General features: G+C 59.6%; 43 protein-coding genes and 1 tRNA gene (2 of these 44 cut by a window edge). 16 read left to right on the top strand and 28 right to left on the bottom strand.

Features of this window, described 5'->3' with window-relative positions; all coding sequences use genetic code 11:
- Positions 1-514: the 3' portion of an LON peptidase substrate-binding domain-containing protein gene (locus A4R35_RS06175; protein ID WP_112427553.1), read on the top strand. 149 nt of this gene lie to the left of the window's left edge; only the last 514 of its 663 coding nucleotides appear in the window; the start codon falls outside the window, past its left edge; it ends in the stop codon at positions 512-514.
- On the opposite strand, the gene A4R35_RS06170 is transcribed toward A4R35_RS06175, so the two are convergent.
- From A4R35_RS06170 to fusA, 3 genes are all read right to left on the bottom strand, one after another.
- The gene (locus A4R35_RS06170) at positions 511-1,350 is read right to left on the bottom strand and encodes a hypothetical protein (RefSeq protein WP_112427551.1); all 840 of its coding nucleotides are present in this window, start codon (positions 1,348-1,350) and stop codon (positions 511-513) included. The two genes, A4R35_RS06175 and A4R35_RS06170, sit on opposite strands and share 4 nt — an antisense overlap.
- 325 nt (positions 1,351-1,675) lie before the next feature.
- Positions 1,676-2,623 (bottom strand): alpha/beta hydrolase, encoded by a 948-nt coding sequence (locus tag A4R35_RS06165; protein ID WP_112427549.1) that lies wholly within the window; start codon positions 2,621-2,623, stop codon positions 1,676-1,678.
- Between the two features lie 215 nt (positions 2,624-2,838).
- Positions 2,839-4,896, bottom strand: coding sequence for an elongation factor G (gene fusA, locus A4R35_RS06160; protein WP_112427547.1), 2,058 nt, complete (start codon positions 4,894-4,896; stop codon positions 2,839-2,841).
- 855 nt (positions 4,897-5,751) lie between these two features.
- Here fusA and A4R35_RS06155 point away from each other — a divergent pair.
- Positions 5,752-7,044 (top strand): serine hydroxymethyltransferase, encoded by a 1,293-nt coding sequence (locus tag A4R35_RS06155; protein WP_112427545.1) that lies wholly within the window; start codon positions 5,752-5,754, stop codon positions 7,042-7,044.
- Positions 7,045-7,214: 170 nt separating this feature from the next.
- Here the strand turns inward: A4R35_RS06155 and ligA are convergent, their stop codons facing one another.
- The 4 genes from ligA to A4R35_RS06135 all read right to left on the bottom strand — a co-directional run bounded on the left by ligA (position 7,215) and on the right by A4R35_RS06135 (position 14,853).
- A complete protein-coding gene (gene ligA, locus A4R35_RS06150; RefSeq protein ID WP_112427543.1) occupies positions 7,215-9,311 on the bottom strand; it encodes an NAD-dependent DNA ligase LigA in 2,097 nt (698 codons plus the stop codon).
- A 597-nt stretch (positions 9,312-9,908) separates the two neighbouring features.
- Entirely contained in the window at positions 9,909-10,982 is a 1,074-nt protein-coding gene (locus A4R35_RS06145) for a phospholipase D-like domain-containing protein (RefSeq protein ID WP_189361384.1), read from the bottom strand.
- Positions 10,983-11,339: 357 nt separating this feature from the next.
- Complete coding sequence (locus A4R35_RS06140) at positions 11,340-12,986, bottom strand: putative manganese-dependent inorganic diphosphatase (RefSeq protein ID WP_112427539.1); 1,647 nt, start codon at positions 12,984-12,986, stop codon at positions 11,340-11,342.
- A gap of 1 nt (position 12,987) precedes the next feature.
- Positions 12,988-14,853 carry a M28 family peptidase gene (locus A4R35_RS06135; protein WP_112427536.1) on the bottom strand — a complete coding sequence of 622 codons (1,866 nt, stop codon included), beginning with the start codon at positions 14,851-14,853 and terminating at the stop codon, positions 12,988-12,990.
- A gap of 385 nt (positions 14,854-15,238) precedes the next feature.
- On the opposite strand from A4R35_RS06135, the gene A4R35_RS06130 reads away from it, so the two are divergent.
- Positions 15,239-16,747: a WD40 domain-containing protein gene (locus A4R35_RS06130; RefSeq protein ID WP_112427534.1), complete on the top strand. Its 1,509-nt coding sequence runs from the start codon at positions 15,239-15,241 to the stop codon at positions 16,745-16,747.
- A gap of 175 nt (positions 16,748-16,922) precedes the next feature.
- On the opposite strand, the gene A4R35_RS06125 is transcribed toward A4R35_RS06130, so the two are convergent.
- Positions 16,923-18,050, bottom strand: a complete 1,128-nt coding sequence (locus tag A4R35_RS06125) for a polyprenyl synthetase family protein (protein WP_112427532.1) — start codon at positions 18,048-18,050, stop codon at positions 16,923-16,925.
- Between the two features lie 29 nt (positions 18,051-18,079).
- Complete coding sequence (locus A4R35_RS06120; protein WP_112427530.1) at positions 18,080-18,574, bottom strand: B-box zinc finger protein; 495 nt, start codon at positions 18,572-18,574, stop codon at positions 18,080-18,082.
- 511 nt (positions 18,575-19,085) lie between these two features.
- On the opposite strand from A4R35_RS06120, the gene folP reads away from it, so the two are divergent.
- Together folP and A4R35_RS06110 are read left to right on the top strand one after the other, a co-directional pair.
- The gene (gene folP, locus A4R35_RS06115; protein ID WP_112427528.1) at positions 19,086-20,003 is read left to right on the top strand and encodes a dihydropteroate synthase; all 918 of its coding nucleotides are present in this window, start codon (positions 19,086-19,088) and stop codon (positions 20,001-20,003) included.
- A gap of 21 nt (positions 20,004-20,024) precedes the next feature.
- On the top strand, positions 20,025-21,449 hold the full coding sequence (locus tag A4R35_RS06110) for a bifunctional folylpolyglutamate synthase/dihydrofolate synthase (protein ID WP_189361382.1): 1,425 nt from the start codon (positions 20,025-20,027) through the stop codon (positions 21,447-21,449).
- Here A4R35_RS06110 and A4R35_RS06105 read toward each other — a convergent pair.
- Complete coding sequence (locus A4R35_RS06105) at positions 21,446-21,652, bottom strand: KGG domain-containing protein (RefSeq protein ID WP_223258223.1); 207 nt, start codon at positions 21,650-21,652, stop codon at positions 21,446-21,448. The two genes, A4R35_RS06110 and A4R35_RS06105, sit on opposite strands and share 4 nt — an antisense overlap.
- A 409-nt stretch (positions 21,653-22,061) precedes the next feature.
- Between A4R35_RS06105 and A4R35_RS06100 the strand changes: the two genes are divergently transcribed.
- Positions 22,062-23,690, top strand: coding sequence for a long-chain fatty acid--CoA ligase (locus A4R35_RS06100; protein ID WP_112427524.1), 1,629 nt, complete (start codon positions 22,062-22,064; stop codon positions 23,688-23,690).
- A 47-nt stretch (positions 23,691-23,737) separates the two neighbouring features.
- On the opposite strand, the gene A4R35_RS06095 is transcribed toward A4R35_RS06100, so the two are convergent.
- Positions 23,738-25,453, bottom strand: coding sequence for a hypothetical protein (locus tag A4R35_RS06095; protein ID WP_112427522.1), 1,716 nt, complete (start codon positions 25,451-25,453; stop codon positions 23,738-23,740).
- A gap of 401 nt (positions 25,454-25,854) precedes the next feature.
- On the opposite strand from A4R35_RS06095, the gene A4R35_RS06090 reads away from it, so the two are divergent.
- On the top strand, positions 25,855-26,790 hold the full coding sequence (locus A4R35_RS06090; RefSeq protein ID WP_189361380.1) for a C39 family peptidase: 936 nt from the start codon (positions 25,855-25,857) through the stop codon (positions 26,788-26,790).
- Positions 26,791-26,881: 91 nt separating this feature from the next.
- On the opposite strand, the gene A4R35_RS06085 is transcribed toward A4R35_RS06090, so the two are convergent.
- From A4R35_RS06085 to A4R35_RS06065, 4 genes are all read right to left on the bottom strand, one after another.
- Entirely contained in the window at positions 26,882-27,733 is an 852-nt protein-coding gene (locus A4R35_RS06085) for a PIG-L deacetylase family protein (RefSeq protein ID WP_112427518.1), read from the bottom strand.
- A 65-nt stretch (positions 27,734-27,798) separates the two neighbouring features.
- Positions 27,799-28,614 carry a lipoyl protein ligase domain-containing protein gene (locus tag A4R35_RS06080; RefSeq protein WP_112427516.1) on the bottom strand — a complete coding sequence of 272 codons (816 nt, stop codon included), beginning with the start codon at positions 28,612-28,614 and terminating at the stop codon, positions 27,799-27,801.
- Positions 28,615-29,126: 512 nt separating this feature from the next.
- Positions 29,127-30,488, bottom strand: coding sequence for an MFS transporter (locus tag A4R35_RS06070; RefSeq protein WP_223258222.1), 1,362 nt, complete (start codon positions 30,486-30,488; stop codon positions 29,127-29,129).
- Positions 30,489-30,973: 485 nt separating this feature from the next.
- A complete protein-coding gene (locus A4R35_RS06065) occupies positions 30,974-31,480 on the bottom strand; it encodes a MerR family transcriptional regulator (protein WP_112427512.1) in 507 nt (168 codons plus the stop codon).
- A 388-nt stretch (positions 31,481-31,868) separates the two neighbouring features.
- Here A4R35_RS06065 and A4R35_RS06060 point away from each other — a divergent pair, with 388 nt between their 5' ends.
- The 5 genes from A4R35_RS06060 (at position 31,869) to A4R35_RS06040 (ending at position 38,221) form a co-directional block, all read left to right on the top strand.
- Positions 31,869-32,669, top strand: a complete 801-nt coding sequence (locus A4R35_RS06060) for a hypothetical protein (protein ID WP_112427510.1) — start codon at positions 31,869-31,871, stop codon at positions 32,667-32,669.
- A gap of 254 nt (positions 32,670-32,923) precedes the next feature.
- Complete coding sequence (locus A4R35_RS06055; protein WP_112427508.1) at positions 32,924-33,544, top strand: MerR family transcriptional regulator; 621 nt, start codon at positions 32,924-32,926, stop codon at positions 33,542-33,544.
- A 397-nt stretch (positions 33,545-33,941) separates the two neighbouring features.
- Positions 33,942-34,511, top strand: a complete 570-nt coding sequence (locus tag A4R35_RS06050; protein WP_112427506.1) for a nucleotide exchange factor GrpE — start codon at positions 33,942-33,944, stop codon at positions 34,509-34,511.
- 236 nt (positions 34,512-34,747) lie between these two features.
- Positions 34,748-36,655, top strand: coding sequence for a molecular chaperone DnaK (gene dnaK / locus A4R35_RS06045; protein WP_112427504.1), 1,908 nt, complete (start codon positions 34,748-34,750; stop codon positions 36,653-36,655).
- 633 nt (positions 36,656-37,288) lie between these two features.
- The gene (locus A4R35_RS06040; protein WP_112427502.1) at positions 37,289-38,221 is read left to right on the top strand and encodes a DnaJ C-terminal domain-containing protein; all 933 of its coding nucleotides are present in this window, start codon (positions 37,289-37,291) and stop codon (positions 38,219-38,221) included.
- A gap of 339 nt (positions 38,222-38,560) precedes the next feature.
- On the opposite strand, the gene A4R35_RS06035 is transcribed toward A4R35_RS06040, so the two are convergent.
- Positions 38,561-39,448 (bottom strand): manganese catalase family protein, encoded by an 888-nt coding sequence (locus tag A4R35_RS06035; protein ID WP_112427500.1) that lies wholly within the window; start codon positions 39,446-39,448, stop codon positions 38,561-38,563.
- A 268-nt stretch (positions 39,449-39,716) separates the two neighbouring features.
- Between A4R35_RS06035 and thiO the strand changes: the two genes are divergently transcribed.
- Positions 39,717-40,874, top strand: coding sequence for a glycine oxidase ThiO (gene thiO / locus A4R35_RS06030; RefSeq protein WP_112427498.1), 1,158 nt, complete (start codon positions 39,717-39,719; stop codon positions 40,872-40,874).
- A 201-nt stretch (positions 40,875-41,075) separates the two neighbouring features.
- On the opposite strand, the gene A4R35_RS06025 is transcribed toward thiO, so the two are convergent.
- The 8 genes from A4R35_RS06025 to A4R35_RS05985 all read right to left on the bottom strand — a co-directional run bounded on the left by A4R35_RS06025 (position 41,076) and on the right by A4R35_RS05985 (position 49,485).
- Positions 41,076-42,761 carry a peptide ABC transporter substrate-binding protein gene (locus A4R35_RS06025; protein ID WP_146747129.1) on the bottom strand — a complete coding sequence of 562 codons (1,686 nt, stop codon included), beginning with the start codon at positions 42,759-42,761 and terminating at the stop codon, positions 41,076-41,078.
- A 375-nt stretch (positions 42,762-43,136) separates the two neighbouring features.
- Positions 43,137-43,210, bottom strand: a tRNA-Arg gene (locus tag A4R35_RS06020).
- A gap of 234 nt (positions 43,211-43,444) precedes the next feature.
- Entirely contained in the window at positions 43,445-43,858 is a 414-nt protein-coding gene (locus tag A4R35_RS06015; protein ID WP_112427494.1) for a diacylglycerol kinase family protein, read from the bottom strand.
- Positions 43,855-44,445, bottom strand: coding sequence for an rRNA maturation RNase YbeY (gene ybeY, locus A4R35_RS06010; protein ID WP_189361378.1), 591 nt, complete (start codon positions 44,443-44,445; stop codon positions 43,855-43,857). The genes A4R35_RS06015 and ybeY overlap by 4 nt, the downstream gene beginning before the upstream one ends.
- A 313-nt stretch (positions 44,446-44,758) precedes the next feature.
- Positions 44,759-44,944, bottom strand: a complete 186-nt coding sequence (gene rpsU, locus A4R35_RS06005) for a 30S ribosomal protein S21 (RefSeq protein ID WP_081839175.1) — start codon at positions 44,942-44,944, stop codon at positions 44,759-44,761.
- A gap of 224 nt (positions 44,945-45,168) precedes the next feature.
- Complete coding sequence (locus tag A4R35_RS06000) at positions 45,169-46,338, bottom strand: lysylphosphatidylglycerol synthase transmembrane domain-containing protein (protein WP_112427490.1); 1,170 nt, start codon at positions 46,336-46,338, stop codon at positions 45,169-45,171.
- A 499-nt stretch (positions 46,339-46,837) separates the two neighbouring features.
- Complete coding sequence (locus A4R35_RS05990; protein WP_112427486.1) at positions 46,838-48,481, bottom strand: O-antigen ligase family protein; 1,644 nt, start codon at positions 48,479-48,481, stop codon at positions 46,838-46,840.
- 53 nt (positions 48,482-48,534) lie between these two features.
- On the bottom strand, positions 48,535-49,485 hold the full coding sequence (locus tag A4R35_RS05985; protein ID WP_112427484.1) for a UDP-glucuronic acid decarboxylase family protein: 951 nt from the start codon (positions 49,483-49,485) through the stop codon (positions 48,535-48,537).
- Between the two features lie 590 nt (positions 49,486-50,075).
- On the opposite strand from A4R35_RS05985, the gene A4R35_RS05980 reads away from it, so the two are divergent.
- Positions 50,076-50,663, top strand: coding sequence for a zinc ribbon domain-containing protein (locus A4R35_RS05980; RefSeq protein ID WP_146747128.1), 588 nt, complete (start codon positions 50,076-50,078; stop codon positions 50,661-50,663).
- 50 nt (positions 50,664-50,713) lie between these two features.
- Here A4R35_RS05980 and A4R35_RS05975 read toward each other — a convergent pair whose 3' ends face one another.
- The 4 genes from A4R35_RS05975 to A4R35_RS05955 form a co-directional block, all read right to left on the bottom strand.
- Positions 50,714-51,388, bottom strand: coding sequence for a CPBP family intramembrane glutamic endopeptidase (locus tag A4R35_RS05975; RefSeq protein ID WP_112427480.1), 675 nt, complete (start codon positions 51,386-51,388; stop codon positions 50,714-50,716).
- Between the two features lie 75 nt (positions 51,389-51,463).
- On the bottom strand, positions 51,464-52,150 hold the full coding sequence (locus A4R35_RS05970) for a DUF6483 family protein (protein WP_112427478.1): 687 nt from the start codon (positions 52,148-52,150) through the stop codon (positions 51,464-51,466).
- 140 nt (positions 52,151-52,290) lie between these two features.
- Complete coding sequence (gltX, locus tag A4R35_RS05965) at positions 52,291-53,814, bottom strand: glutamate--tRNA ligase (protein ID WP_223258221.1); 1,524 nt, start codon at positions 53,812-53,814, stop codon at positions 52,291-52,293.
- 842 nt (positions 53,815-54,656) lie between these two features.
- Positions 54,657-55,178: a bifunctional nuclease family protein gene (locus A4R35_RS05955; RefSeq protein ID WP_052888665.1), complete on the bottom strand. Its 522-nt coding sequence runs from the start codon at positions 55,176-55,178 to the stop codon at positions 54,657-54,659.
- A gap of 394 nt (positions 55,179-55,572) precedes the next feature.
- On the opposite strand from A4R35_RS05955, the gene lexA reads away from it, so the two are divergent.
- Entirely contained in the window at positions 55,573-56,211 is a 639-nt protein-coding gene (gene lexA, locus A4R35_RS05950) for a transcriptional repressor LexA (RefSeq protein ID WP_112427474.1), read from the top strand.
- 500 nt (positions 56,212-56,711) lie between these two features.
- On the top strand, positions 56,712-57,671 hold the 5' portion of the coding sequence (locus tag A4R35_RS05945; RefSeq protein WP_112427472.1) for a hypothetical protein. It continues 342 nt past the right edge of the window; 960 of the gene's 1,302 nt are visible here — the first part of the coding sequence; the start codon lies at positions 56,712-56,714; its stop codon lies beyond the right edge, outside the window.

Here is a 57,671-nt window from a genome sequence, read left to right as displayed (position 1 = left end):
GCGTCCCGAGAGTCGTCATCTTCAGGAAGTGCCCTACAGCGTAGGCACGCTGGCCGAGATTCTGCAGGTCGAGCGTCTAGAAGACGGGCGCTACAACCTCATTGCCATTGGCAGCGAGCGCTTCCGTATTCGCCAGCTCAAGCATCAGCAACCCTACCTTTCGGGTGTGGTTGAGCTGTATCGCGATGCACGTGAACCAGCCAATCTGATCAGGCCTTACGCCGAGCGGGCCCTTGATCTCTTCAGCAGCTATCTAGAAATCCTGCTAGAGGCGCGCAGCCTGCCGGAGATCAAAGAGCATCTTCCGACCGATCCAGAGGAACTTTCCTATCTCATTGCCTATCTGCTCGATCTGCAGGATGAGCAGAAACAGCACTTGCTGGAACTGACCTCGACGCGACAGCGTCTGGCAGAGGAGAACGAGATTTTGAGACGTGAGGTTCCCTTTGCCCTGCAGGTACTGCAGCGTAACGCCCATTTGCAAACTCATCCAGACCGCAGCTTCTTGAATTAGCGCGATGAGGAGGAAGAAGGGGCGTGCCCATTGGTAGGCGGGAGCGTTAGCTGAATCAGCCCCTGTTCCTGCAAGCGCTGGAGAGAGGCATAGACCTCGGCGGGTGTACGCCGGGTCAGCTGTGCCAGATCGCCGAGCGTGCGCCGACCATTGATGAGGAGAAAGACGATTCGATCATAGCGCGGAACGGCGGTGGCAGCATATTCCTTACCGAGGGCGGTCAGGCTGGGTACGACAGTTTCCGGCGGCAGCGGACCAGACGGCTGGTTGGGCTTGACGGCTGGCAGCACCAGCGAGTCGCCGAAACGCGGAGTCAGGCGCCCGTTTTGGGGCTGCGCCTGGCTTGGAACCTGGACATGAGTCTGCCCTGCGCTGGACGAGCGCGCCTGAGTGGGTGGGCTACCCATGCTGCCATGCTGACCCTGTAGCGAGATCGTCTGGCGGGCACTGCTCCGACCTCTAACAGTGGGCAAAGGTCCACTTTGGAGCGAGAGAGGTGGCCAGGTTGGCCTCCGCGTGCCCTCACCAGTGGGAGCACCCTCCTGTGGCTCCGGCTGGCCGGGGGCGGGCAGCTGCAAAAGCGGCTCGGCGGATTGAAAAGTAAAACGAATTTCTCCCCATGAATTTAGCCAGGCCAGCACAGCCTCGCTGGCCTCCTGCTGCTGGCGGTTCCAGACAACCAGCGTTGGTTGCCCCCGCTCAACCGTGATATACACTTCCTCGGGCGGCGCGCCCCGTGCTCGTTGAATAGTTAGCAGACCGCTGGGCCGGTAGATCCTGAGCTGCTTGAGCACCTCCGCGAGCGAAGGCGCGGAAAAAACCGGTCTGGAAGGCATACGGCCACCTCACTGAGCTCTGGTGCAGGCCCCCTGCTCTCGTCCTTAAGAAGGAACACGATCTGTTCGTTGTCTCTGGAATTGTACGTATCCTGGTGTCCGCTGTCAAGTCCGCAGAGCTGCCTCCTTCGCTAGAAAGCCGCTCAGCCCAAATCCTCGCATTCTGCCGCCTGTCTTCAAGGAGAAAAATAGAATCACGATTGAAAGTCCATTAAACGAGAATGAGCGACTGCAAACAATCAGTGAAGCATATCTGGGCACCGCGATCACCGTCGCGGGCGAGTTTCCTGCCAGGACCTTGCCAGCAACGGTACTGGTCCGTCTGCTACTGTGGAGCTGGAGGAACGAAGTGCGCCAGGAGCGCGGGCAGCTCCTCGGAGAAGGTCGGCGGATAGAAGTGACCCAAACCGGGATAGAGTTTCACCTCGCAGGCCAGCCCGGCGGCGCGCAGACGCTCGATAGCCGCCAGGGTGGTGGGAGCGCACTGATCATGCTCACCGAGCAGCACGAAGCCCAGGCGCACCTGACAGGCATCTTGAGGAAGCAGGATCTGGCTCGCCTCCAGGGCCGGGCAGATAGCAATGAAGCCGATGGCGGGGATACGCCCCTCCAGCGCCAGGCGCAAAGCGATGCGCGCGCCACGTGAGAAGCCGGCCAGAACCACATGCTGGAGATCAATGCGCTTCCAGCGCTGCTGTTGTTCCCAATGGGTGCAGACCTCATCCATTGCGCGGACCTCATCGTTCCAGCTAGCCAGGCCATAACCGACCAGCTGCGAAGAGCAAGGCAGGGCCACCTGCCAGCGATGCGCCATGATGGGCTGCCAGTACTCGAGCTCGGCCAGTGGGCTACTCTGATTCCCGTGGAGCGCGAACAGTGTTGGATAGGGGGGCGGGACCAGGTTGTCAGGCTCCAGCACCAGAATTCCCGGATGTGAGCGGGTCTGGGCCTCGGCGTAGCGTTCCTGACAGGTCTGTTCCAGGGCAGCGAAAGCTGGCAGTGAACGTAGAGGAGCGAGATCCTCATCCCCCAACTGCGCTGGTCCAAACCACAGCCCCTGGCCAATGGCCTCCTCCAGAATCGCCAGAGCCTCCTCGGGGCTTCCCAGGCGCAGCGTGAGGATGGCGCGCCATAATACCAGGGTGGACCAATGTTCGGGGAAAAAAGGAAGCGCTTCCTCAGTCAGATCCCGAGCGCGGGCATAGTCCTGCTGGTGGTACAGCTCCAACACCTGGGATCGCAGCCAGCCGAAAGACCTATCGTGCAGGGACATCGCAACTCCTTTCACCAGGCCTGGCTACTCAAACTCAACCGCAACAGAAAGGAAAGCGGGGCACCGTCCTATCCTGACGGATCAGCCATCGACCTCTGAGGTGGCGGCTCTCCGCTCGTCTTGGGAAGACGGTGCCCCATCCTGCAATCGAATGACAGCGATATTGAGGGAGTCGTCTGCCTTGCTCGCCTCTCTCGCGAACCAGGCAGCGGGAATCAGGCTGGCTCTCCCTTCTCTTTCTTGTAGCGAGCGATCAACTCCTGCTGGATCTGAGGGGGGACCTCCTCGTACTGATAGAACTCCATCGTAAAGGTACCACGGCCCTGAGTGAGGGAGCGCAGGTCTGTCGCGTAGTGAAGCATTTCCGCCTGAGGGACTTGAGCGACGATCTTCTGCATACCGTTGCCAAGGGACTCCATGCCCAGCACACGCCCGCGCTTTGTATTGATATCGCTCATCACATCGCCCATCGTCTGCTCGGGCACGATCACTGTCACGTTCATCACCGGCTCCAGGATCGTGGGATTGGCCTGGGGCACGGCCTCCTGCATGCAGATCGAAGCGGCGATCTCGAACGACTGGGCAGAGGAATCGACCGGGTGGTATTTACCATCGACCAGGGCCACCTTAACATAGACCATCGGATTGCCGGAGATGAAGCCTCGCTTCAACGACTCGCGCACGCCCTTCTCGACGCCGGGGACGAACTGGCTTGGAACCACGCCACCCACAATACGGTCTTCGAAGATGAAGGTATCGGGTCCACCGATGGGCAGCGGCTCAATCTCCAACCAGACATCGCCAAACTGGCCGTGACCACCAGTCTGGCGCTTGTGCCGTCCATTCGCGCGCGCCTTCCGGCGAATCGTCTCGCGGTAGGCGATATGGATATCGCGCACCTCCAGGTCGATGCCAAAGCGCCGCTTAATCATATCGACCGCGACCTGGATATGTGTCTCGCCCATGCCCGAGATGCGGGTTTCGCCCGTCTCTGGATCGCGCGTTACCCGGAGCGTGTGATCCTCCTCTACCAGGCGTGTCAGAGCATTGCTCATCTTATCGAGATCGGCCTTGCTCTTGGGGAAGACCGCCACCGTAAAGCACGGCTCAGGGAATTGGATCGGCTCCAGCGCCGTAGTAACCTCTTTGCTTCCCACCAACGTATCGCCCGTATGCGTATTGGTCAGCTTGGCCACACCACCGATGTCGCCGGCGGCAATCTCTGACGCGCTCTCCTGAGCCTTGCCGCGAGGAATGATCAACTGACCGATGCGCTCCTCGGCGTGCGTTTGCACATTGAAGACATGACTATCGGCCTTCAGCGTGCCGCTGTAAACGCGGAAGAGCGAGATTGTGCCGACCTGGGCGGCAGCGGTCTTAAAGACAAAGAGAGCCGGCGTCTCGCCCAGGGCACGAACCTCATCAGAAAGTGCCTCGGCGGCGCTCGGCAGATAGTCGAGAAGCGCATCGAGTGCGGTCTGCACCCCGATATTCTTTAGCGCGGACGCACACACCACGGGCACCAACTCGCCGCTTACCGTTCCCTGACGCACCAGCGTACGCAGCTCCTCCTCGCTCAGTTCCTCGCCTTCGAGGAACTTATCCATCAGAGCCTCATCGTTCTCGACCGCCGATTCAATCAGCTGCTCGCGGAAAGCAGAGACCTGATCCTGGAGGTCGGGAGGAACAGGAACTTCCTGAACCTTATTACCGCCCTCGAAGGTGAAGCCGCGACGAGAGACCAGGTCGATCACTCCCTTGAAGTTCGATTGGCTTCCGATGGGGATCTGCAGGGGAACTACCTTGAGGCCGAAGCGCGCCCGCAGTGCCTCCAGTGTCTGCTCGAAAGAGGTGTTCTCGCGGTCCAGCTTGTTGACCAGGATCATACGCGGCAGCCGGCGCTCATCGGCGTACTGCCAGGTGAGTTCGGTGCCGACTTCGACCCCTTTCTCCGCCGTCGTCACGATTAAGGCCGCATCGGCCACGCGCAGCGCTGCTTTCACTTCACCTACGAAGTCTGGGTAACCCGGCGTGTCGATCAGATTCAGCTTCTGGCCCCGCCATTCTACCGGCACCGGCTTGGCGTGGAGGGACATGCCTCGCTTCAACTCCTCCGGGTCGTAATCGACCGCCGACGTCCGCTCATCCACTTTCCCCTGCCTGGTCACGGCTCCGCTGTCATAGAGCGCGGCATCCACCAGCGACGTCTTGCCCGCTCCTACATGCGAGATCAGCGCTACATTGCGAATCTGTTCTGCCGTGTAGACCTTCATGAAAACGTTGCGGCAGAACCCCTACCAGGATCGCTCCTGGCTGCGAGGTGCAGAATGCCGCCCCTCCTTTCCATGCGTATTACGTTCTTTTGCAAGCGCAGACGCGACGCTTCTCCTTTCTATGGTGGTAGTATAACAGGATCGCCATCTTTGTTCAATGCTGTTTGAAGACGATCGGGGTTCACTTTCTCTCATCTTTTGTTCAGCTTATTGCAGCAATGCGCACTCGGGGCCATATCTGAATGACACGGCGGGTGCCGTGCAGCCTGAACAGAGGCCCCTGCCATTTACAGATGCCAGAGGCCATGCTACACTAAACCCACCAGCGTTGCGCATGATCAGCTCAGGCCAGTCAGCAGTCAGCCATAGTTGCCCTTGCTCGCTTGCTCGCTCAGCCACCCAGAAGGGAAGGCGCATCACGCTCGAACGAGCCGAACGCGCCGAACGCGATGCGCCCGATATTCAGGCATGACGTGTGCGGTATGAACAGGTAGGGGTCTGGTGGTTAGGCTCCGTGTAACCTCTGGTCACCTTCACCCCTTCCTCGCTAGTGGCTATCCGCTGCAGGCTCCCGGCTGATCCGCTGCGCCGTCACTTGCCCCGCCTGGCTCTTCTGACTGGTACTGCCCCAGGCCAGCGGTCGCTCTGGTGATCGCCACCACGGCTCCGGCAGGCCAAAACCAGGGAACCGGGCCACGGCGCTCTTGCTGTCGCGCTTGCCGTATTTCTTTTAATGCTTGCTTGAACGCTCGGCACGTCTGCTCTTCGTCGGTCAGTCCGATCAGCCAGGCAGAGTGGCTGTCTGATTGGCTGGCGGCCAGACGCTAAACTGCCTGTGCGGGAGGAGGAATACTGATGACGGTTGATATCAGTGACATTGAGGCCATTCTTGCCAAGCAAGAGGACTGGCGCCAGAGGCAGTGCATTAATCTGATCGCCAGTGAGAATACCCCTAGCCCGGCGGTGCGTCGCGTCCAGCATTCTGATTTCATGGGGCGCTATGCGGAAGGCCATCCTAATGAGGGCGAGCGTATCAATCGCTACTATCAGGGAACGCGCTACATCGATGAAATCGAGCGTATGGCGCGAGATGAGATTTGCGAACTCTTTGGGGCTAAGCAGGCGGATGTACGCCCAATCAGCGGCAATGCAGCCAATACGGCGATCGCGCTCGGCTTCCTGCGCGGCGGGGATACGATCGTAGTCAACTCGACTGATGCGGGGGGCCACATCAGCCACGGGGCCGTGGGTGTCTTCGGACGACGTATTCAGACGCGGGGGCAGTCCTTGAAAGTGGGCGGGCCTCAGTCCATCAATCTCCACTATCTGCCTCTCACCGAGGATCGCTATCATGTCGATGCGCAGAAGACGATTGAATTGATCGACCGAGTGAATCCGCAGATTGTTGTCATGGGCAAGAGCCTCTTCCTCTTCCCCGAGCCGGTGGCGGAGGTAGCGGCCTTCTGCAAGACCAGAGATATTCCGGTGCTCTACGATGGGGCTCATGTGCTTGGCCTGATCGCCGGTGGCCAGTTCCAGTCACCACTGCAGGAAGGGGCCACCTGGATGACCGGCAGCACCCACAAGACCTTCCCCGGTCCGCAGCGCGGGGTGATCCTGGCGAATATGGATGAGGAGACGGCGAAGAAGTACTGGCCGCCTGCCGATCGCGGAGTCTTCCCTGGCTCTTCGAGCAACCATCATCTCTTCTCACTGCCGGCCCTGCTGGTGGCGACCCGTGAGATGAAGCGCTACGGGCGCGAGTATGCGGCCCAGATTGTGCGCAATGCGCAGGCATTGGGCCAGGCCCTTGATGAGCTGGGCACGCCGGTGGAGGCGCGCGAGTTTGGCTACACGCGCAGCCACATGATTGCGGTCAATGTCGCGAACTGGGGTGGTGGTGTGGAGGTAGCCAGGCGTCTGGAAGCCAACGACATCATCGTGAACTATAATATGCTGCCCGGCGATGCTGATCCGCGCAATCCCTCGGGCCTGCGCATTGGAGTGCAGGAGATGACGCGCTTCGGCATGGATGAGCGCGCAATGGGGGAACTCGCTCAGCTGATCCACGATGCTATCCGCGGCAAGCAGGTGCGTGAGGCTGTCCATCAACTGCGTGCTCGCTATCTCGAGATGCGCTACGTCTGAGTCCGAACCGCAGCGGACCCCTGACGGTGGGGTGGGTCCGCTGGGCTGCGGGGTAGAAAGGAGGGGCGACTCTCGAGAGCATCTGTGCTCCGGGCTGTTCCCTCCTCTCTCTCTGGCCCGGTGGGACCAGTCTACTGGCTCTCTCGCCAGTCTGGTCCCTTGCTCGGGTTTCAGGTGCCTGATGAGCTAATATTGATGCCGTGCTGGCGCAGCAGGTCAAGGAACCACTGTTCGTCGTGAATCTGCACCCCGGCGCGCTGGGCCTTCTCTAGCTTGGAGCCAGGGTCTTCGCCCACAATGAGGTGAGTCAACGAGCGTGTGACGTTGCTGGCGACGGTGCCGCCGAGCTGGCGTACTGCCTCCTCGGCCTGTGAGCGTGTCAGGTGGGTCAGTTTGCCGGTGAACAAGAAGGACTGGCCGGCCAGCGGTCCACCAGGCCGTTCTTCGCTGGCCATGTTGACGCCAGCCTGACGGAGGCGCTCGATAAGCTGGCGATTCTTCTCCTGCTGGAGCCAGGTATAGAGACTATGAGCGCTCTTCGGCCCCACACCGGGAATGGCCATGATCTCTTCTTCGCTGGCCATCAGCAGGCGATCCATTGAACCGAAGTGCTCGGCAATCAGCTGAGCTGTCTTTTCGCCGATATAGCGGATGTTGAGGCCGAAGAGCAGACGCCAGAAAGGACGCTTCTTACTCGCCTCGATGGCCTTGAGCATATTGTCGGCGCTCTTCTCCTTGACCCCCTCTAGCTTAAGCAGCTGCTCTCGCGTCAGATCGTAGAAGTCGGCCACCGTTTTAATATAGCCGGCTTTGACCAGTTGCTCGCATTGTTTCTCGCCGATTGTCTCCAGGTCCATTGCCCCTTTGGAGGCGAAGTGTATGACGCTCTCCAACAGGCGCGCCGGGCAGTCCGTGTTGGGGCAATAGGCAATGGCCTCGTCCGGCAGACGCATGATGGACGTCTCACAGACGGGGCAGCGTTCGATCGGGGTGTAGGGGCGCTCTTCACCGGTGCGCCGCTCGACGATGGGCTTGACTACCTGGGGAATGACCTCGCCCGCGCGCTGTACAATGACCCAGTCGCCGACGCGCAGATCTTTGCGGAGGATGTCTTGTTCGTTGTGTAAGGTGGCCCGCGAGACCGTCACGCCGCGGATGTTGACCGGCTCCAGCACAGCCCAGGGATTGACTGAGCCAGTACGCCCGATGTTGATACGGATGTCTAACAGGCGTGTGGCGACCTGGATGGGAGGATATTTGAAGGCGATGGCCCAGCGCGGCTCTCGTCCAACATAACCCAGCTCCTGCTGTTGGGAGAGATCGTTGATCTTGATGACAACCCCGTCAATTTCGTAGGGCAACTCGAAACGCTTCTGCTCCCATTCACGACAATACTGCAGCACTTCGTCAAGGTCCCGCGCCCGCCGATTGTGGGGGTTGACTGGAAAGCCCCATTCGGCGATCAGCTGCAGAGCCTCCCAGTGCGTGCTCAGATTGCGACCCTCGATATAGCCGATCTGGTAACCGAAGAAGTCGAGGTTGCGCTCAGCGGTGATACGTGGATCTTTCTGACGGAGCGAACCGGCGGCGGCGTTGCGCGGGTTGGCAAAGAGTTTCTCGCGGGTAAGCGAGGCGTTGAGCTTCTCAAAGCTCTCGATGGTCATGTAGATCTCGCCACGTACCTCGACCCGCGGCGGCGGATTGGCGTCACGCAGGCGCTGAGGGATGCTGCGAATGGTGCGCACGTTGGGGGTCCAATCCTCGCCGACAAGACCGTCGCCTCGAGTGGCACCCACGGTCAGCCTCCCCTGTTCGTAGGTCAGAGCCATAGCCAGCCCGTCGATCTTCAGCTCGCAGACATATTCAAAGGTGGCGTTGGGCAGGATGTTCTGCGCGCGCCGGTGCCAGGCCTGTAGCTCTTCTTCGCTGCGCGCGTTGGCCAGACTCAGCATGGGGACAGGATGGCGATGTTGCCGCACTTCAGGGAGCGGCGCCGCCCCAACGCGCTGCGTTGGCGAGTCAGGCGTCTGTAGCTCAGGATGCTCCTCCTCGATGCGTCGCAGCTCCTGCATCAATTGATCATATTCTGCGTCGGTCAGCGTGGGGTTGTCGAGAACGTAATACTGGTAGTTGGCCTCTTCTATGCGACGGCGCAGCTCTGCCACGCGAGCAGCTAGCTCCTCGCTCTCGCTCGCTCTGCTGCTTGCTTCCTGGCTCGGCTCGACGCCGGTCTGTTCATGCTCGTGCTCAAACGACTGATCGGCCATCAGGTTGCCTCCCCGAAAAAGAATCTCCCTGACTGAAATACCTCCCCACTTATCTTGTTCTTTTGAGAAGGGCCAGGAAAGGAAAAGTCTGTTCTATCTCTGCTTGTCAGTCAGCCTGTCTGTCAGTCACTGGTCACTTCTGACCAGAGAGGAACGCTCTCTGGCAGGAGTGATCAGGTTTGTTGCGAGACTGGGGCTGAGCGTGTGGATGCTTGCCCATCTGCCCCGTCGGTTCTGCTAATCGCTCAGGTCCTGTGGTCCGGCCTAGGCTGCTGTCAGCGCTACGGAAGGACTGGGAGTGACAGAACATGCTTTCCTATCGTATCACATGGTGGCAACGGGGAGAGAGAAGCAGGGACGACGTCAGCCTGGTACTATCAAGCTGGGCCAGGCCGAGCGAGAAGCCTGGCGAACTGGCTGCTCCGCTATGCGAGTTCGCCAGGCATACCGCTCAAGGCTGGTTTGGCTCGCTCGTGCCGGCCCGGTCCAGGCTGTTTGTGCCCGTCGTCTCAGGGGCAGTCTGGAGAAAGGACCGGCCTTCTTGCTGAACCGCCTAGCGGCAGGCGGCTCAAGAGGTGGTCGAGGCCTATGGGTTTTTCAGACGCTGCGCGAACTGTTCCAGTCCTTGGAAAAGGTCTGCTGGAGCACGCTGAGAATGTGTTGATCGGAGAGCACGATACCCAGCTCGCGATTGTGATCAAGCGATTGGCTTGAGAAGTTCTCGGAGCCAACAAAAGCCTTCTCACCGTCGACGATCATCAGTTTGGCATGCATATAGAGCTGCTTATCCTCTCGTACCTGGGCTCCGCCGCGTTTGATGGCCATGATACCGCTGTGGTTGCTATCGGAGGAACTGCTCTGGTAGGGTAGGATGACCTGCACCGTAACACCGCGTTGGGCCGCGGCAGCCAGGTCCTGCTCAATGGTGTCGTCGATCAGCTCCTCTGCTTCGATGAGCAGCGATTTTTGCGCGCCTTTGATAAGCGATTCAAGGACGCTGCGCGAGTTGATAGGGCTGACGACGAGGTTCGGATTGCTGAGAGAGACCTGCGTGCGGTTCCAATCGGCTTCGAAGATATCGCTGACGGCTTTAACATCTGGGGGATTGGTATCGATGATCCCATATTCGCGGTTTTTGGTGCTGCCGACGCCGAGAGCGGCGTTTGTCAGGTTACAGGTCATGATATAGGCCGTGGTGCCATCGATAATCATGCCCTTCTCGTGGGTCAGAGCGAAAGCTGGGCTGGTCGCTTTGACTTTGACCCCCGCCGCGCTCAGGCGGTCCATCGTTTCGGTCGGCGAGAGCGAGCCGCCGCCGTAGGGGTGAGTCTCCAGCATCACGCGCACATCGAGGCCGCGGTTGGCCGCCTCCTCAAGGGCGTTGATGACATTGCGGTTAGTTAACAGGTAGAGTTCCAGCCAGACCGAGCGGTGGGCCCCATTGATAGCGTTGGTGATGACCCCTTCGCCGGCATCTGGTTCCACAAAAACTTGCAGCCCTTGCTGGGCTCCATTGCTGAGAACGGCGGTCGGCGAGGCTAGCAGGGTACTCCCGCCAGCGGTAATCTCAATGTTACAGGCGCTCAGGAGCAAGAGGAGGCAGAAGAGCACGGGGAAGAGGCCCTTCTGCCAGCGAGAAGCGGTGCGTTCGGCGTACCTTTTCATCCTCATCGAAGCGACTCCGTGATCGGTTAGTAGAATGGAGACGATAAATGGTCTCTCCAGCCTCATCATATCTTCTGCAGACGAGAGGGGAGCAGTGCAAGAGCAGTACTCTCTAGATAAGCACGTCTGGGGGGCCAAAGGCGCGTCAGAAGCAGTCATTGTCAAAGGCTGGCCTGACTGACGCAGGGCGATGAGCCGACCGGGACGTTGCCAGTGTTGGGGATAAACGCAGATCACAGAGAGACCAGACCGGAAAGCATGGGCCTGCGCAGTGCTGCCTGCCTTGTCTTCCTCCGCCGGTCTGGTCTGGTCTGGTCTGGTCTGTAGCGGTTGGCTTCGGCTTCCTCTCTGGCCAGGGCGGCGCTACGATCGAACACGCTCCTGGAGCAGGCTCCGAATACGACCCAGCAGGGGAACCAGTTGTTTCTTGCGCGAGACCAGCCCCTCGACCTCGATGGTGTGGCCGTCGGACCCGAGCGGCGCTCCGAGCGCTGTGGCCACCGCCTGCTCGCCACCGTGGATCAGCAAGCGGCAGCGCATGTTTATAATGTCAACAATCATGAAGAGGAAGACGCTATAGTTACGCTCCTGAGAGAGCTGGCGCATGGTCTCCAGCAGCTCGGCACTGCGCTGCTCGATTACCGAGGGAGTGGCGGTCTCGACGGTGCCGATAGCGAAGCGCAGACCATGAACGGTGTACTCCTTGAAATCGGCGGTGAGCAGAGCCTCGGGACTGCGCTCGTTTAAGTCGGAGGCCGCCGCGGCAAAGATAGCCTGGCCATAGGCTTCGAGATCCTCGCCCGTAATCTCCGCCAGCTCGGCAGCTACCTGCTCATCGCGCTCCGTCGTCGTGGGTGAACGTAGAATCAGTGTATCATAGAGCAGTCCGGCGAGCAGCAGACCGGCGGCTTCGCGCGAGATAGGCACTCCAGCCTCGTGATAGAGACTGACAATAATGGTGCCCGTACAGCCGACCGGCTCGGCCCGGAACATGATGGGCTTGCTGGTGTGAACATCGGCAATGCGATGGTGGTCGATAATGGCCAGCAGCTCTGCCTCTTCGATGCCATCCACAGCCTGCGCGCGTTCATTGTGATCGACAAGCACAATGCGACGTGGACGGGCATTGAGCATGTCGGTCCGCGAGAGATAACCGACCAGGCGCCCTTCATCGTCCAACACTGGCAGCGAACGATGGCGGGCCAGCAGCGGCTGTATCTCGCTCATCAGGTCTTCCGGCCTGCAGGAGTCGAAGTCACGGTTCATGATCTCGCTGGTCTTCATGCTCAGATTGATGAGGCGGACGGCGGTGAAGGTGTGATAAGCGGTGCTAATGACGAGCACACCGTGTTTGCGCGCTGCAGCCAGCGTGCGCTCGGAGACGAGCAAGTCGCCGGTGATGACCAGGGCAGCAGCTCCAGCCTCGATGGCAGCCAGTTGGGCATCCTCGCGGTCCCCCAGGACAACCAGACAACCCGGCTCAAGATATTCGCGCATGGTGGCTGCCTGCATGGCGCCGACCAGGATGCGGTTGCCCAGCTTGCGCCGTCCCTCGACGAGCACGCGTCCGTGAAGGACACGTACCAGGTTATCCCGCTCCAGCGGGACCCGGTTGACCGCTTGTGGATCGAGATCCTTGAAAAAGAGCTTGGCCAGGTCTTCAATGGCGATAATTCCCCGAACGCGGCCCTCGTCGTCAATCACGGGCATGGCGCGCCGGTTGTGCTCCTGTAGCAGGCGCCCGGCTTCCAGCAGGGGCTGATCAACGTGGATACTGATGACGCCGCGCCTCATGACGTCGCGTACCTGCAGATAGACGTCCTCCAGGGCCTCTGGCGGCTCCACTCCGTAGCGCTCTAACACAAAACGCACTTCTGGTTTGATAGAGCCGTGCCGAGCGGGAATAGCCTCTTCCCCCTGAGCTTGTAGCAGACGCGCATAAGCGTAGGCCGAGGCGATCGAGTCGAGATCTGACTGTTTATGTCCAATAACGTAGATTGGCTGTGCCATGCTAGCTGCTTCCTCCAGGCCCGTGCTCCCTCCTGACGTGAGCACTGGCGTTCTGCCGGTCGTTGCGTTGGCTGCGAGAGATGAACAGTAGTACGCCTATCAGTATAACAAAAAGCAGTGCCAGGCCGATAGCCACGCCGAGGGCAAGCGCCAGAGGATGAGCTGTGCCAGCTGAAGGGACTGTTGTGATTGCGGTAGCCTGGGCGACAGTGGTGACGCGGTCGCTGAGCCGGTTATTCGGAGTGGGCAGAGTAATGCCGGGGTTACCGGGCGGCATGCCGTTGTTGAGGAAACGCACGTAGGGATTAGGGTAACTTGGGGACTGCTGCCTCACAACAAGCGTCTGGCTGATGAGGCGTTGGGAGCCATTGGCAGCCGTCACTGTAAGTCTGAGCTGGTACTCGCCGGCCCGATGATAGACGTGGCTGACGCGCTGACCATGAGCGCTCTCGCCGTCGCCGAAATCCCAACGGTAGCTGAACCTCCCTACCGGTAAGCTGGAGCCAGGCAAGAAAGCGGCCTGAGCCTCAACGGTCAGTGGCAGACCTGGTCTTGCTCTGCCGAGATCATTGATGGCTGTGACCGGGCGACCATCAGCGGGGGCCGCTCCCACGATCGCGGGCTGGTTGAGCAGCCAGGTCGTGAGCATGGCGGGCAGGGTCAGAGCTAAGGTCAAAGCCTGTGACTGCTGTGAGCTGCCGTCGGCGAAGGTGTTCATCAGCTGAATCGTGTCTTCCGGCTGGTCAAAGGGGTAACCAGGCGTGGCGGCTGTGCTGTAATAACTGGAGTTGCCGACCAGAGTGGCACAGGCGATCCCTGCCAGCGTGAACGGCACCTGATCGCTGCTGCCAAGCCGGTCGTCCTCACGGATCACGTCTTGCTGCTGATCAGGGGTAAAGATCGGCTCAAAGATGTCTTGTTGCTGTTTCCCGTGATAGGAGAGCATCTGAAAGCCTTCTTCGTAAAGCTCGGCAAAGACAGCAGGAACAGCCTGATCCATCAGATTCCGGAGTTGGCTGATACGTTGGCGCTGCTCGGCTGAGAGCGCGTTCTGCTGTGGATAGAGCTTAGTGCTTGTCAAGGGGGAGAGATCGACATAGAGGGGAAAAACAGGATTAGCAGCCTGACCGAGGTAGCGCACAGGATAGGCGATGCCGCTCTGCTCCTCGTTAAACATGGCAACGATATTCCCCAGATCGGCGTTCATGGTCTCGTTGACGGCATGGAATGAGCCATAGAGACCCTGCTCCTCGGCATCGAAGAGGACAAAGCGTAGCGTGCGAGCTGGATAGAGCTGATGCGCACGCCAGTAGCTGGCTAACCCGCGGGCGATGCCCAGTTCGATGGCGCAGCCGCTGGCGTCGTCGTAGGCCGACTGGGTTGAGAAGGCCATGCCATCGTAGTGACAGCCAATGATGATGATCTGCTCAGGCTGTTTGATGCCAGGGACGCTGACCTCAACATTGAATGCAGGCACGAGCGCCGGGCGATTAAGCCAGCCCCGGATGGCAAAGGGGTCGCGCTGAACTTGAGGGTCGAAGCCACTCAGGTTGCGCAGCATTTCTGCGCTCCAGTAGGCAGCAAACTCGTCGTGGCCGTTGACAGTAGGCGGCAGATTGCGATCGTAACCGGCTTCGCGCCGCAGAAAATGGGTGGCCATATAGAAAAGCTGCTGGTAGATATAGTTGCCGTCTACAGTAGGAAAACTGGCCACCCCAGAGCTGCGCCCGCTGGCGCTGGCCGATGGCGATTTGAAGTAGCCGGGCCATAGCGAGCTGATCAGCAGTAGGGACAGGAGGAGCCGTTGAACGAGTGTCGCCTTGCGCGAGGTTGGCTGCCATAAGCATGTCTTGCCTGGTAATGGCATGATCTTCCTCCATATGAGAGTCGCCTGTATACCTGCAAGCAGACCCCCTCCAGGGGCTTGGGCGGCTCAACTCCATAGTGCTCTAAGACAATGCAAAGCGCACCTCGGATATGAGGGTGCCGTGGTGGACAGGAACAGACCTTCCTTCTCTCCTGGCTTGTAGCAGATGACTGTATGCAGCATGGTGACAGTCAAGTGGCAGAAAAAGGCGCCTGGCTCTCACTTCCCCCTTCTAAAAAAGACGTTTCGCCGCCTCTTTCTTGGTGGTGGCCATTTTGGGGGAGGAGCGCAAGCTGTAAAAAATAGGCCGCTTGATCGTTCGTGGATTCCTCCCAGAGAGAAGCTGTGGATGTGAGGCGCGAGCCTTCAAAGAGGGGAGACAAGCATGCTAGAGGTCATCATTGAAGACAGCCTCTCTGGACTGAGGTATCCAGTGGAGGTCTCAGGCGAGGCACCGCTCTGGTCGCTGGTGCCGGCCCTGGTCAAGGTGTTGAAGCTGCCACTAGAGGATAGCACTGGTAATCGGCTGAGCTACCGTTTGAGCCTGGCAGAGAGCGGACGGGAGCTGCCGCGTGAGCTGAGCCTGGAGGAAGCCGGAGTCAAGGCAGGGACATCCTTGCTGCTGCGACCCTACGTGGTGGGACCGGCTGCCAGCGGACGCGGGCCGGTGGAGGATGGGCTGCATGATGCCGTGACGCTGGTTGATGCTACGGCTCTGCCAGCAGTGGGAGTGCTAGGCTCACCAGCTGCAGATGGGGGTCAGCAGGCGGCAGGAAGGAAGCGCTCACGGCGTCTTGTCCTGAGCTTGCTCGGTCTGACGGTAGTGGGAGTGGCGGGAGCGAGCGCTGGCTACGCCGCCTACCGCTCTGGGGTCCTGGGAGGGTGGCTGACAATGCAGCAACGCCAGGGCAGGCCAGCGACCACCGCTGTACCGAAGCAGACGCCCACGCCAACGGCGGCCCCGCTGCCGACTACCGCCCGGGCCAGCCTGGTCTTCACCCAACACCGCCAGACCGTGCGCTCGCTGGCCTGGTCACCCGATGGAAAATTGCTGGCCAGTGGTTCGCTTGATGGGCAGCTGCTGATCTGGAACACACAAGGTCAGGTTCAACATACCTTCACCGTCAACGGAGCCGTCCGCACCCTGGCCTGGTCACCCGATGGAACGCAGCTGGCTCTGGGAGCTGGCTCAGCAGTGCAGTTTCTCGATCCCTACAACGGCACCCCACTGACGCAACCGCTCCGGCAACATACGGCCACCGTCACCGCCGTAGCCTGGGCGCCGCATGGTCAGGCACGCCTTGTCTCGACCAGCCTTGATAAGCTGGCCATTGTCTGGGATGGCAAGCTCTGGCGCCCTTTGCAGGTCTTCAGGCGCCATACGAGTCCGCTGGAAGCCGCCTCATGGGCCGCGGATGGCCAGACCATAGCCACAGCCTCCACTGGGGGACTGGTGCGCGTCTGGCGGGCTGACAGCGACCAGGAACTGCACGGCTACTATCAGGACGGTCAGATAGCTCTGCGTACGCTAGCGTTCGCTCCCACAGGCATGCTGCTTGCGGTTGGGGGCGACGACGGCCTGATCCGCCTCTGGAACGGGCTGACTTGCCAGCGCCAACAGGCAGGGGCCTTCGGAACCCAATGTGTCGACGGACCTCAGCATCTCCATCTGCACACACAGCCGCTGCGTACGCTGGCCTGGTCGCCCGATGGCAGGCTGCTGGCCAGCGCCGGCAACGATGGCCTGCTGGCCGTCTGGTATCCAACGCACAGTCAGATGCCGCTCTTCACCGTCCGCCTGGGCGCTCCGATACTCTCCCTGCAATGGTCCGCGGACGGGCAGACCATTGCCACAGCGGCGGGGAATCGGGTGACGCTCTGGCAGCTGAGTTAAACGACTGCCGGACCGCGCCAGACCAGGTCTGGCTCAGCCTTCCCGTAGAAGCTGCCCTGGCTGGCCAGCTGCGACGCTGCTCATCTCTTGCTCTCTGCCTGGAGCTGATGAAGGCGGTGCCAGTCCTGCCGCCTGCTGAGGCCGATGGCCCTGGATGATCCTGTGCTGCTGAACGCTAGTTTTGGCTGGCTGCTTCAATGAAAGCCACAAAGGCTTCTAAGTCGCTTCGAGCGCGCTTGGCGAGTGAGGTAGACGAAGCAGGGACAGCATCCAGGGCGGCGCGCGCTCGGCGGCATTGCTCGGCCAGAAAAGCCTGGCAGTAGGAGCGTGTCTCCGTGCGAGCAAAGATCGCTAGGATCTCGTCCACCTCCTCTCGACTCAGAGGAGCGCTTTGCTGGTACAGGATCTGTAGCCGCTCGCGATCAGCCGGTTGGGCTTGGGCCAGGGCGTGCAGGATCGGCAGACTCTTTTTGCGTCGGTAGATATCGCCAGCGGGATTCTTGCCCAGCTCATCGAGACTGGCCCAGACGCCCAGTACGTCGTCGCGCACCTGGAAGGCCAGGCCGATAGCCTCACCGAAATGACGCAGCCGCTCCACGGTCTCTGCGTCCTGTGTGCCCAGCAAGGCCCCCATCTCGGCAGCGCAGGCCATCAAGGCAGCGGTTTTACGTCGAATCATTTCGATGTAGGCCTCGACCGAGACATCCATACGTCTCTCGAAGAGCATATCGAGATACTGGCCTTCTGCGATTGTCAGACAAGTGCGGTCGAGAAGAGCGGCCAGGCGGGCAGCGAGGGCGGGATCAACACCGATCTCCAGCAGGCCCCAGAGGGCCAGGCGGCTGAGAGCGAACATGCCATCGCCGGCATTGATGGCGTGAGGCACACCCCACAGCTTCCAAACTGTAGGACGGTGGTGGCGCTCGCTATCTTCGTCCACAATGTCGTCATGGATGAGGGTGAAATTGTGGGTCAGCTCAATGGCTGCCGCAGCGGGCAAGGCCCGCTGGAGGTAGTGACGTGGCTCATCCCCAGGGGGAAGCTGCCCCCAGGCGCCAGCGGCTTCGTAAGAGAGGAGCAGTAAGGTAGGGCGCAGGAGCTTGCCCGTCTGAGCGTTGATGGGATGCAACTGGGCGTCGACCCAGCCCAGATGATAGCGCATCTGACCATAGTAATCTTGCAGGAGCCCGGAAGCCTCTGCCCCGGTAGAGGCCGTGGCGCGTGCCACAGCCTCCCTGAGTGCGGCCTGGATCTCCTCGCGGTAACGCTGGAGCGTTGCTTGAACGGTAGTTGAGATGGCCATGCTTCTCCGCAGAAAACTTTTTCCCTATCTTAGGGGTGAAAGTGAAAAAAGACAAGGGCCACAACGGTTCCCACCAGCGTCACCCAACGCGCTAACCCCTTGAGGCCACCCACGTAGGAGAGAGGGGCACAGAGATCACAGTAGCGAATCGTGTACTGGTAGCGATGGCCGCGCAAGCCCTCGCGAACAATAACGACATCTTCATCTTTCTTCCTGGTATGTAGCTCTTCGCAAACATAGCGCCCACAGCCTTTACAGCGGTATTGATCGATGAAATGTGAAGTACGGGAGATTGACCACTGATCTGGATAAACCGGGACGCCACAGACGTAGCAGACCTGGATCTCAGCCAGGCGCAGCTGCCGCTCGGCGCAGGGCGAGTGTTGCTGCTTCGGAAAATGCTCCTGGCAGAAGCTGCGATGGCAGTCGGGACAGCGCCCCAGGGCCTCCTGCTCGCATTCTCGGCAGCGGCGGGACTGACTCAGCGCCTGTTGGCGTCGACGCGTCGTAATGGGATCTTCCATTGTCTCTGCTTCCTCTGCCTTTTCTTATAGTTGATAGAGCGGTGCGGTTAATGAGTTGCTTGCTGGATCACGGGTAGTTAGTCAAGTTGGCCGGCTGGCCTGACTAGGAGAGCAATATCTCTATCTCTCTGTGTAGTATAGCATGAGGGGCATACCTGTGCCGCATTGTGACCGGGATGGTCTAGCGAGCCGGCTTCCAGGGGAGGGAGCGGTGCCTACCGCTTGCCCGCAGTGGCTCGACCCGGGTATCTGGATAGCAGACAAGCAGGCAAGATCAGGTTTGCAGCCTCGCGCTGCCAGAAGATAAGATAATATAGGCACCAGGACCAGGCATCGGAGCGAAGCAGGCGGAGGACAATCGATCTTGGCCCTACCCGACCCGACCATGCGCGCGCAACGGCGTCCTGTCGCCGAGAGACTCTGGAAGTCCAGGCTGAAGCGACCACTCTTGTGAGACCCTTTGCAGCTTGGGCCAGAGACAAGAACTCTATTGTTGTGAGGGCAGCCAGCCATGTCCGTAGCAGCAGCGGCAACCGTACCGCTACCGCCGACTATCTGGGATCGCTATCACCTCGAATGGGGTCGACGCACCTATGTGATGGGCATCGTTAATGTCACCCCTGACTCCTTTGCCGGCGATGGCTTGCTTCCCACAGGAGCAGCCACCTTAAGCGATCCCGCCGTGCGCGACCAGGTAGTGCAGCGTGCTGTCGCGCAGGCCCAACAGTTTGTGAGTGAAGGAGCGACCTTTATCGATGTAGGAGGTGAGTCGACACGCCCAGGCGCCTCAGCGATTTCGCCCGCAGAAGAACAAGAGCGGGTGTTGCCCGTCATTCGGGCCTTGCGTGCAGCCTTGCCCGAGGACATCATTATTTCCATCGACACCTATCGGGCTGAGGTTGCGCGGCAGGCGCTGGAGGCCGGGGCCAACCTGATCAACGATATCTGGGGCTTGCGCGCTGATCCTGAGATGGCGGCTCTGGCTGCCGAGCGCGGTGTCCCCGTGGTCCTTATGGCCAACATGCGCGGCTTTCAGAAACGCGATATCGTCAGCGATGTCCTGCGCTTCCTGGCGGGCAGCATTGAGATCGCTCTCGCGGCAGGAGTGGCCTGGGAGCGCATCATTATTGACCCAGGCATCGGATTCGGTACGACGCCTGAAGAGAATCTGACCTTGCTCCGACGCCTGAGCGAACTGCGCAGCCTCGGGCGCCCTCTCCTGCTTGGAACGTCGCGCAAATCAACCATCGGCCTGGTGCTGGGGGGCCTCCCGCCCCAAGAGCGTGTCGAAGGCACTGCCGCCACAGTAGCTCTTGGCATCGCCCAGGGAGCCGATATCGTCCGCGTTCACGATGTACGTGAGATGATGCGCGTTGTCAAAATGAGCGATGCTATCGTGCGTGGAGCCTTTTCTATTCCAAAATCCTGAGTGAAAGGTGTAGCGATCGAAGTGAATTATCAGGAAGCCCTTGCCTATCTCTACAGCCTCAGTGACTATGAACGCGGCGGCAGTTACGTGCGCGATCGCAACGAGAATCTGCCTCGCGAGCGTTGTCTGCTAGAGGCCGTTGGCAATCCACACCAGGCCTACAGCTGCACTCTCATAGCGGGTACCAAGGGGAAAGGCTCAACAGCAGCCATCATCGAGCGTGTCTTACGTGAGGCGGGTCTGCGCACTGGCCTCTATACGCAGCCGGATCTACACACCTTTCGTGAGCGAATTCGCATCAACGGCCAGCTCATTGGTGAAGAGGATGTAGCCAGGCTTGTGCCCGAGCTGCGCGCCGCTGTCGAGCGTATCGAACGAGAGGGGCGCTTTGGACCCTATATCACCTTTGAAGTAGCGACCGCCCTGGCCTTCCTCTATTTCGCACGTCAGGGGGTCGAGCACGCTGTAATTGAAGTTGGTCTGGGGGGACGGCTCGATGCCACCAATGTCACCATGCCGCTGGTCTCGGTCATTACCTCCATTGGCTTCGATCACATGGAGGTCCTGGGTGATACGCTCACCAAGATAGCCACCGAGAAGGCTGGTATCATCAAGCCGCAGGGGACAGTCGTCACCTCGGCTCAAGCCTCAGAAGCCCTGCTGGCCATTGCCGCCGTGAGCGAGAGGCAACAGGCCGAACTCATCCGGGTAGGGCCGGCGGAAGGCGATCCGGCGCAAGAAGAGGTCCGGGCAGGTCGCCTTCCGCCGCTGCGTTATCGCTATGCACTGGAAGCGCGCACCCCGGAGAGTCAGCGCTTTACTGTCGAGACTCCCACCTCTGTCTATCGTGGACTGGAGCTATCCTTGCTGGGCCAACACCAGCTTGAGAATGCCACGGCGGCCATAGCCACCCTGGAGGCATTGCGTCACAAAGGCATTCAGTGGAGCGAGGAGGCCCTGCGAGCAGGCTTGCGCTCGGTCTACTGGTCGGCGCGCCTGGAGGTTATTGGCCGGGAGCCGCTGGTCGTGGTAGATGGCGCTCATACCGCTGAATCGATGCAGCGCCTCCTCGAAGCGCTACGGGCCACCTTCCAGTTCCGGCGGCTCGTCGTAGTCCTCTCAACCCTGCGTAACAAGGACGTTGCGGGTATGGTCCAGGCCCTGGCTGGCGTCGATGCTGTTGTCATCACCACCGTTGCCAATCCCCGTTCGCTGCGCATCGAGGAAATTGCCGACCAGTTCAGGACCCACGCTCCTCACGTGCCCCTCTATCACGCCGAGACCAGCCGTCAGGCGATGGATCTGGCCTTGCGGCTTGCCGAAAGAGAAGATGCTGTCTGTGCTGCCGGCTCGCTCTACCTGGCTGGCGAAGTGCTGCGCTGGGCTGCGGCCCGGGGCAACCAGCAGGTGGCGGCCACCATCGAAGGCGTTGACCACGCAGGTTAGCTGAGCTGGCTTTGCAGCTCAGCGCGCCTGCGTGCATAGCGGGCGCTGCCCTTCTTGCCCGCCGCTGAGGCCTCTTCTGCTGTCCACTGATGGGCCGTGCCGCGCGATTGCGAGGTACGGCCCCCTTTGCTGGCGATCTCGCGTCGACGCTCGGGGCTGAGCGCGGCCAGCCCACGCGGGCGCCCCGTCTTGCTTATCATCATAGTCAGCTCCTCTGCTCGATCTAGACTAACCTGTGTATCGGTTGCCGCTGGTTGCTGGGGCCGGCTCGCTCCTCCTGCCCCCGTCTTCCCCGCCACTATGCCGGGTTGTGACAGCAGCCAGGCATGCTATATTGGCTCTTCTGTATACCAGGATAACAGAAGCTCAAATCCTTGGGCAAGCAAACCTACAAAAATCGTCTGAATTCTCAGCAGTCTCTAAGATTGTGGCGTTTTGTTAGAGGCCAGACCCGGCGGAGCGGCCTGCTGGTTGTGAAAAAAAGCCGCTGGCTCTCTGGAAGAGGGCGGCGGTTGCAACGTACAATACTGTAGAGCAGGGCGTTGCGGTTCCGGCCCATGCCCCGCCCCGGTACGATGTCGTAACGCTTGATCCACGACAGGAGATGCGCACATGCAAGGCTTAATGATGAACTACCCGCTGACGCTGCAACACGCCTTCAATCGGGCCACGCGCCTGTTCTATCGCAAAGAGGTCGTGACGCAGACGGAGGAAGGACTCCATCGTTACACCTACGCCGATTGGGGCAAGCGCACTATGCAACTGGCGAACGCTCTCAAGGAAGCGGGCGTTGCCCAGGGTGACCGTGTTGCAACTTTTGCCTGGAATACCTATCGCCATCTGGAGCTGTATTTTGCCATCCCCTGCTATGGGGCCGTCCTGCACACCCTCAATATCCGCCTCTTTCCCGAGCAGCTGGTCTACATCGTCAACGACGCTGAAGACCGGGTGATCTTTGTCGATGGTGACCTGGTGCCGGCCCTGGAGCAGATTGCCGATCGGCTGCCGACGGTCAAGCTCTATGTGGTGATGGGGCAGCCGCCCTATCAACCTCAGAAGCTGCATCCCGTGGTGGACTACGAGGACTTCATTGCCACGCAGCCGACGACTTATGCCTGGCCCGAGCTAGACGAGAATACTGCGGCAGCCATGTGCTATACCTCCGGTACTACGGGCAACCCCAAAGGTGTGGTCTACAGCCATCGCTCGATCTTCCTGCACTCGATGGGTGTGGGTCTGGCCGATGGCCCCGGTCTCTGTGAGCAGGATCGTGTTCTGCCGGTTGTGCCGATGTTCCATGCCAATGCCTGGGGCTTTCCGCATGCAGGTGTCATGATGGGATCAAGCATTGTGATGCCGGGGCGTTTTCTTGATCCCCTGCGCATTGCCCAACTGATGGAGAAGGAGCGCGTGACGCTCGCCGCTGGCGTGCCCACTATCTGGATCGGCCTGCTCAACGTGTTGGAGAAGGAGCAGTTTGATTTCTCCTCTCTGCGTGCCATCATCAGTGGCGGCTCGGCGGTGCCTCAGTCGCTGATCGAGGGTCTGGCGCGCAAGAACATTACCATTATCCATGCCTGGGGCATGACCGAAACCTCGCCGCTGGCCTCCCTTACACGTCTGCGCAGCTATCAGCGTGACCTGCCTGCCGAAGAGCAGTTCCGCATTCGCGCTAAGCAGGGCACGGTTGTACCTGGCGTCGACTTCCGCGTGGTCAATATTGAGAGCGGCGAAGAAGTGCCCTGGGATGGGCAGACCTTTGGTGAGCTGCAGGTGCGTGGCCCGTGGGTGGCCCGAGCTTACTATAAAGATGCGTCTTCCGGCGAGAAGTTTGTCGATGGCTGGCTGCGCACAGGCGATGTGGCCGTCGTTGACGCCGATGGCATGATCCAGCTCGTTGACCGCACCAAGGACCTGGTGAAGTCGGGTGGCGAGTGGATCTCTTCGGTGGAGCTGGAGAATCTGATTATGGGGCATCCCAAGGTACTCGAAGCCTGTGTGGTAGGTGTGCCTCATCCGAAATGGTCCGAGCGCCCGATTGCCTGCGTTGTTCCCAAACCGGAGTTTGCTGGCCAGGTGAGTGCCGAGGAGATCCTTGAGTTCCTGCGCCCCAAGGTCGCCAAGTGGTGGCTGCCAGACGAAGTGATCTTTGTGGAAGCCATCCCCAAGACTAGCGTGGGCAAGTTCGATAAGAAGGTGCTGCGTGCCCAGTACGAGTCGCGCCTAGCCAGTCAGGCCTAGTCCAGGACTGCCTGGGCTTGCGAGGAGAGCCAGCGCCAGGCCTGGCGCTAGAGCGTGGCCCCGAAGAGTTTGCAGAGCAGTTGCGTTGTGAAAACCAGTACCAGTTCCCGTGGCACACCACCGCCACGGGAACGCTCTTGCAGGGCCTCCACGCTCTTGGGGGCGAAAATCCCGGTCTGCAGCAGGGCTGTCGGAGTCAGGGTCTCGGCGAGCAGGTCGCGACCGATGCTGCTCAGGGCTGTCGCGCCGGTTAGCTCGGCTGCCAATGAGCGAGCCGGCGCACTGAGGAGGGTCGTCGCTGGCCAGGCTGCCTGGGCCGACGATCTGCGGTAGCTCTGGACCAGAGATGCGAGTAAAAACGGGCTGAGCTGGTTCCCAGGAGGGGCCTGCCTGATCAGATGCTCGTAGTCTGGCGGAAGGAGGGCCAATGCTTCCGCCAGCTCCGGCAGCGCAAACGGCGCCACCAGGATCAGCCGGTCAAAGGTTGCCAGCTGCTGCGCTGTCTGCAGAAGCAGGTCGGGCAGACGTAGATGCAGGTCCAGATAACGCCAGCGCTGCCAGGGCTGGCGCAGCGCCAGTGTCTTACGGGCCAGGCGCCGGGCATGGCGGGTCTCCTCCCAGCTTGGACTCTCGGCCAGACAACGCCTGACTTCCGGCGCCCATAGCTGGTCTCCCTCGGTAATAGGGAATCTGGGCCTGGACGATCTGCCGTGTAGGAGCACACTATACCTGTGGAACAGCTCTACACTCTCCTGTCCTGCCAGAGAGGGGGAAGGCGGAGGAGCAAGCAAGGGGCGTGCTCCCAATCCCAACAAGGCCAGGCGCGCATTGCTTTCGACCCCTGCCGTGTGCAGGGCTTGATGCAAAGCCAGCGGAAAGGTCAGCGCGCAAGGCGCTTCGATGGCGCTCACCGTTGCTAACCAGTACTCTGGCGCGTCGACTCCCCGAATGGCCAGCAAACCGGCCTTGAGACGCTCTGCTAGCGCTTCCGCGCTCGTGTAAGCATGGCGCTGACCAGCAAAGGCCAGGGTGGCGATTTGGAGGGAGGGGCTGCTCTCCTGTTGCTGCTGCTGGGCAACCCAGCTGAGCAGTTCTGCGCTCGTGGCCGCTGCCCCTGTCCCGGCGGTCAACACCAGCAAGGGGGCGGCTGGCAGTGGCAGCAAATGTCTACACTGTGCACAGAGGATCTCATCTAGCTCACGCAAGGCTGCCTTGACCGCATCTGGGGTTGCTTCCCCTTCTTCTCCCCCTGAAGCAGAGGCCGCCAGGCGGTAATCATGCAGCTCGCTGACAAGCGTACGCCCCTGCTGCCAGCGCAGTAAGGAGCCAGCAGGAACCACCTCAATGCCGGCAAAGGCCGTCCACGGCGCTGGCAGGAACCCATAGCGCCGCACAGCCTCCAGGGCTGGCAGGAATAGGCGACACGGGACGCCTGCGGCCAGCAGGGCTTTGATCTCGCTGGCAAAGAGCAGGTCGCCCGGCTCTGGCCAGTCCTGCACGTAGTAGAGCGGGTGCCAGCCAGTAAGTGGACGGCGGTAGACAAAAGTCTGCTGACCCGGTAGCCAATCCAGGAGCGCCGTTTTTTGCTGAGTAGCGACTCCCACCAGTGGATCGGCGAAGGTCACCAGACCCGCCCCAGGTTGCAACACCAGCGCTCGCTCACCACCGCGCTGCTCTAGCACCGCGGCCATGCGTAGGAGCCGCTCCTCAATTACTGCCTCGGGTATGACTTGCTTGCTTAACCAGCCTGCCAGGATGGCCATTGTCAAAAGCGCTCCTGCCTGATACGCGGTACAACTGCTTGCTGCAGGTGCTCACGCTCACTCTCAAGCTTTCACATCTTCTGATAATAGCATAGAGTACCGCCCAGGTGCGCGCGGGGGGAAAGGAGGGGGAAGATCCGGCTAGCGGAGGCGGGGGGTGACTTTCTATCAGAGTACGTGTTCTGAGCTGTCTTCAGTCAGAAAGGCACTAGTCTAAAAAAGATGTGACACCCTGTCCCCTGCTCAGGATACGCCTTGCCCGACTGGCGTGGGCTATGCTATACTTCCTTCTAGCCAGACCGTTGGCTACATCATACTCACTGCCAGGAAAATGGCGCGCTCCGCTGCGCGACAGCCGGCCAGAGACGTGGCACCCTGGCGATGCTGAGGAGCCTGTATCGATGCCTGTGCTCGTGCTCGTGCTCTTTGCGGTCGCCTTGACCGTCTCACTGTTCGGTCTCTACCTGTCCGCGCGCCCATCGCTGAGAGGCCGGAAACGCCACCCTGCTGCCGCAGAGCGCCTACTGCGCACTCCGAACACACCTCGCTTACGCGCGCGCCAAAGCCCGATCGCAACCGTGGCGCAACCGCGAAGACGCAGCGCGAGCGTACTCTCGCTCTCAGTGGCTTCTGAGCGTGTCTATGGCCCTGGTTCTTTCCCCTGGCGTGAGATCCCCTGGAAGATTCTCCTTCTCGGCCTGGTTTCGTTGCTGATTGTCATCTTTCTCGGCTCGCAGCTCTTTCTCTCCCGTGGAGTAGGCTTTGTCCTTCCCTATCTGTGGACTGCTGAGCCAGCGGCAACGATGACCTCGAACGCACCGGCCTCTACTGCTCACTACGATGCCACAAGTCACCTGGTGCGCATCAATCAGCTCGATCCTGCGCAGTATGACTCCCAGGCCCAATATCAGATCTGGGCTTATTCGGCTTGCTCCGCCGCCGCTATGACGGTGGTCATCAACTCCTATGGCTATCACTACCGCATCGCCGACATCTTAAAGGTCGAGTCTGCTCTCCATGAGATTACACCTGACCAGGGCTTGCTGGAAGAGGTGGGTATCGCTCGTACCGCTGCTCGCTTCCACTTCAACACGCTCTGGGGGCACAATCTCTCGCTCGACCAGATGCTGGCCATCGCTAACAGCGGGCGCCCGGTGATTGTTAGCTTCCCGCCTGATCGTTTTCCTGGCGGTCACCTGCTGGTGGTGCGTGGAGGTAATACGAGCACGGTCTACCTGGTCGACTCATCGCGCCTTAACTACACCTCAATGGCACGCTCACGCTTCCGGCAGCTCTGGGGCGGCTTCTACGCCGTGCTGACGCCACAAGCCTCCTGATAATCTCGCCGTGTCAGCTCTTCCCCGACTCATTTCGCGCTGCGCCTGCCTTCCTCGCTAACGGCTCTTCCCGGTGGTGGCAGTTGCCTGCTTAGTGAGCAGCCTGCTCCTGTTGGGTTTCCGAAGGCTGTTCCTGGTTCCCTTTCTCCTTGCCGGGGATGTAGAGCTTGATGCGCCGGAAGCCCTCGGCATACTGCATCTGCAGACCCTTTTTCTGCTGGGCCTCGCGGGCCGTCTCAGCAGCCCAACGCTTCACACCCTCCAGCAGATTCGCCTGGGGACCAAACTGACTGACATGGCACTGCAGGCCCCTGGCCTTCAGTTCGATCGTCTCGCTGATGTCAATATAGGTGTTATCGTGTTCGCTGTTGAAAAGATACAGCTCGTGAACCTGATAGGGAAGGAACCCTTCAACCAGCAGCTCGCGGTAAGCGTGGGGATTAACCGCCGCCGGGAAGATGGCATCGAGCACAATATTGCCAGTGGCACGGTGATCAGGATGATTCAGATAGGCCGTCTCATCTGGCTCCTCGTCAGGATCGGGGGCAAAAATGTGCTGGGTCGGATCATGGGTGATCACAATACGCGGACGGTATTTGCGAATCAAGCGCACCACCGCCTTGCGCGTCTCATCATTATTCACCAGATGGCCATCTTGGAAGCGCAGAAACTCCACTGCCTGAACCCCAAGCACCTCGCAGGCCAGGCGCTGCTCCTGCTCGCGAACCATCATCAGCTCCCTATCCACCATACTGGGTACCTCGGTACCCTCCGTACCGTCGGTCATAATAACCCAGACAATCTTCTTCCCCTGGCGAGCCCAGAGGGCGCTGGTTCCCGCGGCAGCAAAATCTGCATCATCGGGATGGGCCCCGATGACCATCGCTTCGTAGTCTGGAACCTTGATAACCTCAATTGCTCCTGGTGCATTCCTATCTGCCATAGTAAAGGACCTCTGCTACTATACTCATGGAGTTTGCCTAGTATAGGCACGAGAGCGGCGCCTCGTCAAGTCTCAGCAGGAGATGTGGGGCGCTTTTGCGGCGTTGGAGGAGAGAAACATCGAGCCAGCAGGGCCTGTTCGAAAGCGACCATCACTTCTGCAACGGAGACCGCTCGGCCTGCCAGAGTCTCCAGTCCCACAGCACGGCGCGGCAGCTCGCGGCGCAGCAGAGCCTGCTCTTCTGCCGTCTGACCCAGAACCAGGGCGAGCGGCTCCACCTCCCAGCGCAGCAGCAGCCCGGACTGTAGCAGACTCCCTGTACGACGGCGGATCATAGTCAGTCCCACTACCTTGCGCTGATCAGGCGCCACCACCTCGTAGGGAGAGAGCGACCCATAACAGGCGCGGCGCAGCACGGCCTCGCGCGACGCCGTAGCTGGCTGTTTCAGCAGAGCCTGCTGAGCGCGGGCCTCTGCCGGTGGAACAAGGCGTGTCGTAACCCCTAAGCGGTCCAGGGCCGCTACCCAGCTCTCTCCCAGCCAGCGGTAGGACTCCACCACGTCCGCCAGAATGAAAGGATGTCCTGGCGGCAAAAAGACGTCCAGCGCCAGCAGATCAGGGCCAACCAGGACCGCTGTGCCGCCGGCCTGACGCTGATAGAGCGGCAAGGCCAGCTGGCGCAAGGCCTCGACGTTCAATTGGGCCGCCTTCTGAGAGAAACCCAGCACCAGACCTATCTTGTTGGCCTGCGACCAATAAAGGGTCGGTGGCTGAGGCGCCTCGTTACCGGCAAGCAGCCGCAGACCGTAGTCCAGATGCACCTGCTGATCAGCGACGGTGAGCGGCAGGATACGCCAGGCGAGGTCATCAGTCGCAGCCATAGCTGTATCGCAGCTCCATCAAATCTTTCTCCATTGGTTCGCGCAGCAATCAGCCGAGCTGGACAGAATGGCGCTCAGGCTGAGAACAGCCGCCGCCAGCACCACCGCTGTCACCCCGAGCGGCGCAGCTCACGCACCTGCGCAGCTGATCTGGCCTCGCAGTCGGCAGGATGGTAGCGGTCCGGGCTGAGGAAGCGATCCGCGTGGAGTCGGTCAGGGCACTCAAGGTCAATGACGGCAGCGACCGGAGCGGGAGCGCGAACCCTGCTTTCAGTATACTGCAAGCGCTGCCGTTGACAAAGAGGCTACGGATAGTAGACTGCTGCTTGACCCAGGCCAGTCGCCAGGCTGGCAGGCACGGCGATGCGCTGGGTCGCAAAGCCAGGGCATGCCAGCGAAGGAGAGACTGGCTGGAAAAAGCCCGGCGCCAGGCCCCTAAGCTTGGCCTGCAACCGATAATAGCAGCGCGGTTGAGGTAGCGTGGGCCTGGCGGGGCTGGAGGCGTGAGCCAGTTATAGAAATTGTGGCGATTCCGTCAAATCTTTCTCGGCAGGTCCGCGCAGGAACCAGCCAGCCAGCGCAGCGATCAGGCTGGGGAGTGCACCAGCCAGCACCGCCGCTGGAGCGCCGAACAGATCGGCCAGGGCGCCCGTGTACAGATTGCCGATGGGCGAGCTACCAGCGAAGACCATCATATAGACGCTCATCACGCGCCCACGCAGGTGGTCTGGCGTCACAGCCTGCAAGGTCGTATTAGCCAGCGCCGAGAAAGCGATCTGCGTAAAGCCGGTCAAGGCGATCAAGACCAATGACAGCGGATACCACGGCGACATGGCAAACCCGGCCTCCAGGATGCTAAAAGCGATGCCACTAACAAGGAGGCTGCGAATAGTGGGCCGCTTATTGGCCCAGGCCAGCCAGAGAGCTGAAAGCAGCGAACCGATCCCGAAGGCGGAGGAGATGAAGCCAAAGCCTGCCGGTCCGGCGTGCAGCACATCCGTGGCGAAGAGCGGCAGCGAGACATTGAAATTAATCCCGAAGAGCGAGACCAGGCCCACCACCACGATCACCAGCAGCACAGACGGCGTATGCGCCACATAGGCCAGCCCTTCGCGCAAGCTCTGCAGAGGACTGGGCTGCCCCTGCTTGCCTAGCGGCAAGCGGGCCTGAGCGTAGAGACGACGGGAGTCGATCATGGCGATGCCCGCGATCACCGGTAGAAAGCTCAGTGCATTGAGCAGAAAGAGCGGCGCCACCCCAAGGCGGGCGATCAACAAGCCACCAATAGCGGGACCAAGCACACGGGCCATATTGAACAAGGAGGAGTTCAGGGCCACTGCGTTCGGCAGATCCTCGCGTCCCACCATCTCGACCACAAAAGCCTGCCGTGTCGGCATATCGAGCGCATTCGTAATACCCAGCAGCAAAGCCAGCACCAGCACGTGCCAGATCTGCACAGCACCACTGGCCACTAACACCCACAGCAAGAAAGCTTGCACCGCGGCTGACGATTGCGTCAGCACCAGAATGCGCTTCTTCGGGAGACGATCGGCAATAATGCCCCCGAAGAGAGCGAAAAAGAGGACAGGCAAGAACTGAAGGGCCCCGACCACACCAAGTAACCAGGCGTCATGGTCCAACTCCAGCACCAGCCATGCTTGAGCTGTGGTCTGCATCCAGGTCCCGATCAACGAAATAAGCTGACCGAACCAGAAAAGACGAAAATTACGGTGGCGTAAAGCCCGGAAGGCGCGAAAAATCCCGCTTTGCGATGGCGCGGGCTGGAGCACAGCAGTCGTCGTAGTAGCTGCGGAAGCTTCTCTGGCCATATCAGGCGCTGATAAGGTCACCTCTTCTTCTGAAGAAACGCGCATCTTGCTAACACATCCCTTCTCTCAAGAAAATCAACTCAATCTGCCAAGGAATTCCGTTTAAAGAAATGCAGGTAAAAAAGCTAATGAGCAGAGAATCTCCAAGAGGCCGTGTCAGGAGAGCGGTGGAACCGGTGCTTGAGTGCTGGGACAGAGAGTCGCTCCGCAAAGGGCCAGTGCCGGTGAGGCAAGGCGATATCAGCTACGAAAGGAGAAGATGTGGACCGGAACGCCAGTGGAAGGCGCGCGGGCCACACCGGACGGCATGACCTCGCCGCTGTCTCCGGTCCACATCTCCTTCGGGAAGGAAACACTATGCCGGGGACCTCATGTGCCCCTGCACCTGCAAGCATCTGTCAGGTGGCCATGCCCCTGACCTGCCTACGCTCAGGGATTGGTCTGCTCCCCTGAGACAGCTGCCATTACATATTAATAATTAGAAATATAACTATATATGTCGCCAAAAACTTGCGCCAGGAGCATAAAGCTCACTTGTCAAGTGAGGATCGTTGCTGGAGCAACTCAGCGCGACGTTGGGCGTGGCGGTCCAGCCTTGCTTGCAGGCTGGAGCGCAGCTGCTCCAGGCCGGTGATCTTCTGCTCAATCAACTGTAGCTGGCGCTGAATCAAGGTATCGCAACGCTCGAGCTGAGCGAGGCGGGCCTCGACATCGCTCTCCTGGCGGAAAGCCTCGCGGAGCTGCTCGCGCTCGTCGTCGGCCTCCAGGAATGCGCGAATTTCTGCCAGTGAGAAGCCCAGCAGGTCGCGCAGCTCCTTAATGCGTTCCACGCGCTCCACATCGTCCTCACTATAGAGGCGATAATTGCCATCGCTGCGTCCAGTGGGTCGCAGCAAGCCCAGCTCCTCATAGTAGCGCAGCGTCCGCTTCGTCAGACCGGTACGAGAAGCCACCTGCTCAATTGTCAGAAGAGGAGAGAAGCGTCGTCTACCAGTGCCAGTCTGCTCGGAGGAGCATGCCGCATCTGCCATAGCCATCGCTGAGGCGACCTCCTGGAGAGCGAATTACAACAAGAGAACGAGCGCTGTCGCCTGGCGACCTGGCCGTCTGGCCAGGGCTATCGACCGTTGCAGCTGCACAAAGCTGCTCTTCAACACCGCTTTCGCCAGCCGTCCGTTACCATTGTAGCACAGGTTTACCGTTTACGTCAAGGTTAAGGAAGTGAGAGGTCATGTCGTAAGAGTGAGGCGCGAATGTGGGTTAGCGAGTCAGGGGTGAAAAAGGAGCACAGCCAGCACCAGTTGGTCTGCTGGAATAGGAGTGGACAACCGTAAGTACGAGCAAGGAGCAACTAGAGACAGCGATGACTCTGTGCTACAATCAGGGCAGCGACCCTGATAGCGTAGACAAAGGAACTGAAACAGCATGCAAGATACACTAGAACCGCTCATTGACAAAGCCCTACGCGGCAGACCGCGGCTCCTGGAGTTCTATCTGCGGGAGCAGAGCCATCTGCCGGGCCCCCGGGCCAATCTGGCCTTAGCCTATGATCTAGCGCATCTCCTCGCCTTGCACATGTCCAATGATCAGCCAGCTGTCGAAACGCTCCTGACCTATCTGTTGAGCACGGAGCGTGAAGACGTGCAGAGCAATACCCCTGCCGAATTCACCGTCCTGTGTGGTCTCATTGCTCTGGGGGCCTGTGCGGCGGTCTGGCCAGACTGGCGAGCATGGGCTTTAGCCCTCTTAGAAGATCGAGCGCTTTCTCCCTGCTGGCGTATTCGCGAGGGAGTAGTTATGGCCTATCAGCAACTGCTTCCTGCGGCCAGCGCAGAGACCCTGGCGCAGCTTAGTCGCCTGGCTGCCGAAGGTCTCCTGCTGCACCAGCGTGCCGCAGTAGCGGCCCTGGCTGAGCCATCGCTGCTCCTGGAGCATCGGTTCATCACAGCAGCTCTCAGCATTCATCGCCAGGTTCTGGAGCGGCTGCATCGGCTGCCGCCGGCGGATCGCCATCAAGCCGCTTTTCGCTCCCTACGTCAGACTCTGGGTTACAGTCTCAGCGTCGTCACAGCTGCCGCCCCGGAGGAAGGCTTTGCGCTGATGCAGACCTGTGCCAGCTGGAATGACAAGGATATTGCCTGGATTCTGCGCGAGAATCTCAAAAAAAAGCGCCTGGCCAGGTTCAGTGCCCAAGCGGAGGCCCTGACGCGTTTGCTCCAGTCTTAGGTGCTCAGCTGAGTCTGATCTTGTCGGGCCAGCCATCGGCCTGCAAGTAGCTCCTTTGATTTTTGGACAAATCACTTGACAAAAATTGTTAAAAAGTATATCCTATGGATAGGTCCCGGGAGCGGGGAGCAGGTGAGCGTGCGCCCCTCGTGGGGAGGTAGGTTCAGGGGTGAAGGGGCGTGCGTGATGCCCACAGCATGGCACAGCGTGGCACAGCGGGCCAGGTCAGAGGTCGTTGAGGAAGGAGGCTTGGCATGAAGCGACGATCCAGGCCATCTGCGAGAGTCCCAGGTGAGCCGAGAGACACAATTCACAAGTACACCATAGGGGTTGTCTCGGAGCTACTGGGGCTGCCTCCGCACATGTTGCGACGCTATGGAGGAGAGCTGGAAAAAGCGGGCCTCCTGGAGCCGGCGCGTCAAAGCGGCAAGAATCGCCTCTACTCCGATAGTGATCTGGCCATCCTCGAAGAGGTGGCCGAATTATATGAGCAGGGAGTGAACGCGGTTGGCATTCGCTATATCATGCAGATTCGCAGGCATGTCCGCGTTCTCCAGCAGGAGATTCAAGAGGCAAGAGAGGCGCAAATGCGTGCTGAGAATGCGCTGCGTGAGATGCGTCGGCTCTTCGAAGTGCTGGGGCTGGGCGAGGTCGGAGAAAGTGCCGGAGTGCGTATCGAGGTACGCCGGGCGTTGAGCGAGCAAGCTGGAGTTGGCGAGCAGCACAGCTCGCAGGAGGCAGCGGCTGGACAGGCGGACATTGCCGGGCAGCCGTCGCAGTCCCTAGCTCGCATCAGGCTATCGCAGGCAGACCAGCACGCCGCTGAGGCTGATCCCGCTGAGCGAGCGGTAGGCTCTGAGTCGGCGCGGGAGTGAGCAGAGTGGAAGAGAGAGGAGGATGGAAGGGGAAAGGGAGAGCAGGCTGCCTGCCTGCCTGCGCGCACGCTGTGCCAGTCCGGCTCCGACGGCGCTCGCCCCACCTCAGGGGGGGCGGACGCCCAAACGGGGGAGTTGGGAGCGCAAGCAGCTGGCTGCCTCGGCAAGGGTGTTCCGAAGATCAGCAAACAGGAAAGAGGTGGCGGGACAAGAGCAGAGCAGACTCGTATTTCTCCGAGCTTCTGCTAAAGAAATGCCCGTCAGTTCAGCGAGCGTTTGACAAACTATGATAGAGTTAAAAGTTACAGGTCTGACATTGCGCGAGGCGGCTGGTCAGGGGCAGCCGGGGGGTGCCGGAGCACTGCTGGCCTCGTCTTCGCGCTAGAGGAGGCAGGAAATGTGGCATCAAGGGCAGGAGCGACAGCAGGAAGCCAGGCCACAGCAGGCCGTGGAGGATGATAAAGCGCAACTGGTCAGTCGCCTGGAGCGCGAGCTAGCCGCGGAGCAGCGGCGATCAGAAGAGTACCTGGATATGCTGCGTCGCTCACAGGCCGATTTTATCAACTACCGGCGCCGTGTGGGGCAAGAGCAGGAGGAGGCCAGCCTCAGTGCCCAGATTGCTCTCCTGCGGCGTCTGCTGCCCGTCCTCGATGATCTGGGACGCGCCCTCAGCGCCACTCCCCCTGAACTGGCCCACCAGCCCTGGGTTCAGGGGCTGCACCTGGTGGCCCGGCGCCTCGCCAGTACCCTGGCCGAGTTGGGCATCCGTCAGATTGGGCGCCAGGGCGAGCAGTTCGACCCGCGCCTGCACGAGGCCGTGGCCCTCGATACCCAGGCTAGTGCCCCCGAGGGCACTGTCCTGCAGATCGTGCGCCCCGGCTATATGCTTGGCGAGCGCATTGTCCGCCCAGCTCAAGTCGTTGTGGCCGGCTCACAGTCTACTACTTCCTCGCCGTCTGCTCCATAACTGCCTGGTTCCGTATCTGACGGTTTGGGTAAATTGACTTGACAGTTTTTGTGATATGTGATACAAGTACTGACAGAGACCTGCCCTGCTATGGCTGGCGACGTGGGTATAACGGTGTTGAAGTGACGAGATGACGAAAGAGCTTGAAGGAACGAAGTGAGTGAAAGCATGAGTAGTGTGAGGAGAGAGTCTTCTCAGAAGAGCGCTTTCTCCTCCACGAAGGAGGGATTGTAGCGATGGCTAAAGTGATCGGCATTGACCTTGGGACAACCAACTCGGTGGTGGCGGTGATGGAGGCGGGCGAGCCGGTAGTCCTGGAGAATAGCGAAGGCTCGCGCCTGACACCGTCGGTGGTGGCGGTGACCAAGACAGGTGAGCGACTGGTGGGTCAGCTTGCCAAGCGCCAGGCGATCACCAACCCGGAGAACACGATTTATTCGGTCAAGCGTTTGATGGGGCGCCGCTTCGATGACCCCGAGGTCCAGCGCACCATGAAGCTGGTGCCATACAAGATTACCAGGGCGCCCAATGGTGATGCGCGGGTCGTGATGGGTGGCCGTGAGTACAGCCCGCCGGAGATCTCAGCGATGATCCTGCAGAAGCTGAAGCTGGATGCCGAGGCGAAGCTGGGCGAGAAGATTACGCAGGCTGTGATTACGGTCCCGGCCTACTTCAACGACTCGCAGCGCCAGGCCACGAAGGATGCCGGCAAGATCGCCGGTCTGGAGGTTCTGCGTATCATCAATGAGCCGACGGCGGCCTCGCTGGCCTATGGTCTGGATAAGAAGAAGGATGAGATCATCGCTGTCTACGATCTGGGTGGCGGGACCTTCGATATCTCGATTCTGCAGCTCGGTGATGGCGTCTTCGAGGTGAAGGCCACCAATGGCGATACGCACCTGGGTGGCGATGATTTCGATCAGCGCATTATCGACTGGATGGCCGATGAGTTCCGTAAGGAGCATGGCATCGACCTGCGCCAGGATCGTATGGCGTTGCAGCGCCTGAAGGAGGCCGCTGAGCGCGCAAAGATTGAGCTCTCCAGCTCGCTGCAGACGGAGATTAATCTGCCCTTCATTAGCGCTGATGCCAATGGCCCCAAGCATCTGATGATGACCTTGACGCGCGCCAAGCTGGAGCAGTTGGTGAGCGATCTGATCGAGCGCACTCGCGGACCGGTGATGCAGGCTCTGGCCGATGCCGGTATTCGCCCCAGCGATGTCAACGAGGTGGTTCTGGTCGGCGGCCAGACGCGCATGCCAGCGGTCATCGAGATGGTGCGCCGCCTCTTCGGCAAGGAGCCACATAAGGGGGTCAACCCGGATGAGGTGGTGGCGATCGGTGCGGCGATCCAGGCCGGTGTGCTCAAGGGCGAGGTGCGCGATGTCCTGCTGCTCGATGTGACGCCGCTCTCCCTGGGTGTTGAGACGCTGGGAGGTGTGATGACGAAGCTCATCGAGCGCAATACAACGATCCCGACGCGCAAGACGGAGCTGTTCAGCACCGCTGAGGATAATCAGACGGCGGTCGAGATCCATGTGCTGCAGGGCGAGCGCGAGCTGGCTCGCGATAACAAGAGCCTGGGCCGCTTCCGTCTGGAGGGGATTCCGCCCGCTCCGCGTGGTGTGCCGCAGATCGAGGTGACTTTCGATATCGACGCCAACGGTATCCTGAATGTCTCGGCGCGCGATAAGGCCACCGGGCGCGAGCAGAAGATCACGATCACGGCCTCCAGCGGCCTCAGCAAGGAGGAAGTGGAGCGCATGGTGCGCGAGGCCGAGCAGTACGCGGAAGAGGATCGGCGCCGCCGTGAAGAGATCGAGCTACGCAACCGCGCTGATAGCGTGGCCTATCAGGCTGAGCGGACGCTGCGCGATATGGGCGATAAGGTGTCGGCCAGCCTGCGCAGCGAGGTGGAGAGCAACATTGCGGCGGTGCGAGAGGCCCTCAAAGACAGCGATGTCGCTCGTGTGCGTAGCACACTGGATGAATTGGAGCGCTCGCTGTCGCGCATCGGCCAAGAGATCTACAGCCAGGCTGGAGCCAGTGCCGGTGCTGCTCCGGGCGGCGGCTCGTCCTCCAGCTCGAACCCCTCCGATGGTGGTGATTCTGGCCCCATCGAGGGTGAGTATCGCGAGGTCTGAGCCGCTCGCTCCCTGGTTGGTACCCCGGTACCTCGTCTCTGGCTGGCTGGCCTGGCCTGGCTTGGCTGGCCCTTGCTCTGCGTCAGGCGGCCTCGCTCGGCTGCTCAGGCTAGCTAGCGAGGCCGCCTCCTCGGCAGGTGGACCGGCCAGCTCGCCAGCGGCCCAGACTGCACGAATCTAGGTAAGAGCTATCACGCTCTCTGCTCGCTCTCTGCCTGGTGAGCTGGCTGACCAGCGCTACTAGACCGCCTACCAAGCAGATTGTTTCCTCTCGGCAGCGGGCTGGCACTGGCTGCCGCCGTCCTCCTTCCGCTGCCACCTCGCGTGACTGATGCCGACGTCGGGTCCGTTGAATGAGATACTGATATGTTTGCTTGTCTGCTTGTTTGCCTGTGAAGATTGCTTCCCTGCGCGTGTGGCTCCCCTGCCTTCCCGTAAGGCAAGGGAGAAGGACATGCTTGTGTCGGAAGTGGTTGATCCCATTGTTCTTCTGCAGGCGGTCGTTCCTCTTCAAGGTATGGAACCTGTCTGGCCCGTGGAAGACTGAATGGGTGGTGAGGTAGGCAGGTCGTTAGTTGCTTGCTTTCTTGCTTGAAGGGCCTGTAGTTCACATCTTCCTGGGGGGAGGCACCTATGGCTGTCGATTATAAAGATTATTATAAGATCCTGGGTGTGGATCGTAACGCCGACGATAAGACTATCCGGCAGGCTTACCGCAAGCTGGCGCGCCAGTATCACCCTGATGTAAATCCAGGAGATAAGCAGGCGGAAGAACGCTTCAAGGAGATTAACGAGGCCTACGAGGTCCTGTCTGATCCTGAGAAGCGCAAGAAGTATGATGAGCTGAGCAGCTATTATCAGCGCTATGGGCGCTGGCCGGGTGCCTCTGGCTCTGGCGGATATCGCTATCAGACGATCACTGAGGAGGATCTGGAGGATCTGCTCGGTGGCGCTTCGCCCTTCTCCGATTTCTTCGAGATGTTCTTTGGCAGCCCCTTCGGTGGGCGGGCACGGACAGGCCGTACTGTCGGGCGCCAGGCTCCACTTGGGCGCGATGTGGAGTCAGTGTTAGAGGTATCGCTGGCGGAGGCTTACGACGGCGCTACCCGTATGATCGAGTTGGAGGATCTCGATGGCAGCCGCCGCCGTCTGGAGGTCAAGATCCCTGCCGGTGTCGAGGATGGTGCACGCATCCGTATCCCTGGTCAAGGACTCCCGGGGGCTGCTGGGCGCGGCGATCTCTATCTGCGTATCCATGTCCGGCCTGATCCACGCTTTACTCGTGAGGGCACGATTTTGCGTACGCGGGTCGATGTCCCTCTGGTAACGGCTATGTTGGGCGGTGAGGTGGAGGTGCCGACGCCGTCAGGCCGTCGCCTGTTGCTGAAGATCCCGCCGGAGACCCCCAATGGCAAGTCTTTCCGCCTGCGTGGCCAGGGCATGCCGGTTCTGGGACAGCCCGATCAGCGTGGCGACCTCTACGCTGAGGTGAATGTGGTTCTGCCAACTCACTTGACCGAGGAACAGCGTCGTCTCTTCGAAGCCTTTGCTCGCTCGCTGCGGTGACAGTTGCTGGCTCTCTGGCTATGCTGGTTTGCCTGCCTGTCTATCTGCCGGATCGCTGCTAAACTGGTGACAGGTGAGAAGAAGTGAGAGCAGCGGTGGAGGAGGTGTGCTGTTGTTGTCTCTCTCTCGGATGGCGGCCCTTGTCTCTCAGTAAGTAGGCGTGAGCACGCTGGCTCCCCGTGGCAGATGCCAATGAGATGAGAAGGAGGCAAGAAGCCGGGCATACTCTTCGGGGACGTATTGGCGAGAGCATGCCCGGTTGTCGTTTCTCTGCTGAGGTCGGTTTGCCCGTTCTGTTCGCGCTTCAGCCTGGCCAGGCTGGCGCGTGCCCTACTGCTCTCAGACCTTGACGGCCTCGATTTGCTGAATCAGCCTCTCCAGCTCCGGCGTCAGGCCCGGGGAAAATTCCTCGGGACGAGCCTCGCTGAGCTTGATGGGGGCTCCTTCGGGTGGCTTCTGAGTGGTGGTCAAAGTGCCATCCTGGGCTGGCGACGGTCCCTGGAAGATCTTGCCCATCTCAGAGCCGTCGAGGCGCCAGTGATGGAGCTGGTTATGGAGACCCATGTCCATCAGACGCTTGACTTCAGGTAGCTTGCTAGCGTCAAACTTGGGAATGGGCAGGATCTTCCCCCACTGGACTCCAAGGGTCTCCAGGGCTTTGGCGTAGGCTTTCTCGTGCACCTCGTCGCGCACGATCAGATAGGCAATGGTGGAACGCGCGGTTTTGTTGTTAGTCATCTCGTAGAGGCGACACTTCTGGAGCCGCCCGGTGGCTTCCAGAACCAGGTTGTTGAGCAGGTCGAGTACCAGGTTGCCGCTGCTGTAGACGTAGGAGCCTGACCAGGGATTGCCAGCGGCGTCGATGGGCAGCGCTCCCTGCGCTCCGACCAGAAAGTGGTGGATGTTCCCCTCCTTAAGGGCGATGTTGAGCGGGGTGGCTCCATTGGCCGGAATCTCTCCACGGTAGCGCGGCGAGCCATCTAGAAGACGGTTGATGGTAGTGGCAATTAGCTCGACATGGCTGATCTCTTCAACCCCAATGCCCTGAATCAGGTCGAGATAGGGCTTGGCCTTGCCGCGGAAGTTGAAGCTCTGGAACAAATACTGCATCATTGTGCGCATTTCACCAAACTGACCACCTAACCCCTCTTGCAGGGCATTAGCCGCTGCCGGGTCTGGTTCATCTGGAACGATCTCGTTGATGAGCTTCTGTACATGGAAGAACATGTCGTTATCCTCCTTATTGTTGACTTTTCAGCGGGAAACTCTGTTTCCTATCCCTTACTTATTTTAGAACACTAATACAAGCTGACAATATATCAAGTTGCTATAAATTGAAGAGATTATTTGGCATGAGATACCTCTGTAGTAGAAAATTGATCGGCTTACCGAAACGCCTGGGCTATGCTCAGGCCGGGGAAAGAGGCTATACTTCTCCTTGGCGCAGGCAGGAGGAGGCGAGAGGATATCAGCGGTCAAGAACGGGGAGAGGAGAATGCATGATCAAGCAGATGTAGTCATTATTGGGGCTGGAGTCATTGGTTGGTCGATCGCCTACTATCTCCGCCGGGCTGGGGTTGACGTCTGTCTCCTGGAGCAAGCGAAGGTCGGCGCTGGGGCCTCGGCAGCGGCGGCGGGCCTGCTGGCTCCACTTGGCCCACTCAATGGACCAGGCCCTATGGCTTCGTTATTGCTCGCGGGCTGCTCACTCCTGCCAGAGCTGGTGGCCGAGCTAGAGGCGAGCAGCGGTCTTCAAATCGAGCTTGAGCAGCGTGGGGCCTTGCGTCTAGCCTGCGAGCCGCGGGCGGTAGCGCGTCTGCAGCGGCGACTGGCCCACTGGCAACCGCTAGGTTTGCAGCTGAGCTGGCTCAGTGGAGAAGAGGCGCGGCGGAGGGAGCCGCTGCTCAGCGCTGAGGTCGAGGGGGCTGTTTACGCTCCCCAGGAAGGGCAGCTTAGAGCCAGGGAGCTACTCAAAGCGCTTGCCTGGGCTGCTCGTCAAGCTGGGGCCCGTTGCTACGAAAGCTGCGAAGTATGTGGCCTGCGCCAGCGTGCTGGTCGGGTGCTGGCTGTCCAGACGAAGACGGGTGAAGAGATTGGCTGTGGCTCCCTGGTGATTGCGGCGGGGGCCTGGAGCGCCCGGTGCTGCGCCTGGCTGGGCCACACTGTACCAGTGAGACCTGTGCGGGGGCAGCTGCTGAGCTTACGCCCGCCGGCGGGGCTGCCGGCGCTCCGTCACCTTATTTTTGGCCGCGCCATCTACCTTATTCCCCGGCGAGATGGCTCGCTGACAGTGGGAGCTACGCGTGAGGAGGCCGGCTTTGAGGCGCGCGTGACTGCCGAGGGAGTGGCCTGGCTGCTCGCGCAGGCGCGGCGTCTAGTACCGATGCTGACTGACGCCAGGCTTGAAGATAGTTGGGCTGGGTTGCGCCCAACCACACCTGATGGTTTGCCAATCCTGGGCCTTCTCCCTGGCTGGCAGAATGTCCTTCTAGCGACTGGACATGGCAGTGTTGGGGTGATGCTGAGTGCCATCACTGGTCGGCTGATCAGCGATTTGATTTGCACGGGACGGCGTTCTCCGCTGCTGCTGGCCTGTGGCCCCGAACGCTTCGAGGCCCTCGCCTCTGGAACAGAGCTGCGAGGCGAGCTATGATGGATGGCTGAAGCAGAGGAAAAAGCAGGCGGGAGATGCCCCGCGGAGGGTTGTATCTGATGGCCGCGCCAATGCCAGTCGCGCGGCCATCACCATCCTGTTGGAGCTGTCCTGTCCCTATATTAACTGGATCTTGCTTGCTACTTCCCCCCATCTGGCGCAGGGCAGGGCTACCTCTGGCCGATGGCTAGCTATTCTCACTCAATGTGGCGAGAGATAGACCTGTGACCAATCCTCCACGTAGAGGCCGCGAGCATTGAGGCTAATCCCATGCACCCAGGGGGGAATAATGGCATTGATGGTCTCATGGTCCAGAGGCAGTATCGCTACCTCTTCGAGAGCTAGCTGCTCTGCCTGCTGGTAGAGAGCAAAGCGAGCCTCGCCGCTCGTTTGATCGGCCTGGGTGATCAGTTGATCGAAGGTCTGGTTTTGCCAGAGCGACTCATTATGGAGAGCGCCAGAGAGCAGGTTAGGGGCGAGCCAGTTGTGGGGATCGGGGTAGAGCGCATACCATTGAATGAAGCCCAGCTGGACCTGGTGCTGGCTCAGCTCATCGGTATAGGCGTTCAGCTCGACCGGCAGGGGTTTAACCGAAATATTGAGAACGTTTGACCACATGCTGCAGAGAGCATTGGCTTCGGCGCGCGAGAGCAGCGCAGTCGGATAGGTCAACACAATAGGCGGCATCAGAGCCGTGTCGGGATAGACCGAGCGCAGCAATTCACGAGCCTTCTCGGCATCGAATGGCAGCCCCTGGTAGTCCGTTTGATAGCCTGGCAAACCGGGAGGAATCAGCGTCGGGGCCAAGGTCGCTGCGTCCTTGAGGAGTGTTTGCACCAGAGTGGCCCGATCCAGTGCATAAGCGAAGGCCTGGCGCACCGTAGCGTTATCGAAAGGCGGCATGCGGGTATTGAAGAAGAGCATATCTGTTTCTTGCTGCGGATTAGAGACAAAACCGGCCAGACCGCGAGCTGCTGGGAGATCGCTCTGAGGGATATTCCAGATCAAACTGAACTGCCCGGCGCGATACTGTTGATAAGCGGTTGCCGGGTCATTCACAAAAATCATATCGATCTCGCTCAGGCGTGGGCGGGCCCCATAGTAGTACGGATTCGGCACCAGGATCATTTTGACATTGTGCTCCCAGGCTTTCACCATAAATGGCCCGCAGCCGATGCCGTTGCCTACGGCATGCTCGGTCCAGTCGCTCTGGCCATAGCGCTCGATCAGCTGCTGATTAACAGGAAAAAAGAGTTCGTTGGTGAGCGAAGCCAGGAAATAGGGAGTCGATCGTGTCAGCGTAATGCGCAGCGTATAGCGGTCGACCGCCTGTACGCCGGCCAGGACCCGGCTCTTCCCGCTCATGACAGCGCTCGCTCCAACAATCGGTTTCTCAAGGACCGCAGCCAGAGGAGATTTCACCTCGGGCAGGAGAGCGCGTGTCAGAGAATAGACGTAGCTGGCCGCTGTGACCGGAGTGCCGTCCGAAAAGGCGATGTTCGGCTTCAAATGAAAGGTATAGACTCGTCCATCGGGGGAAATTTCCCAGCTGGCCTGGTCGGGGACCACGTTCAGGTTCTTGTCAGTCCGCACCAGACCGCTGTAGAGCATGCTCAGAGCGAGCGCCGAGTTTGGATCAGGTCCCTGGGCTGGATCGTTGGCGTCCGGCTCCTGGGCTGGATCGAGATAGTTGAGGTCCTGAGTTCCAACGTTGGGCAGAACAAGTACCTGCCGGGGTGTTGGCGCTGGTGAATTGCTCATCGCCGTCGATGAGTTGCCCGTGCTGCAGCTAGTTACTACAAAGACGATGGTGGCTATCAGCCCGACGAGCAGACCAAAGCACGGCCATCCGGGCGCAGGGCGTCTGGAGCATGGATCACAATGCACAGATTATCTCCCTTCGCGGGAATGGGATAGCTAACCAGAGCAGAGCCACAGAGAGGCCTAGCATCAGCGCTAGATTGGGATCATGGCCGCTCCAGTCAGGCCTCTCTGTCCTCCGTACAGGCGCTTGCCTCAGCGTGTCGTCAGCCAGGCCAGAGTCGCAAAGGCCTCAGCTCGGCGGAGGTGCACACTGTTTTCCCTTCGCTAACTATAGGGGCTGATGTTCAAGAAACCGTCAGGAAACTGTAAAAAAATTTCGCTGACTGCCTCCTTCGCTCAGGGGTAATCTCCACCGGCAAGGAAAAAAGGAGAGGAGAAGACCGACCGGCCTCTCAGCCAGTCGAGATCTATTCCCTCTCCTTTATGCAGCAAATGAAGCGCGCCCGGCAGGACTCGAACCTGCGACAGGCGACTTAGAAGGTCGCTGTTCTATCCAACTGAACTACGGGCGCAGGATCGACGCAGGCCACGGACTGCGGAAGTCAGGCGGTGACCTGCGCCCTCTTCTTTGATGATAGCAATCTCTCTTGCGATCTGTCAAGTATCTCAATCCTCTCCAGGGCGTGCTAGCCCAGAGGAGAGGCGGCAGGGCCAAGAGGACGAGCGAACCGCTATCCACAGTAAGGAAGAGAGCAGAGCGGAGGGGCAGCGGCACAACTGGGAGAGGGTGGCAACCGCCTCTTGACTCAACGCCGTAGGGTGAGCCACCAGCTCCAGAGATGAGGCCCGAAGACGCAGACACCGATTGCCACAGCGAGTAACGCACTCAACAGTACGGCCCCGGCGGCCACGTCCTTGGCGGCCCTCACCAGGGGATGGTATTCGGGATGCAGCAGGTCAAGGCACAGTTCGATGCTGGTATTCACCAGCTCGCTAATGAGCACACTGCCGATCGCCACCGCCACTAGCGCAAACTCGATAGGGGAGAGGTGCAGGAGTGAGGCGGCGATGATCACCAGCAGGGCGACGCCGGTATGAACACGGAAATTGCGCTGAGTGCGTAAGGCGTACCAGAGGCCCCTGAAAGCGTAGGTAAAACCGGCCAGGAAACGGCCCCAGGCGCTGCGAGGTGCGCGTCTGGGATCGCTCAACTTGCTCATAAGCCGCCGACACGTTCCCCTGTAGCCGCCAGGATTGCCTCCTGCTTGCGGACCATTGTCTCATAGCCGGCCTGTGTCTGATCATCGTAGCCGACCAGATGAAGGATGCCGTGAGCCAACAGATAGAGGAACTCCTGTCGAGGGCTATGACCAGCAGCGGCAGCCTGGCGAAGCACGGTGGGCCAGGAAATAGCGATATCTCCCAGGTTTGTCGGCTGGCCTGGGGGGGTTATGAATGGGGGAGGAGTAAAGGCTGCGGCCTCTGCTGCTAGATTGGCAGGCTGCTCGGGCGGTTGCCAGAGCAGCTCTGCGGGGGCCTCGACCAGCGGCTGATCAAGGAGCGGGAAAGAGAGTACATCGGTGGGCTTATTCTGCTGGCGGTACTGGTTATTCATCTCCTGGATCGTAGCGTCGTCAGTGACCATCAAGGTAAACATCACAGGCTGGTCTACCCCGGCCTCTAGCAGGGCGCGGCGGGCGAAGGCGTCCAGATCGACCGAGGCCAGTGCCTCATCGAACGAGCGCTTCAGTGCCACATCTTCCAGCGTGACATACAGGTCAACAACTTGCGACAGCTGTTCGTCCATAAGGCCCCTCATTATTGGCAGGAACTGTGCAGTAATCCGGGTAGTAACTTGCCTGGCGCTCTTGTTTGCTTCTTTTGCGTTCTGACTGGTTGATTGGCCAAAGCGAGCGAGTCGGCCAGCAGGAAGTCGCCGCGCAATGACGGAAGCAAATGACCTGAGTAAAGCAGGTTTTGCACCAATACAGAGGGCAGGTTTACCAGTCGAACCAGCGGCGCGCCAAAAAGAAACCCCTGTCGGAAAAGCACCTGCCTTTCTTTCAATCCCTGTTTTCAATCCCTGAACGAGTCAAGCGTAATCCGACAGGGGGTACGGACTACTTATTTTTACGGGCTGTCTTGCGACGCTTGGCTGCTTCCTTCTTCTTGCGCCTCACGCTTGGTTTCTCGTAGTGCTCTCGGCGTCTCGCCTCGGCGAGAATGCCGTCTTGCTGGATCTTGCGATTGAAGCGTTTCAGCGCAGCCTCGAACGGCTCATTTTCGCTAACCTTGACTTCCGACAGCAGGACTCCCCCCCCTCTCGGCCTGGTTGCGAGATGGTGTTTGCCATTGTGTCTGCGTCGGCATGTGTGCCTGGACGCATCCCCAAACGGTTGTGGGGGTGAGGGCTCCTCTGCCCTGTTATTTGACTGAAGGTTGGTCAGAGTGGAGCCCTTGCAGTCTTGATGTCCGTTTAAGCCATCCCGCGGGCCTACGGGGAGATTATAAGACTGGTGAGTTGGCTCTGTCAAGCATCTAGGGACTGCTTTGCTGTTTGTCTCCCGAAGGCGACGAAGAAGACGATAAAGCCGATCACCAGGATGCTGAGCAGGCTGATAGTGCGGTCCAGCACGATAGCCGCCAGGGCCAGGCTAGTGGCATGGGGGCGGAAGAGAGCGATCATAGCGATCATCCCTCCTTCGACCAGGCCCACGCCGCCCCCGGTGAAAGGGATGACCGTCAGCAGGGCCTCAACCAGAGCGATGAGGATCGCCACCGCCAACAGGTGCAGTAAGGGACCTTGCAGGAGCTGCAGTGCCAGGACCACGAAGAAGAAACGCAGTGCTTCACAGCTCCAGATGGCCAGGGTCAGCAGGCCCAGGGTAGGCAGATGGCGAAAGGAGCCGAGGATGCCCCCCTGCAGATGTTCATAGTAACCGCACAGGCGGGCCGGAATGCGCTTCCCGATCGGTTCGTGCAGCCATCGCAGCAGTCCCAGGGCGGCAATACCGACCAGTACTGCGGCCAGGGTTACGATCAAACCGAAACGCACCTGCCAGGGCATACGCTCATGGAGGCTGATCATCAAGGCCGGAATACACAGACAAAGCAGCACAATGAGATCAAGCAGGCGCTCCGCCAATACTGTACCGAAGGTGCGTGTCGCTGAACAACCGCTCTCCTGCCGCAGCAGATAGGCCCGGTAAAGGTCGCCGAGCTTGGCTGGCACCAGAGCATTGGCAAACCAGGAGATATAGACGATCTCTACCAGTTTCCAGAAAGGCGGCAGGCGCATTTCATGCTTTGCTCCCTGGCCCTGGCCGGCGTTCCGCAATAGAATGCGCCAGCGCCAGGCTCGCAGAGGAAAGGAGAGGTAGTAGATCACAAAGGCCAGGGTGAAAAAGAGAGGATTGGCCGCCTCAATAGCTAACCAGGTCTGCTGGAGATTGATCTTCTCTTGTTTTAAGAAGATCAGCAGGGCCAGCAGCACAACGACCAGGGGCACAATGGTACGCCAATTCAGCAAACGCTTACCAAGCGAGAGTTGCTCTGCTGTAATGGGCGGCTCGTTGTGTTCATCAATTGTCAGGGGGGCCTCACTTACCGCCCCTTCCTGGAAGAGTGCCGCCTGTTCTAAGGGGCGGCCTGTACGCTCTCTCTCGGCCTCATCCTTGCCGTGCTGAAACCACTGACTCATCAGTGCAGACTCCTTCGGAGATCCTTCTCCCTGTACGTGCTTATGCCTGGCCACAAATGGCCAACCTGGCTCTCTCCTTGTTTAGTTACGGGCCTGCTCTTCTCCTCTCTGGGCAGACCCGGGCGCCCCTCACTCACCTCGCAGGCAGCGAAGCTATCTGGCACAGGCGCCTGCTGAGCCGCAGCCTGCTCTGAGATTGCGGGCTGCGGGCACTGGAATACCGGCAAAAGCGACCCTCACCCGCGGCAGGAAGAGTTCCCGGCGCTGCTCTTCTCAATCGCACAAGTGCGCTCTTCTTATTTCATCGAGCAGCCTGCTTGAGGGATCGCCTCTCATAGACCGCCTGGCTCCTGGCCTGGGTCGACTTTGAAACCTGACAGGGCCTGCTTGCTCAAAGTCAGGGCTGTACCTTTTCTCCATCTGCTAAGCAGCAGGTCCCTCTCTCCTTTCCCTGACCAGATGTTTCCTTCTCTGCTAAACGCAGAGAAGGCCAGCCAGGTCACGTACGCGCGGCCAGTGCTGGCGCCTTCTGGATGGCTGCCTGAGTAGGAGTACTCTCTCTCTGTCCCGGCTGCTGGTGCTCGGCCAGTGTCAGGCGCTCCAGACGAAGCAGAACAATCAAAAGGATCGCCATCAGATTGGTCATACCTTGCACGTAGAGATTATCAACCATGTTATGCACGAGAACCGTAAGAAGCGCAGCCACGATTCCCAGGGCCAGAGCCTGATCATCGCCAAGATGAGCGAGCCGCTTCTGCCAGCGGAGGGCGGAGGCACTCATGCTGTTGGATGCCAGACTGGCAGCCAGCTCCCGGTAGGCGCAACGCAGGCGATGGTAAGCGCGAGCACTCAGCCCGGCGATGACAAGAACAAAGAAGGTGTAGGCTATCAGTCCTACTAGGCCCATCTCTGCCGCGACATTGATGAAATAGTTGTGGGCGTGACCAAGGGGAATAACGAAGATGCCGATCGCGTAGCCTGGATAAGCATCACCATAGTTGCCAATACCTACCCCTAGCCACGGGTGGTCAAGAAACATGTGAATCCCTGCCAGCCAATGGGCCAGTCGCTCCGCTGTAGCGTACTGCTGAGCACTAGGTTGTGTGAAGGAGATATTGTTAACCCCAATGAAATTTAATAATGGAATAAAGAGATTCTGCGGAATAATGCCAATCAAGATGCTCTCGACCAGCGCCCCGAAGCCGACAATGAGCACGCGCCAAAACGGGCGCAGACTGGGCACGCCCACCAGCAAGATGAAGAGGCTGGCGGTGATAATGGCCAGCCAACCCCCGCGTGACTGGCTGAAGAACTCGGCCAGGGCCAGCAGTACGCTTGCGCCGGCGGCCAGCCAGCGGGTTTGTTTCCTGCTGCCCGCAATGGTCAGAGCTAGAGCGATAGGCAGCGAAAGATTGATATAGCCAGCATAGGGATTGGGCTGATTGAACGTGCCGTAGACACGCAGGCTCTCGCCACGCACAAAGCTGCTGGGACCAATGTTGAACAGCTCCTGATAATAGCCGAGGGCTGCCTGCGAAAGCGCTGCCACCAGGCTGAGAATCACAATTGTCCAACCCTGGCGCCGCGTGCGAATATAACTACTGCCGGCCACAACAACGATCAGCACCTCGATCCACTTAAAGATTTCTTTTATGCTTGATTTCACACTGATCGCCACAGTCATTGAAACGAGCATGCTGATCAGCAGTACGGCCAGCCCCACCAGCAGCAGCGGCGGAACAGCCTGCCGCTCGTAGCTGCGCGGTCCGTTGGTTTGGTCGCCGCTACGCAGGACGTGACCTGCCAACCAGGAGGCAGCCAGGAGAATCACCAGGATATCGGTGCTGTTGAGACGCAGCGAGCCAAGGCTGATATAGTCAAGTGCTCCCCAGGGAACGCTTAACGGGAGAAGGTAGAGAGCGACCCGGGGACGGAGCAGGACCCAGACGCTGAGGATGAGATAGATCGGCAGACGAATGTTCCACGGCGCGGAGAGAGCGAGCAGACAGCCGAGAGCTAAAGCGGCCCCTATCAGGCCAACTACGTTGGCCGCTGTCAAGAAGGAGCGCAAAGTTGCTCTCAAACGGAAGAAGCGAGAAACATCAACTCCGACTTCTCTTGTAAAGATGCTAAAGCTTCTCATGATGCGCTAAATTCTGCCATAGTTGCAAAAGCTCCTCTCGGGGCGGGCACCTGTCAGGAGATCGCCGAGAGGGAACTTTGTTCCTTACTAAACCATTCTATCGTTCGTCGCAATCCCTCCTCCATTGGGACAGTGATATGCCAGCCCAGCAGACGACAAGCCTTGGAAATATCAGGGCGGCGTCGTTCGGGGTCATCGACGCGGGCTGGTTCAAACACAATGGGTGATGAGGAATGGCAAAGCCGGATAATGGTCTGAGCAAACTCCAGAACGGTGTGCTCTTCTGGATTGCCCAGGTTGAAAACCTCGCCGGTCGTCTGTGGGTGGAACATAGCCAGCATCAGCCCCTCGACTAGGTCGCTAACATAACAGATACTACGGGTCTTGCTTCCGTCGCCGTAGATAGTCAGCGGCTCATTCTTGAGAGCCTGGGTAATAAAGTTCGGAATCATGCGCCCGTCGTTCGGCTGGCTATTGGGGCCATAGGTGTTAAAGATACGCACGATGCGCACATCTGTACGATATTGGCGGTAAAATTCCATTGTCAACGTCTCGCCCAGTCGCTTGCTTTCGTCGTAACAAGCACGTGGGCCGATCGGGTTAACGTGACCCCAGTAGTCTTCGCGCTGCGGGTGCTCTAGTGGGTCACCATAGACCTCCGAAGTAGAAGCCAGCAGAAAACGGGCCTGCTGGCGCCGGGCCTCCTCTAGCAGCAGGTAGGTACCGTGGCTATTGACCAGGATGGTCTCTATCGGGTGCTCCATATAGCCCACGGGACTGGCCGGGCTGGCTAAATGAAAAATCGCTTCTGCCTCAAAAGCGAAAGGTTGCGTAACGTCGTGATAGAGGAAAGCGAAATGAGGATAATGTCGCAATTCTGCTATATTTCTTTCTGATCCGGTGATCAGGTTATCCACGCAGAGTACATGATGGCCAGCCTCTAGCAAACGTTTGCACAGATGGGAGCCGATGAAACCCGCTCCACCAGTGACAACGACTCTCAACGAATGAACCTCCAAACCGAAAAAGGTAGAGACTTGCTTGATTGGCGAGTCAAGGATATCATACTTTCTCCCTGCAAGGGAAGCTACCCGTCCAGGGGCGGCCCAATCGGGGGAGAAAGCACTCTGTCTGCGAACGACCAGACCGACTGGAGCTGGGTGAGATAACAGCTGACCAACTCTGCGCTCGCGGCTTGCTCCCTTGGGTCCCGTGTAGCGGAGAGCAGAGATGATCAAGCCTGGCTGGGGTTAACAGATCTGAACAGCCCCAGGAAGTGTCAGACAGCCGCAGCAAGCTTCCATGAAGGCATGCCGCCGCGGGCCCCTGGATGAATCCAGGGGAGGAAGGCGGCTCCCTCCTGGCATTGGTCTGTGCTGGCAGGTTTGATCTTCAGGACAATTGGCCTGGGTGTATATCAGCCCCGCTCTGAAGCGGCTTCGTTCTAGTTCAGAGTTGTGGCAGTTAATAGCTGTCAATATTTGTAGAATCGACCCACGGAGAGTCTTGTAATAGCGTTTTGTTTACGGTAGCCTATTATAATAAGCGGTCGTGTAAGCACGTTTATAGTGGTTGTAGCTACAGGGTGCTCATTGTGAGTGGAAAAGCGGTGAAGGTACGCAATCGGCGCACAGCGAAGACGCAGGCGCGGTTGCAGCGGAAGCTGGCGGCCCACAAGACACGGCACCCGCCGGACACTGCGCGTGTCTCGATGCTGTGTCTTGTGGGCCGCCAGCAACGGCACCGGACCCAGACGTTTGTGCAAACGGTGGCGAAGCGCCTGGTGGAGTGGGCACCACCGCAGGCGGTGCTGGTCTTCGAACGGCTGCAGATGCCACCGCCGCAGCAAGGGCAGATCCGGGGGCGAGCGTTGCGGCGCCGGCTCGCGCTCTGGCAGCGGGGGCTGATCCGCCGCTGGACCGAGCAGCAGGCGCAGGAGCAGGGGCTGCGCGTGGCAGAGGTGAACCCGGCTTACACCTGTCAACTCTGTGCCTGTTGTGGACAGCGAGGAACGCGTCACCGACATCGCTTCTCCTGCCCCCACTGCGGGGCCGAGGAGCATGCCGATATCAATGCCGCTCGTAATATTCGGGATCGCCTGCCTGTCCTACGGGGCAGTGGGCTGTTGTCAACCAGCCCGGAAGCCCGGGCCGCTGCGACGGCGGGCAAGCCTCTGGCTTGAGCCAGGGGCCGTTGACTGCAAGGCATGAGTCTCGTCTTGCTCTCTCTGCCTCAGCCTTTAGAGGCGGGAAGATTCTGGCTATGACGACGACGCCAGCGTTGATAGAGGAACTCATCGCCCCAGCTGAGAAAGCCGCAGGTGGTGAGGCCGTGCACCAGGACCACGCTCAGCAGCGATGGGGGGGTGGGCTGTAGTACGTAGAGGGTGCTAAAGACCATCCCGGCCAGGCCCACGCCCGCGATGCTGCGCCAGTTCCAACCCCCCAGGCGGTGGTAGAGCGTATAGACCAGGGTGCTAATCAGCCAGCCCCAGCTGCTCCAGCCTGTCCATTGCCAGACCACGTGCAGCAAAAAGCCGCGAAAAAAGACTTCTTCTGCTGGAGCATTAATGAGGAGGTAGTAGAGTGCCTGCAGTAGATGGTCGCCTGGCGTCGGACGTTGAAAGCGCGGTCCTACGATCAGACAGCGGTAGAGCATAGCCAGCAAAGCCATCAAGCTGCCCAGGCCCAGCCCCAGGGCCAGCTGCATCCCAAGGGCCGCTGGCAGACTCAGGCCCAGTGCCGCCGGCGGCTGGTGCGAAAAGATCAACCAGAGCAGGGGGATTCCACTCAGGGGGACGATGCGGATCAGCACGTCTGGCCAGAGCCAGCGCCAGGTTGTGACCACCGTCGAACGGGGATAGGTGGCAGGAGCAGACGACTGCTTAGGCGTCTCTACTAGCGACATTTTCTCACCTCATGGACAGCGCTGAGGAGCAGCTCAGGCAAGAGCGGACTGCGGTAGCCAGCCGCCCTGCCTGCTTTACTCTGCTGAGGGAGGAGAACGGTGTGCCTCCTGTAAACGCTGGAGATCTGCCAGCCCTTCCTTGATCTCTTCGGGCGAGAAATTGCCTGCTCGCAACTCGGCATTGCTCTTCTCCTGCAAGCGAGCGTAAAAGGCTAATCCCTGCCCAAAAACCTCATCACTGCTATCGGGAGCCTTCAGAGCCTCGAAGAGTGCGTCCTCTGCCTGGGCATAACGTCCAGTTTTCTCATAGTAGAGCATGATCCGCGTCAGCAGCGAGGCAGGCAGCTCATGGCGGCTCAGCAGCGTCAGCAGCTCCTCAACCTCGGCAAAGAAATCTGACTGGCGCGGATTCTCCTCCAACAGAACAGCCTCCAGAAAGAGGCGTAACGAGCGCAGATAACGAGGGAAGCTTTCCTCATAGCGCTCTAGATCCTGATAAACATCGCCTTCCAGCTTGAGCAGGAGAGCTATCCAGAGGCATTTCCCGACATCGAGCAGATCGATACGCTTCACCAGCGCCAGGAGCATCTCTTCGGGAGCCGCCAGCAAGAACTCGGAGCTCAGGCCTAGCGTCTGCCGGAAAAGCTCATCGATCAATATGAGCGCTTCCTCATACTGGTAGTCCTGGCGTAAGAGAAGCACACGCGCTAAAGCGCGGCTGAACTGCTCGATCAATCGGAGAATATAATCGCGATTAATCACGGGACTAACCTCTCCTGACGCTCAAAAAGGATCGGCGGCTTAGCTTGCTGGAGGGTATATGGGCATATCCCCGAGGCAAGGACTGCTGGCGAAGCGCCGACTCTCTCCAGAGAACGGGAGTTTTCAGATCTGCGGCCCGGTCAGGAGAGGCGAGCGATTGCCTGGTCGAGACGGTGCAAGGTGCGCTGACGGCCCAGGACCTCCATTGTCTGGAAGAGTGGGGGTGAGACCGTGCGCCCACTGATAGCCACGCGAATTGCTCCGAAGAGCTGGCCGGTTTTCAGTCCGAGCGTTGCAGCCAATGCACGCAGCGGCTCTTCGAGAGCGCTGTGTTCCCAGCGATCGAGTGCGACCAGAATCTCGCGCGTGCGTTCCAGGGCCGCGCGGGTGCTGGCTGCATCCATCTGCTTCTGTATCAGAAGTGTTGTATCGTAGTGCAGCTCATCGACGTAGAAAAAGTCGATCATTTGAGCCGCCTCTCCCAATGTCTTTAGCCGCTCCTGCTCCAGCTGAAGCACGCGCTGTGTATACGCGAAATCGAGAGGACGAGGGACACTGTCAGGTAGGCCACCCTCGGCAGCGGGGCGCTCAAGATAAGGCAATGTGCGCCGCGTTAATTCCTCCAGGGGCAGCTGGCGGATATAGACCCCGTTCATCCAGGTCAACTTATCAGGATCGAGGATTCCCCCGGAGACACCGATGCGGTCCAGTGTAAAGACGCGAATCAGCTCCTCGCGGCTAAAAATCTCTGTCTTATCGTCGTAGGCCCAGCCCAGCAGTGCCAGGAAATTGAAAACCGCCTCGGGGAGGTAGCCCTGCCTCTGCAGTGTATCCCAAGAAGGAGCGTTGTGGCGCTTGCTCAGCTTCTTCTTATCCTTCCCCAAAACATTGGGGAGATGATAAAAGAGCGGTGGCTGCCAGCCCAATGCCTGATAAATCTGCACGTGGCGTGGGGCACTCGCGATCCACTCTTCGCCGCGCAAGACATGGGTAATCCCCATCAGATGGTCGTCGATAACGTTCGCCAGATGGTAGGTGGGATAGCCATCCGATTTCAGAATCACAGCATCGTCGAGATCGGCATTTTTAAAGGTGATATCGCCGTGCAGCTCATCATGAACAACGGTCTCGCCTTCGAGCGGCATCGCGAAGCGCACCGTCCAGCTGTGGCCGGCGGCCTCCAGGGCAGCGCGCTCCTCGGCGCTGAGAAAGCGACAGCGCCGATCATAGCGGGGTGGAAGCTTTTGAGCCTCTTGCTCCTTGCGCATCTGCTCCAGTCGTTCGGGAGTACAGTAGCAGCGATAGGCATGGCCGTTGGCAATCAATTGATGGGCGTATTGCTGATAGAGGGCCTTGCGCTGGGTCTGATAATAAGGGCCATATGGGCCACCGACAACTGGGCCTTCGTCGTAGTCCAGCCCGAGCCACTTGAGGCCCTCTATCAGATAGCTCACTGCGCCCTCAACCGTGCGACTCAGGTCAGTATCTTCGATGCGCAAGATAAACGTACCGCCGCTGTGGCGAGCAAATAGCCAGCTGAAGAGGGCGGTCCGATAACCGCCGATATGCTGAAAGCCCGTTGGGCTTGGGGCAAAGCGCAATCGTGGAGCAGTTGTAGCTTGCTTATGTTGCTGCTCCTGCATAGGCACGTCGGACTGTGTCATAGGCGACGATAAGCTCTCCTCTTTCTCGGCTAAGAACGGCCTCATTGTACCATACCTGGCAACAGAGCGTAAGAGCCTGATAGAGAAGAGCGTGAAAGACTGCGTGCAGCGGGCCAAGCTGACTTGACGTTGGCTTGCATTGCTGCCAGCCTGTAGCTCCCTCCAGCAAGCCGCCTCACTCAGCCAGGGCAGGAGATTGTGGGTGGAGAAGCGATGGCAAGCAGACGCTTTGTCCTGGGAAGATGTCCTCGGACAGGGGCAGAGCGCAGGAAAAGGGGCGCAGGGGAACAACAGAGATGCGGCACTGAGAGCGTTATGGCAGTGGGCGGAAGCATCGGCAAGCCGGGGAAACGAAACGACCGCTGGCAGGCTCTCCGCTGACCCTGCACTTGTCCCTGAGCTGCTGAGCAAAACCGTCTAGGCCAGAGCAGAGCGCTAAGAAGCCAAAGGCATCAGTCCCAGGGCGTTGTGGCAAGGCCAGGAGCATCCTCTCGCAACGCTGGACAGGATTTATGCCGCTTTTGCTCCTTTTATGCTATGTTTTTAAATAGACAAGCTCATATGATCGATCTGGAAAGCGATCGATCATCAAGATACTGGTGGAGTCCCATTTGACCTTTATGCTTCCGAGAGAAGGCAAGCCAGCGGAAAAGAAAAGACTCACTTCCTCACCGGAGCAGCATGTCTTGTTGCTCGGTTATCGGAGAAGAGAGCCAAACGCCAGGTTGATGCCCCTACAGCATCGCGTCACCGCCGCGGTTTTGGGCCAGTGGAAAGCGAGCGGGACCCGATGCAGCAAGGCGAGCCGGAAGAGGCAGTGACGGGGCGGCAGGCAGGGTCAGTCAGTCCTTACCGAACTCGTCCAGCACATCGAGGCTATTGATAAAGTCGCGATAGGCCTCCAGATTATCCGGCTCCGGCTCCTTCTTCGGAGGGGTCTTGGGCAGGCTCTGCTCCTCACTCGTCTCAGGCGTGACACCAGCGCGCTCCAGCACACTCTCCTCGACGTAAATCGGAGCCTTGGCGCGAATGGCCAGCGCGATCGCATCACTTGGGCGAGCATCGATCTCCACGTGCCTGCCGTCGGCATCCAGGATAATGCGGGCGTAGAAGATATCGTCGATCAAGTCAGAGATCACGACACTCATAATCTTCGCGCCCAGCTCGGTGATCACATTCTTGAGCAGGTCGTGGGTCAAGGGCCGTGGGGAACTAGCTCCCTGGAGTTCGATCGCAATCGCGTAGGCTTCCGCGTGCGCTATCCAGATGAAGAGATAGCGCTCCTGCCTTAGCGCCTTTAAAATGACTACCCGTTGCTGTGTCGCCAGATTTATGCGTACACTCTCGACTGTCATTTCAACCATGTGTCTCTGACTCCCTCTTTCATGGCCGGTTCCGCGAGTGTTCGACGCCTTTATTGTACATCTATCTACGGGTCTGGCGCAAATCGCTTGCCCTTCTCTCGCTGGCTACGGTCAGGACAGGAAAGGAGCAGGCGCTGCCTGGCTGCGACCCGCCATCGCCTCCCCTCGTCCGATAGTATAGCAAAGACTGGCGCCTATTCCAAGGGCCTGCCTCCCCCTTGATGCTGCCCGGCTCGCTCATGATCCCCTCTGAAAAACTGTTCCGAAAATACGTTCGAGAAAAAGCTTGACTTGTCTTGCCCTGTCTGATATCATTGACTCGAATAGCCGTTCTACTTTTGACAGCGACGAAGTTCGCAGAACGGGTTTTTGGAGAAAGGCAGGAACCTGGATTATGCCTGAACCATTGGGCGAGTTCCAGCGGCGCATGTTGGAATTCATCGTCAATTACATCCGTCGGGAGGGGATGCCTCCGACTAACCGTGAGATCGGCAAGGCCATGAAGATCGCCAGCACTGGCCATGTCGATTACCACCTGAGCATGCTGGAGAAGCGCGGCTACATCATACGCGAGGCAAAGAAGAGCCGCGGCATTAAGCTGACCAGGCATCCCTGGGGCATTCCTGTCGAGGGTACAATCGCCGCTGGTGAGCCGATCGAGATTTTCTCGGAACCGGATCAGACCATCGAAGTGGGGCATGGCGTCGATCCCGAGAACAGCTTTGCCCTCATTGTCCGTGGCCAATCGATGATTGAGGACCATATTTGCGACGGCGACTATGTGGTGATTAAGCGCCAGCGCACCTGCGAGAACGGTGATATCGTGGTGGCTGTCCACCTGGTGGAGGGCACACCCGGTAAAGCAACGCTCAAGCGCTTCTTCCTGGAGAAGGAGCAGGTCCGTCTGCAGCCGGCCAATGCTGAGCTGGAGCCAATCTATATCCCGCGCGACGAATGGGATCGTGAGTGGGAGATTCAGGGCAAAGTGATTGCTATCGTACGCCACTACGGCGGTTCCGGGCGGGCCGCCTGACCTGATCTCGACCAGCTTGCTCTCCTGGGCCAACACTGTGCTGTGGCTCCCTGGCTCTCCTCCCTGTTAAGCCTGCGAGACTTGGCTTTAGAGAGTAGACGAGGTCTCCCCAGAGTTGAGTAGGGTGTAACACTGAGGACGGGCATATCCTGCCGTGCTGCGTCCTCTTCCTTTGTATCTAATCTCGCTCGTGTCAAGAGAGGCCATTTTGTTTGTGGCTGCCCGGCTGGCTGGCTGGCACAGCCTCTTTCCCCTTCCTTCCCACCTGGTGCGCCTGAGTCGCCCGGCTCTCCCCTGCTCCCTCGCCAGGGCGTGGCAGCTAGAGCGCTTCTTGCCAAGAAATCCCGTCGCTGTTATACTGTCACTAAAGATGATAGGCGCATACCCAGGCTGGGTTTTTGAGAAGAGAGGCATGGCTCTTCCTGGGCAGGCCCTGCTCTTTTTTCGCCATGCTCTTGCTCGTACTGAGGAGAACTTCTGTTTGAAAGGATATACTTCCTATGAGAGCCGCCGCCGTGGCTTTCGTGCTGGTTGCTGCAGCTGCCGTGGTCCTGTGGTTCGGGAATACGCTGAATTCCTGGGTGCTTGGTGGCCTGATAGGCGGGTTGGCAGCCTTGTTACTTAGTATCCCCATTTCTCTCTCTCTCTTCTCCTTTCTCTCTCGTCGCCATGATGAGTATTTTCGGGCTGAGTTGCAGGCTCACATGGCTCTCGAAACGGCACATCAATCGCCTCCTCCTGCTCCCCCGCGTGCTGTTCATCAGGCGCTGCTGGCTGGCGGTGGCTGGCGAGGTCCGACGCGCTATACGCGGCTTGATGGCGATGGGGGGCCACTGGCTGGAGAAGACGAGTGGGTGGTTGCTGAGGGAGAGGAGGAGACTGATTCCAATAGTGGCTTTGTGACCTTTGATGATGAGGAACCAGAAGAGGAGATGGCGCGTGGTCGGGAGTCTGCTTCCAACCCGCTCTCATCACGTCTATCTCGCTCATTATCACAAGAGCTTCCGGCTCGCTCTCCCTCTTCTGTTCCTTTACAGACGCGCTCAACTGGACGCTATTCCTCAGCGCTTCATCCGCAGACGCGCATCGAGGGGCGCCGTGCGCAGCTTCAGCAGGGAGGGTATCGGCTTCCCCCGGCTGCTGCTGGTCCAGCGTATCCTGGCGTGGCGCGCGCTCAAAACGGTAGTCAGCGCCGTCAAAGTCAATACTTTGCTGAGGCGCTGCGCACGGCACGTCTGGAGGCTCTACGCCGGCAGGAGGAGACCCTCAACGAGGAGAATGTCGAGATCTCGCCAATGCTTCCGCCGCCGCCGCCAAGGCTGGCGGCGCGTCGTTCTTCTGGCCTGACTGGTCAGATGCCTGCTTCTCCCTCCTTCTCGGCTCTCTCTGCGTCCGTACAGCAGCGCCAGCTGCGTTCGCAGTCGCTGGCACGGTCGGAGGGTCCCGTCGGGCCTGTCTCC

The organism is Thermogemmatispora tikiterensis (genome assembly GCF_003268475.1).
GTDB classification, from domain to species: Bacteria; Chloroflexota; Ktedonobacteria; order Ktedonobacterales; family Ktedonobacteraceae; genus Thermogemmatispora; species Thermogemmatispora tikiterensis.
Note: the sequence above shows the minus strand (reverse complement) of the source record. Positions and strands in the feature narration are given on the sequence as shown.

What these genes read in the sequence shown, in the direction of transcription:
- A4R35_RS06170 (WP_112427551.1), bottom strand. Translation starts at nt 1,350, where the DNA reads ATGCCTTCCAGACCGGTTTTTTCCGCGCCTTCGCTCGCGGAGGTGCTC.
- A4R35_RS06165 (WP_112427549.1), bottom strand. Translation starts at nt 2,623, where the DNA reads ATGTCCCTGCACGATAGGTCTTTCGGCTGGCTGCGATCCCAGGTGTTG.
- fusA (WP_112427547.1), bottom strand. Translation starts at nt 4,896, where the DNA reads ATGAAGGTCTACACGGCAGAACAGATTCGCAATGTAGCGCTGATCTCG.
- A4R35_RS06155 (WP_112427545.1), top strand. Translation starts at nt 5,752, where the DNA reads ATGACGGTTGATATCAGTGACATTGAGGCCATTCTTGCCAAGCAAGAG.
- ligA (WP_112427543.1), bottom strand. Translation starts at nt 9,311, where the DNA reads ATGGCCGATCAGTCGTTTGAGCACGAGCATGAACAGACCGGCGTCGAG.
- A4R35_RS06145 (WP_189361384.1), bottom strand. Translation starts at nt 10,982, where the DNA reads ATGAGGATGAAAAGGTACGCCGAACGCACCGCTTCTCGCTGGCAGAAG.
- A4R35_RS06140 (WP_112427539.1), bottom strand. Translation starts at nt 12,986, where the DNA reads ATGGCACAGCCAATCTACGTTATTGGACATAAACAGTCAGATCTCGAC.
- A4R35_RS06135 (WP_112427536.1), bottom strand. Translation starts at nt 14,853, where the DNA reads ATGCCATTACCAGGCAAGACATGCTTATGGCAGCCAACCTCGCGCAAG.
- A4R35_RS06130 (WP_112427534.1), top strand. Translation starts at nt 15,239, where the DNA reads ATGCTAGAGGTCATCATTGAAGACAGCCTCTCTGGACTGAGGTATCCA.
- A4R35_RS06125 (WP_112427532.1), bottom strand. Translation starts at nt 18,050, where the DNA reads ATGGCCATCTCAACTACCGTTCAAGCAACGCTCCAGCGTTACCGCGAG.
- A4R35_RS06120 (WP_112427530.1), bottom strand. Translation starts at nt 18,574, where the DNA reads ATGGAAGATCCCATTACGACGCGTCGACGCCAACAGGCGCTGAGTCAG.
- folP (WP_112427528.1), top strand. Translation starts at nt 19,086, where the DNA reads ATGTCCGTAGCAGCAGCGGCAACCGTACCGCTACCGCCGACTATCTGG.
- A4R35_RS06105 (WP_223258223.1), bottom strand. Translation starts at nt 21,652, where the DNA reads ATGATGATAAGCAAGACGGGGCGCCCGCGTGGGCTGGCCGCGCTCAGC.
- A4R35_RS06100 (WP_112427524.1), top strand. Translation starts at nt 22,062, where the DNA reads ATGCAAGGCTTAATGATGAACTACCCGCTGACGCTGCAACACGCCTTC.
- A4R35_RS06095 (WP_112427522.1), bottom strand. Translation starts at nt 25,453, where the DNA reads ATGGCCATCCTGGCAGGCTGGTTAAGCAAGCAAGTCATACCCGAGGCA.
- A4R35_RS06090 (WP_189361380.1), top strand. Translation starts at nt 25,855, where the DNA reads ATGCCTGTGCTCGTGCTCGTGCTCTTTGCGGTCGCCTTGACCGTCTCA.
- A4R35_RS06085 (WP_112427518.1), bottom strand. Translation starts at nt 27,733, where the DNA reads ATGGCAGATAGGAATGCACCAGGAGCAATTGAGGTTATCAAGGTTCCA.
- A4R35_RS06080 (WP_112427516.1), bottom strand. Translation starts at nt 28,614, where the DNA reads ATGGCTGCGACTGATGACCTCGCCTGGCGTATCCTGCCGCTCACCGTC.
- A4R35_RS06070 (WP_223258222.1), bottom strand. Translation starts at nt 30,488, where the DNA reads ATGCGCGTTTCTTCAGAAGAAGAGGTGACCTTATCAGCGCCTGATATG.
- A4R35_RS06065 (WP_112427512.1), bottom strand. Translation starts at nt 31,480, where the DNA reads ATGGCTATGGCAGATGCGGCATGCTCCTCCGAGCAGACTGGCACTGGT.
- A4R35_RS06060 (WP_112427510.1), top strand. Translation starts at nt 31,869, where the DNA reads ATGCAAGATACACTAGAACCGCTCATTGACAAAGCCCTACGCGGCAGA.
- A4R35_RS06055 (WP_112427508.1), top strand. Translation starts at nt 32,924, where the DNA reads ATGAAGCGACGATCCAGGCCATCTGCGAGAGTCCCAGGTGAGCCGAGA.
- A4R35_RS06050 (WP_112427506.1), top strand. Translation starts at nt 33,942, where the DNA reads ATGTGGCATCAAGGGCAGGAGCGACAGCAGGAAGCCAGGCCACAGCAG.
- dnaK (WP_112427504.1), top strand. Translation starts at nt 34,748, where the DNA reads ATGGCTAAAGTGATCGGCATTGACCTTGGGACAACCAACTCGGTGGTG.
- A4R35_RS06040 (WP_112427502.1), top strand. Translation starts at nt 37,289, where the DNA reads ATGGCTGTCGATTATAAAGATTATTATAAGATCCTGGGTGTGGATCGT.
- A4R35_RS06035 (WP_112427500.1), bottom strand. Translation starts at nt 39,448, where the DNA reads ATGTTCTTCCATGTACAGAAGCTCATCAACGAGATCGTTCCAGATGAA.
- thiO (WP_112427498.1), top strand. Translation starts at nt 39,717, where the DNA reads ATGCATGATCAAGCAGATGTAGTCATTATTGGGGCTGGAGTCATTGGT.
- A4R35_RS06015 (WP_112427494.1), bottom strand. Translation starts at nt 43,858, where the DNA reads ATGAGCAAGTTGAGCGATCCCAGACGCGCACCTCGCAGCGCCTGGGGC.
- ybeY (WP_189361378.1), bottom strand. Translation starts at nt 44,445, where the DNA reads ATGGACGAACAGCTGTCGCAAGTTGTTGACCTGTATGTCACGCTGGAA.
- A4R35_RS06000 (WP_112427490.1), bottom strand. Translation starts at nt 46,338, where the DNA reads ATGAGTCAGTGGTTTCAGCACGGCAAGGATGAGGCCGAGAGAGAGCGT.
- A4R35_RS05990 (WP_112427486.1), bottom strand. Translation starts at nt 48,481, where the DNA reads ATGAGAAGCTTTAGCATCTTTACAAGAGAAGTCGGAGTTGATGTTTCT.
- A4R35_RS05975 (WP_112427480.1), bottom strand. Translation starts at nt 51,388, where the DNA reads ATGTCGCTAGTAGAGACGCCTAAGCAGTCGTCTGCTCCTGCCACCTAT.
- gltX (WP_223258221.1), bottom strand. Translation starts at nt 53,814, where the DNA reads ATGACACAGTCCGACGTGCCTATGCAGGAGCAGCAACATAAGCAAGCT.
- A4R35_RS05955 (WP_052888665.1), bottom strand. Translation starts at nt 55,178, where the DNA reads ATGGTTGAAATGACAGTCGAGAGTGTACGCATAAATCTGGCGACACAG.
- lexA (WP_112427474.1), top strand. Translation starts at nt 55,573, where the DNA reads ATGCCTGAACCATTGGGCGAGTTCCAGCGGCGCATGTTGGAATTCATC.